This window comes from Alloacidobacterium sp. (assembly GCF_035631355.1).
Classification (GTDB): Bacteria; Acidobacteriota; Terriglobia; order Terriglobales; family Acidobacteriaceae; genus Alloacidobacterium.
Window position 1 is genome coordinate 57,672 of record NZ_DASQIX010000007.1, and the last position, 57,671, is coordinate 115,342.

Genomic DNA, 57,671 nt, shown 5'->3' on the forward strand with positions numbered 1-57,671 from the left:
TGGGCGACGCTGTTTCTCTACAGAATCGAGTTGGAACTAGGCCGCGCCGACATACGCTTCCTTGAACGTTCCTTCCAGGGGCTGATGCTGAATTTCAACTGGTGGGTGAACCGCAAAGATCCATCCGGGCGCAACGTCTTTGCCGGCGGATTCCTCGGATTGGACAACATCGGCGTCTTTGATCGCAGCTCGCCGCTACCGACCGGAGGCCACCTTGACCAGGCCGACGGCACTGCATGGATGGCGTTCTACTGCCAGTGCATGCTGGAGATTGCCCTCATACTGAGTGACTACGACCAGATGTATGAGGAGATCGCCTACCGCTTCATCGAACATTTCGCGTGGATCGCCTACGCCATGGACCGCATCGGCGCTTGCCACGACGAGATGTGGGATGAAGAAGACGGTTTCTTCTACGATCTGCTTCATTTCCCCAACGGCGATGCCATGCGCCTGAAGATTCGCTCGATGGTAGGTCTGCTCCCAGTAGGCGCAACGACCGTACTTGAGCACGATACTCTCGCGAGGCACCCGCGAATCGTCGAAATGGTGGATTTGTTCCGTAAGCGCCACCCGGAGGTAATTCAGAAGATTGCTTCAGCCGAGGACATAGAGAAAGGCGGCTATATGGGGCGTAGACTTCTGACGACCTGCAACAGGCCAAAACTGAAGAGCGTCCTGGGTTATATGCTCGATGAGAACGAGTTCCTCAGCCAATACGGCATCCGTTCTTTATCCAAATATCACCTTGACCATCCGTTCGTCTTCTATCTCGGCGGACAGGAATACAAAGTTCAATACCTTCCAGCGGAATCGAACACAGGCATGTTTGGCGGCAACTCCAACTGGCGTGGGCCTATCTGGATGCCGGTGAATGTCCTGTTGATGCGCTCACTGTTGTTGATGTATCCGTTCTATGGCCCTGACTTCAAAGTCGAGTGCCCGACTGGTTCGGGAAATCAGATGACATTGTTTGAAGTATCAAAGGAGATTGCTCGACGGACTGCAAGCATTTTTCTCCGAGACGCCAATGGAAATCGCCCCGTCTATGGAGGAACAAAGAAGTTCCAGGACGATCCTCACTGGCGCGACTATATCCTGTTTTACGAATACTTCCACGGGGAGAATGGTGCCGGTTTAGGGGCAAGCCACCAGACGGGTTGGACGGGGCTGATCGCCCGCGTTCTTGATGTCTTTGCACGCTTAAAAGCTGAGGACCTTATGCAAGCCCCTAAAGCAGTGATGGCTGAGATGACTCGACAGCAGGTTGCGGGACAGTGAAATCGAACTTTAGTGCATGATTTAATGAGGGTTATGCCTTGCTGTTAAATCGGAGCTAAAACATAAATTTAGGGTGAACCGTCCGACCTGAGCATTTACCGACATCTTGCAGATCACATCGACTGTACATGATGAGCATTTATTGTCTGGACTTACGCGATAGTTGCACTTAGCAGAGTACCTGTGAGGAAGTGCCAAAACTGGTTCCCACCCAGTGCCGGCTCTGGCGATTGCTCAGATGAACCTCGGCCAACCCTAGCCTGAAACCAACAGAGCGCGCCACTCTAACCCCTGGATTGTAATGTCAATATTTTCAAACCTTTAAGAAGCTATCGTGGAAATCTGCTAATATCTTAGGCGCTGGCCTCCCTGCTGGCGTCTTATCTGGCTTGTCAGTCTCAGCCGGTGCCGTAGGGTGAATATCTGATCCATTTGTTCCGCAAAATTGCGTTGGAATTGGGCCCTTTAAGTCCTCAACTTTTTGGAATTAGTTGGAGGCTTCTCGTGTCAGTTTCCATGAAGCAGCACGCAATTCACTGGCATTGGCTTGCCAAGCACTTGGTCTATGTCTTTTGGATACAAGACCAAAGGCCGCACAGAACTCCGGCAACAGGCATGTTGCTTCTGCTCGCGGTTGCGGCGACATTCACGCACGCAGTTCCGCTGGTTGCGCAGACCGCAAACGCTCTAGTGTTTGCAGTCGACGATGCCTCGGGCAGCATCATTCTTCACTCGCGGCAAATCTTCTGGGAATTCGACAAGGTTTATATCGTCATCGTTGGCCTTTCTGTGATCCTGATAGAGGCGCTGCTGATTTTAGGGTTGTTGTGGCAGCGGGCGAGGCGAAGAAAGGTTGAAGAAAAACTTCATACAAGCGAAGAGAAACTTGCTGGCATTGTCGCTTCGGCGATGGACGCCATTGTCGCAGTCGACGAGGAACAACGGATCGTGCTGTTCAACACTGCGGCGGAGAAGATGTTTGGCTGTGCGGCTATCGAAGCCGTCGGCACTCCTGTCGATCGTTTCATTCCACAACGCTTCCGCTCGGAACATGAGGTACATATCCATCGCTTCGGTGAATCCGGCGTTACCAATCGCGCCATAGGCGCACTGGGTGCACTCTGTGCGGTTCGCGCAAACGGAGAGGAATTCCCTATCGAAGCATCGATCTCCCACACTGAGGCCGACGGAAGAAAATTATTTACCGTCATCATTCGGGATATCACTGACCGTAAGTTGGCGGAACAAGCCCTCCGCAATTTGACTGGTGAATTAATCGAGGCGCAGGAAGACGAACGTCGCCGGATTGCGCGGGAAATCCATGACGACTACAATCAGCGGCTTGCAGTCCTTGCCATAGATCTGGAAGAACTGGCCGAAAATATCGGACGGTTAAATGGAGATGGCCCTCGACGTCTTCGTGAACTTTGGAATTATGTCAGCGAACTTGCCGCGGATCTGCACGCATTGTCCCACAGCTTACATTCCTCTACTCTTGAAAGCCTTGGTCTCGTTGCAGGTTTGACCGTCTTCTGTGAGGAGTTTACTAATCAACAGGGAGTCCAGGTCAAATTCGATTATGAGAATGTCCCATCCCGGATACCAAGTGACTTGGCGCTTTGCCTTTTTCGCATCGTGCAGGAGAGCCTTCGGAACATCAAAAGGCACAGTGGCGCCAATCAGGCGGAGGTCTTTTTAGAGAGAACCGATGAGGGTCTTCGTCTGTCGGTTTCCGACTGCGGAAACGGCTTTGATCCACATATGCGTTCAAGCAATAGCGGCATAGGTATTCGGAGTATGCAGGAGCGCTTGCGACTTTTGGGTGGACATCTACAGATTTTCTCGCGGCTTGGAGAAGGAACAAGAATTGATGCATGGCTGCCGCTAAATTTGCCAGTGAGCGTCTGAGCAGTCCTGGCGAACAGAGGCTATCAGGAGGCGTGATATGCAGGGTTCAAACCAATCTACGATGCGTCCGCGTATTCTGATTGCCGATGACCACAGCGTCGTCGCTGAAGGCCTTCGTTCGCTACTCGATAAGAGTTACGACGTAGTTGGAGTCGTCCACGATGGTCGAGCATTGCTGGTTGAAGCATCCAACCTGAAGCCGGATGTCATAATTCTGGACATTGGCATGCCCTTGCTAAACGGGATGGACGCAGCAGAACGGTTAAAACTATCTCTCCCGTCCGCAAAGCTTGTCTTTCTGACGATGAAAGATGATGCCAACCTTGCCGCTGCGGCCCTTAATTTGGGCACGGTGGGATATGTGCTTAAGAATGCCGCGGCATCGGAATTGCTGAAGGCAGTTTCTGAAGTGCTTCAAGGCAGATCATATGTGACTGCTAAACTCCGTCCCGAAAATTGGGCAATTCGGGAGGCCCGCGCCCGGCAATATTCAAAGGAGTTGACCCCCCGGCAGCAGGAGGTCCTTCAGCTGCTCGCTGAAGGCCGCGCCATGAAGGAAATAGCTGACATTCTCAGCGTCAGCGAGAAAACAGTCATGTTCCACAAATATCACATCATGGAATTGTTTAACTTGAAGAATAATGCGGAACTGGTGCTGTTTGCACTCAATCGCCATCTGATTTCTTCTGATCCACTCAGATAGAGAACTATCAGTTTTCCCAGATGGCAACGCCAACCAAATTTACTATAACGTGCTCCAACCTATGATTGACGGTAATACCATCACTGGACCTGAACCCGTCATTCAAGTGCCTAAGCTTCCGAAAAAGGGAGGCATCCTTTGCAGCGGCCACGAGTCCTTCTCGCCGATGATCACCATCCCCTGCTGGACCGAGTAGTATCCCTGTTGAAGGCGCACTTCGAAGTGGTCGGAGCTGTCAATGATGGAGAGGCCCTAGTCAGCGAAGCGCGGCGGCTTCAACCCGATGTGATTGTATTGGACATCACGATGCCAGTCCTTACTGGGATTGAGGCTGCTCAGGAACTTCAGAAGGCGGGATCGACCGCCAAGCTCATTTTCTTGACGGTTCATCAGAATGCTGAGTTCATTCGCCAGTGCTTCGCTGAAGGGGGAGCCGGCTATGTCACCAAATCGCGGATGGTAAGCGATCTTACCAAAGCTATAAATGAGGCGCTTTCTAACCGCCGCTTCGTCTCCCCGTCTCTGTCTTCCTAATCGACGACATCTAGGACTTTTCCTAGTTTTCAGCGATGTCAAACTTGCGTACAAGTTAAGGTCCAGGAGGATTGTCATGCCCAGTAACCGTCCTCGTGTTCTAATTGCTGACGACCATACACTGGTGGCAGACTTATGCAGAAAGTTGCTTGAAACAGAATTTGAAGTAGTGGGTATTGTGAATAATGGGCGCGCGATGGTGCGAGCCGCCTCGCAATTCAAGCCGGACGTCATTATTGTAGATATTGCAATGCCAATTCTTAACGGCTTGGATGCAAGCCAGCAGGTGAAAGAGTTTTTGCCTGCGGTCAAGCTCGTATTTCTGACCATGAACTGCGAGATTGACCTTGCCGCCGAAGCATTTCGTCGAGGAGCCTCAGGCTACCTGCTAAAAACCTGTGCTGCATCTGAAATGGTGACGGCTGTGCGCGAAGTACTGCGCGGAAAATCGTATATGTCTCAAACTCTCTGCAAGGATGATGTCAATTATCTTCGCCGTACAGCAACAAAACTGGAGGACGAAGAGGAGCGTTTGACTGAAAGACAGCGCGAAGTCCTGCAGTTGCTGGCTGAGGGAAAACAGATGAAGGAAATTGGCGACATTCTGAAGATGACAACCAGAACTGTAGCTTTTCACAAGTATCGTATGATGGGGACGCTGGGCGCACGTAGCAACGCGGAGCTCGTCCGATACGCGGTGAGAAACCACCTTGTTTCTGCCTGACCGGATTATTAACCGAGCATAAAATGTACTCCCACTTTGTTATTCCCCCATAAGCCCAGATATAGCCTTTTCTTAAACATCGTGACGCAGCCATGAAAAAGAGGGGCACGTCATACCTCAAAAAGGATGGCCTGCTCATTCGCCACCTCAAAGGCACCAAGCAGGCCAGCCAGAAAAATATGGAATCACGCGGCTTTACGAATGACTCTCAGCCCGAGCCCTGACAAGAGACTTAACACTCCGAGCAAGCCGAGCAGCGGTAATTCACTTCCCGTCTTTGGCAACTTAGCCGGGGCAGTTTCAGCTACGGCGGGGGCAGCGGGAGCAGGTGCCGGCGGAGCTACTACGACTAGTATTGGAACGTCTGCCGGCGGCGGGGGCGGAGGAGGGGGCATTGTGCCAGTTAGCTTCGCCGTCTGCTGCACTTGGGTAATCGGTTCTTCGACCACCTTCGTCGCCGAGACAGTCATCCCTTTCTTCAGTCCGAACGCATCCGTCATTTGTCCGTCTACATTGAATTTCTGGCCTTTGGGGATCTTAAACGACTGATTTGTTCCGTCCGCCAGAGTCAGAATAACGGTGTTGGGCGGCTGCACATAAAATACCTTGCCCGTCACGCTCTGGGTGGTGGTAACCACCTTCGGCGTTGTGGTCGTAGTGATCGTTCTGTGGAGGGTCATGCCCGGTTTCAAGTCATGGATCCCAAGTTGCTGGCCATCCACCTCGACACGGGCGCTTTCCGGCACGTTGCTAAAATCGCGAAGCGTACCGTCCGGCATCTTTACTACCAGGTTGTTCCCACTGACATAGACCACCTGCGCACTCTCGACCTTTACGGTCTTGGTGGCCTGTCCGGCCGTAGTATTCGATTCGGTTTGCACCTGTGCACTGCCGCTCACGGCAAAGGTCAGGCAAACAGCCCCTACCGTAAGCACAAAACACTGTTGCATCCATGTGTTTTCTCGGTTCATTGCGTACTCTCCTTGTTTGGCTTTCGGAACTGGAGCTGTAGCCCATAGTTCCGCTTGTTCACACAGCGGTTTGTTTGTGTTTCCCAATTTATCGATCTTTAAAACTTTGCATCATCGCTGGTGTTCTGGCTTTTCGTATCCTGGCTCACAAGTGACGCCTGCACGATATATCGCTGGGGCGCGCTGCCCACAAAATAGAATGGATAGCAAGTTACAAGCGTGACTGAAGGACGCGTTCGCGGAGCGAGGACAGACACGTCGCTCGGATCAACAATCGTGATCTGATCAATCAGGTATGTGACTGTCTTCTTCTGAGTAACTAACTCGACCGTATCCCCTGTGGTGACATCTTTCAGCACTCTGAAAAACCCATCCCGGTGTCCTGCAATTCCGATGTTGCCAGCTTCTCCCGGCTCGGCTGTACCTCCAATGTGCCCGACTGCGCGATTCAAGGTGAGATCGTCAGTCCCCTCCAGAACCGGCACCTCGAGATGAATCTTCGGAATGCGCAGCAGCGCCATCGCGGGCTGGAATTGAGAAGTCAGACTTTCCTGATAGCCCTGAATGCGCTTTGCTGACCAAAGAGCAAAATCGGGTGCCTTGGCTGGCGATTCAGCTCCTCTTTGCAATTCCTGTGCCAGCAGTTGCTGGCTCTTAAATGTCTCGACCGCAACTCGTGAAAGGACAAATCCATGGATCAGAGCTAACGCATAGACGAAGAGCAGCAATCCGCCGAAGGCCAACAGGAGGCGCTCCAGTTTTGCCGTCCATCGCATCGTGCTTTATCCTCGCCAGTCCAGCCAAACGTAGCAGCGCGACAACCGTTCGAATTGAGGTGTTGACTGCAGCCGGCCAATAACGCGTCTAATGTCAACACAGTACGGCGAATGAAAAAATACCGAAACTGTCATTATTTACAGTCCCTATGAAAACCGGCTGTTCGGAGTAACGGTGTTGTCAAACCTGGTCGCACGGCAAGAATGCATGCGCAGCAGCCTGCATACCTAGCCCGAATCATCGTGTGCTGCCTTCGAGGTGACCCACCTTGCACCAGAAGTTCGCATCTGCAACACTGTCTTCGGTCTATCCGCCATGGTTTGTCATTACCTCATCAAAGGTCGCGTGCAAGGTGTCGGCTTTCGCTGGTACGTCCACCGCGAAGCTGGAACGCTAGGCCTGCGCGGTTGGGTGCGTAACACCGAGGACGGCCATGTCGAGGTCCTCGCCGCCGGCGAACCCGACGATCTGGCCACGCTGCGCGAACTGCTCGAACAGGGGTCGCGTGGCAGCCGAGTTGACAAAATCATCGAGCACCAACTCGACGACACGGAAGGCAAAGACCTCGGACCATTCCAGATAGAAGGAGCCTGGTAACGCCAGCATGAATCAAGCATTCGATTGTGAGCCACTGAAGGCGCTCGTCCGCACCGTCCCCGACTTTCCCAAACCGGGAATCCTGTTCTATGACATCACTACTCTACTTAAAGACAAGATTGGCTTCGCGCATCTCATCGATGCGCTGGCGGCGCACTACATTGGCCGCGACATCGACCTCGTCCTTGGAATCGAGGCGCGGGGCTTTATCTTCGGCCCAGCGCTCGCCTATCGTCTCAACGCGGGATTCGTGCCTGTCCGCAAGCCGCGCAAGCTGCCCGCCCCGGTAGCGCGCGTTACTTATGACCTGGAATATGGAAGCGACTCGCTGGAGATACACTTGGACGCCATCGAGCCGGGCCAGAACATCATCATTGTCGATGATCTGCTCGCCACGGGAGGAACAATGGAGGCCACGGTGAAGCTGGTGCAGCAACTAGGTGGACATATTGCTGGCCTGGGATTCGCGGTGGAACTCGACTTCCTGAAAGGCCGCGATAAGTTTAAGGAATATGATGTCTTCAGCCTCTTGCACTACAACGAATAGCACTACGCGCGTCGTCAGGCTTTGGCCCGGGCGCCGCGCGCAAAATGAACAATGACGGAAATTATCGCAAAGATCAGCAGCAGGTGAATGAGAAATCCCGCGACGTGGAACATCACAAATGCGCCAATCCAGGCAAGGACCAGAATCAATGCGAAAAGTAAGAACATCTCATTCACCTCGGCTTTTGTGAACTGAATGGTCCGGATGGCACACATGCAATCCGGACCGATCGAGGATAAGTGCAGTAGGCAAGATCAAGCAACCTCAGCCATTCGGTTTACAGTTTGGGAAATCCGGGTGAGTTTCTGATCGGCGGACTTCTCTTCTTCGAGCGTCTGCTCCAGCAGATTGGCTACTTCTGATTCATTCAGCATCTGCGCAAAGGTGCGCGCTGAACCATATGCTGCAATCTCATAATGTTCGACACGCTGCGCCGCGGAGATAAGCCCCGCATCCACCACTTCCCGCTCCCCGCCTTCTTTGATGCGCTCTTCGCCTTCTTTAAGCAGACCTTTCATGCCTTCGCAGGTTTTCCCCTTCGACTTCTCGTTCATTTGCTTGAATATCTTCTCCAGCCGCTGTACATGCCCTTCCGTTTCTTTCAAATGGCTCTCAAAAGCCTGTTTCAGTTCTGGATTCGATGAAGTCTTGGCCATTTTTGGTAGGGCTTTGGTTATCTGTGTCTCAGCGGAATACAGGTCCTGCAGTTCGTCCAGCAGAAGATCTTTCATTGTTTCCAGTTTCATGACATACCTCGGTGTAGACAGATTGACGAACAGAGAGTGAGATGCAGAGGATACCGTTCGTGTAGTCCAGACCGGCGTCTACTCATGTCACCGGCTAAGGTTGCCTGTGATGCCGTAGGAAATTACCATAGCGACCGATGCGCAAATCTATTCCAACCCTTGTGCTTATCATGGCATCGCTGGCGTTCCTGTGTTTGCATGCGCAAGTTATGCAGAACACAAATTACGACAAAGAGCTGCAACATGCCAAGTCGCTCCTCGCCGGGTCCTCTCCGACTGACATCCCACACCACATCCATTATGACTTGAAGCTGTATGACCGCGACGGCCACGAAAGCGCGGCAACATATGACATCTATCGTGATCCGGTGATGTATCAAAGAGTGGACATCAAGGCTGGCGATTTTCAGTTCACGCGTATCAGCAACCTCCGCGATCATGTTGACTGGCAACACTCCACGGGCGACATGCCGCTCAAGATTTTCGATTTCGAGCGGGTCATGGAATTTCCGCAAGCGGCGGCAGACCGCTTCAGCAAAGAGCCGCAGAATGTGAAAGAAATGCAGCCGGAGCAACTTGAGGGCGCGCCGCTGCTATGCGCGAATGACAATGCGGGCACGGCAATCTGTTTCAATCCGATGATCCGCCTGTTTGCCTATGCGCAGATGTTCAACCGCACCATCATGTATGACCAGTGGCTGACAATTGGCTCGCACACCGCTCCGGGCACGATCCGTGTTTATGAAGACAAGAAGCTGCTGGTTGACGCAGCCGGTAGTGTCGACGTGATTAAGAAATTCCCTGATCACCTCATGGAAATACCCGACACGCCGTCGCAGCCTTCTCCGCAAAGCCAGTACAAGATCGCCAAATCCAAACCGATGGATCTTTCAGACGCGCGTTATGGCAACATTCAGGTCGCGCTGTCTGTCGATGAAAAGGGCCATGTCACAAAGGAATCTATCGTCGACTCCGATGACAAGCATCTCGAGGGAACCGCGCGTAAGTATGTGCGTGACCTTGTCTTTGAGCCAAGCATCAAAGACGGACAGCCGGTTCCGTTCGAGACGGTCTTGTATCTAGAGTACTATCCGTTCTGACCTCGGTCACTCGCAGCCTTTCATCTTTTTTCAAATAGGTTTTGCGACGGAACCAGTCCTCAATTGCAGCCTGCAATAGATCGAGTGGCACGCGAAAACCTGCTTCCAACAGACCGTTCTCCACGGGCAGCGTGTCATCGAAAATTGCGTCATTGGTGAAGTTGCGCATGGCAAAATTATCGATCCATGCGATCGGGCATAGACGAGCTTCTCCTGCGGCATTCACGCTTTCAACTCTCAGTTTGCGGACAAACATGGTTAGTGGCGCGCCTTCGGCCCTACAGCGCGCACATTTTCCGGAGCGTCGAACTTCGCAAAGTTGTCTTCAAATTTCGCTGCCAGTAGACGGGCTTGCGCGTCGTATGCCTTCTTGTCACCCCATGCGTTGCGCGGATGCAGCAGCTCGCACGGAACATCAGGACATGACGTGGGAATCGACAGCCCGAATGCGTCTTCGGTTACATATTCGGCCTTCGCCAATCGATCGTCGAGCGCAGCATGCACCATGGCTCGCGTGCGCTTCAGGCTCATACGTTTGCCCACGCCAAAAGCGCCGCCAGTCCATCCCGTGTTGACCAGCCAACACGCCACACTGTGTTCCCTCAGACGGCGGCCAAGCATCTCCGCATATACCTTTGGAGCAAGCGGCAGAAACGGCGACGCAAAACATGTAGAGAATTCGGGTACAGGCTCGCTACCCAGTCCTGCTTCCGTTCCGGCAAGTTTCGCTGTGTATCCGGAAAGAAAGTGATACATTGCCTGTTCGGGCGTGAGCTTCGCAATTGGCGGAAGCACGCCGAAAGCGTCAGCGGTAAGAAATAGCACATTTTTCGGGTGGCCGCCCATGCCCGGAATCATGGCGTTCTCAATAAATTCGATCGGGTAGGCTGCGCGTGTATTTTCCGTATAACGAATATCGGAATAGTCGGGAACGCCCGTCATCGGATCAATCACCACATTTTCCAGGACCGCTCCGAAGCGGATGGCATGATAAATCTGCGGCTCCTTCTCCTCAGAAAGATCGACGCACTTGGCATAGCATCCCCCCTCAAAGTTAAAGACACCTGCCGGGCCCCAGCCGTGCTCATCATCGCCAATCAGCCGCCGAGTTGGATCCGCAGAAAGTGTTGTTTTGCCTGTCCCTGAAAGCCCAAAAAACAGCGCTGTTTCGTCATTTGGGCCAACATTGGCTGAACAGTGCATGGGGAAAACGTCGCGTCCAGGCAGTAGATAGTTCATCACGCCAAAGATCGACTTCTTCATTTCACCCGCATACTTTGTACCGCCGATAAGCATGATCTTGCGCGTATAGTCCGCCAGAATGAAGGTCCCCGATTTGGTCCCGTCGCGTTCAGGAATGGCTTCAAACTCCGGCGCGGCAATAACTGTAAATTCCGCCACATGCCGTCCAAGCTCCGCGAGTTGCGGACGCACAAAAAGTTGCTTCACGAAGAGTGCATGCCATGCGTACTCGGCAATCACCGTTACCGGCAAGCGGTAAACGGGATCGGCCCCGGCGTACAAGTCCATCACATACAGATCGCGCTCCGCCATGTGCTTTACCACGCGATCCAGTAAAGCTTCAAATTTGGCCGGATCGAATCGCTGGTTCACCTTGCCCCAGTTCACGCTGTTGCGCGTCCCATCATCCTCGATTGTGAACTTATCTTTGGGGGAGCGGCCGGTGCGCGCTCCGGTCAGAGCCACCAGCGCGCCATTTGAAGCCAGTCTGCCTTCACCGCGCGCAATCGCCGCTTCCACCAGTTGCGGGGTGGAAAGGTTCCGGTGGACATGAGGTCCTTCAATCAGAGTTCGCATGTCGGTTGCCAAAGTGGCAGCTCCCATAGATACGCTCCTTAGGGCAAACCGTCTATTGTGCCATCCAGTAAAGGAGAATGGCAAAAACAACGGGCCTGCGATTCGCACAGTCACAATCAAAACAGGCGTTTATACAATAAGGATTCATGGAATCTGTTGCTCTCATTGGCGCCTCCGGCTCTCTCGGTAAATCGATCGCTTCCTCTCTTAGCGCAAAAGCAACATCATACCGCGTCATTGGGAGATCAGAGCAATCGCTTAGCGAAGCTTTTGGCTCTGCTCCTCTTGCCATCTGGAACCCGGATGAGCCAGAGTCAATTCGCACTGCTCTGACAGGCGTAGAAACCGCGATCTATATGGTTGGCGTCAACTACTGGCAATTTGAACTGCATCCACAACTCATGCGCAAGACCATCGACGGAGCGATAGCTGCCGGGGTCAGGAGGCTTCTTCTCATCGGCACGGTCTATCCATACGGTAAACCGCAGAGTGAACGCGTCAGCGAAGACCATCCGCGACAACCGCATACGTTATACGTTCAAAGGCCGTATGCGCAAGGAGCAGGAAGATCTTGTCCTTGCAGCACACGATACAGGAAAGATGCAGACCGCTATCCTGAGGCTGCCTGATTTCTACGGTCCTGGTGTTGATAAGAGCTTTCTCTGGAGCGCTTTTCAAGCGGCGAAAACGGGCAAGCGCGCTCAACTCATTGGGCCCATCGACACTCCACATGAATTTGTCTACATACCTGACGCAGGCACATTGATCGCGAGACTTATCAATGAATTGAAGGCATGGGGCGGCGCGTGGAACCTGGGCGGTGCTAGCGTCACCTCAGTCCGCGAGATGACGGATGAAATCTTCTCCCAAGCGGGACGCAAGCCGAAATACACTGTCGCTGGGAAATCGATGCTCCGCATTTTCGGCTTATTCAATCCAATGGTGCGCGAGCTGGTTGAGATGCACTACCTGCAAACATCGCCTGTCATTCTGGACGACACGCGCCTGAAAAACTTGCTCGGCTCGCTGCCAAAAACGCCCTACAAAGAGGGCATCCGGCAAACGCTGGCTTCCATGTAATTAAAGTAATTAAATTAATTCCGATTCTCTCGAAGGATGCAATAATAGGGCACGACTTACCGAACCGCTGCTCAGACTTTCTGACGATCTCCTCCAGGGTACCGAGTAGATAAGTGAAATAGGCGCAGGAACTCTCCAGACGGGAACGAATACAGCTAAAGGAGCGATTATGACTGGGGACCTGCAACTTATCTGCAGCGATTGCGGTCAGGAGTTTACATTTTCAACCGCCGATCAGGCGTTCTTCCGTGAGCGCGGCTATTCCGCGCCAAAGCGATGCAAAGCATGCCGTCAGGCAAAGAAGAATGACCATCAAGGTGGTGGTTATGGCGGGGGCGGCGGATACCGGTCAAACGCGACACAGGGAACGTCAGTGATCTGTGCAGGATGCGGTCAGCAGACCACAGTCCCGTTCGAACCGCGCGGCGACCGTCCCGTATTTTGCAAGGCCTGCTATCAGGCCCAGGCGGGAGGCCGCGATTCAAGAAAACCGCGCGGCGGCGGACGCTACTAGATCAAATTCGATTTACAGGCATGAAAAGGGGGCCGGTATCTGCGGCCCTTCTCTCATTTTGTCTGGCGCCACCTTATGGAACAGGCTGCGCGTCGTCGTTCGCCGGCAGAGTCGGCAGCTTGCTGGTATGCCCCGCCTCATGCAGCACAACATCAAGATGCTCCAAAACTTCATCGATACTCATGGTATACATCTCGCGCCCGTTGTCATAGCCGGATTCAATGGCCTTCTTTAAATAGTGCCCGGCGATCTGTACAGCCAACTGGTCCGTAATCACATGACCTGTCCGCTTCTTTTGCTCTACCCATGCCTCGCACGGCATGGCAATCCACACCGGGCGTTTATTCACCTCAAACCGAACATCCACTGCATCGGCATGGCGGGTGGCTATAGCAACAATGTTTGCTTTCCACCGGCAATATAAGCCCTCGCCGGTCCAGCGGTCTGTCACATGAAAATCTTCATACATGGCTTTCTTTAGCGTAAACGGCAATAGTTATGGCATCAAGGGCGCTTGAACGGGTGGGAAGCAAAAATACAAATACCGCAAATCTTTTTTCGCGCATCTTGCGTCCAATATCTGTTCGCGAAAAGAGCAAGGATGATCAGGTAAAGGAGTTTAAGGAAAGTGACACAGACTTCCCACGATGTACAGCGCCTTGGAGAAAAGCTGCGCGAGCAACAGGCGCTGTTGGAACGCAATATGTTGACGGCAGTAGAACAAGGCCGTCAGGCTGCAGCCGAAGCAACACAGGACGTCGCCGATCAGGCAGTGTCCTCCTATCAGAAGGAATTGCTTTTTACACAGGGGACAACCGGCCATTCCCAGTTATCGCAGATTCGACTTGCACTGGAGCGAATTCGCGAGGGCAGCTATGGAGAATGCCTGCATTGTGGTAACCCCATTGGTGTCAGGCGCCTTGAAGCCGTACCCTGGACCCCTTATTGCATTGATTGTCAGGAGAAGATCGAAAACGGAGAGATTGAAGACCCGGTCCGCGCCGCCTGAGATATGGAGGGCGTTTGCCCTCCGCGATGTTTGTTTGACTGTGTTCCTGCAATCTGGCTGCCGTCCTCAATCGTTATTTCTGCATTTCAAATCCCTGCGAAAAAATGCCTGCCATCTTCCTAGTAATACCCCCTTAACAACCTGCTGCTAACGTCTGGCTCTGGCGGCATGACAGGGTTGCGATCGTGTCCGCTCATTTCAGGAGAAGACCACATGACAATAAAGCTCCCCAGAACGAGCCTCCGCAGCATGCTTGCTGCGGGCGCGGCCCTGCTGTGTCTGGGCTATCTTGCTGGCGGCCTGGCATCTCAGGCACAAGACTTTCATCACGACCATGACCACGATCACGATTTCCACGGTTTTGCACGTGGCAGCATCGTTTTGAGCGGCACAGTGTACATTGGGAATGCCGACACGGTTACTCCCGGCGAAGTATTACCGCACGGTTGCCTGAACACCGGCCCGGCCACAAATCCTAACCCTGCCATCGTCAACGTGCCGCTGCTCTCAACAAACCAAACGCCGTCTGCGACCACGACGGCTGTGACGGTGACCTGCGGCTATGCGAGCGATAACGGCGAATTTCCCAATGTTAGCGATGGTCACAACGTTTGGAACAACGCCAGCACAGATGGGAGCTTTGGGGTCTCCTCACCCATCGTTCTCTGGAACCTCAGCAAGGATGGCGATTTGCTTGGTACGCTTCACGTTCCCAGTGACGAAATCGTGACCAGCTTCAGTTCCAAATCCGAGCTTGCTTTGAATCGCTCGGCGGACGGCAGGAGCCTCACTTTCATGGGTTATCGTGGTGGCCCCGGCTGCCCGACCCTCACCCTGGATCCGACGACCAACATCCTCACGCAGGGTACGAACGTGGGCCCCATCTCGCCGACTGCCTCAAACCTGATCGACGTTTCGGCTTCCAGTACGCCGGGCCTCTGTGACCCGACCAATCCAGCGGTCGCGAGCTATGCGGGCGCAAGCAATCCGACTGCTTACTACCGCTCTATTGCGGAAGTAGACGCCTGGGGGCACATCTCGTACACCGAAGGCAATGCTTACAGCGGCGACAACTCACGCGCTGTGATCAAGGCGCACAACTGGCTGTATTACTCAGTTGGAAACGACAACAGCGGCGGGCTTTCGAAGAAGCAGATGCCGATAACGCAGCTTGGCTTCAATCTCTCCCACTCCACGGGCGCCGAACTGTTCATTCCCTTCACCGCACCGCATGTCCCGCCAGCTAACAACATGATTTCCTATTTCGTGTTCTCGGGAGATAAGCCCGGTAAAGACACCAACTTCCGCGGTATGACGATCTTTAACAATACCCTGTACGTCGCAAAGGGCAGCGGCGGTAACGGCATTAACACCGTCTATCAGCTCGGGACTCCGGGCGTTCTGCCCACCCCAGCCAACGCTCCGGCCGGCGGCACCGTCAACGAACCTTACACTATCCTTCCTGGATTCCCCAACACCGCTGCGAGCACAAACAGCCCGGGTGGCAGCTATCCTTTTGGTATCTGGTTCGCCAATGCTACTACTCTGTACGTTTGTGACGAGGGCGACCTGATTTACACACAGAATCAAGTGATCAATGAGCAGGCGAACGTTGCTGACGCCGGTACACTGGCGACGGCCGGTCTCCAAAAGTGGGCCCTCACCACGACGCCAGGTGGTAACCAAACCTGGGTACGCGAGTACGTCATCCAGAACGGACTCAATCTTGGCGTGTCCTATGGCGTCCCGAACTATCCCGCGTCGATCGAGCCCGCGACCGGCGGATGCCGCAACATCATCGGCGTCGTCAACCACGACGGCACCGCCACGATTTACGCTGTCACGTCCACGATCAGCCAAAACGGCGACAACGGCGCCGATCCCAACAAACTGGTGAAAGTTACTGATAGCATCAGTGCTACCCAACCGGCAAAGAACGGCCACCTCGACAGATTCGAAACGATTCGTTCGGCTCGCGCCGGCGAGGTATTCCGTGGCGTTGCCTTGGCCCCTGAAGACGATTACGACCACAACAGATAAGCCAGCAACAGAGCTCGCAATTAACCAGGGCTTCCCATAATCAACTCGGGGAGCCTTGTTCCTGTTTTGCGCAACCCGCTCCAAGGCATTTCAATTTCGCGACCGCTCAGAACCATTCCCGGCGTGATCGCACATTGGAATCGTGATTTTCTATACCGACCGCGTTAATTGCAGCCCCTTTATATTCAATTATCGGCAATTCAAAGAATCCGGCTCCGCCGCTCCATAAGAACTACATCGCGCCAGACGCCATTCATTTTGCCCATCTTTTCCCGCACGCCGACTACGCGAAAGCCGCATCGTTTATGGGCTTCAATGCTGGCTATATTTTCCGGGAAAATCCCAGCCTGTAGTGTCCAGATTCCCTGTTCCTCCGATTTCTCAACCAGCGCCGCGAGCAGTCGCTGCCCTACCTTCCTCCCGCGCATGCGCTTCGCGATATAAATGCTCACCTCAGCTACGCCTGCATAAACACACCGGCCTGACACAGGTGTAAGTGCTGCCCAGCCAATCGTTTCATCGCAAAGACGCGCGACAAGGCGGCACGTGCACAGATGAGCGGCGTCCCACGCCTCCCACCCAGAAGCAGACGTTTCAAAGGTGGCGTCTCCTGTCACGATGCCCTCAATGTAAATCGTCCGCACCGCTGGCCAGTCATCGGCCGTCATCAGTTCTAGGCTCAGATTCTCTGTCTCCTCCATGTGCTCCATTTTAGGGATGGTCGCATCAGTTTGACCCGCTAATACCCCGCTGCTAGACTGAAACTATCTAAGCAGACAGCACCATTTCCCTGCCTGCCAGTCCCCTTCCTTAAAGGATCTTTGAAGGAAACTCGTGGATACACAAACACGTCACGCGCTTAAGCAGGACAGCTTCGTTCTGGCGACCACTTCAGGCATCAACTGGCTGGATGCACACCGCTCTGCAATCATCAAATGGTCGATCGTCGTAGTCGCGGTCATCGCCATCGTTCTCGCTGGTGTGATTACGTACAATAACCGCACTGATCGGGCCGAGAACCTTTTTGGCCAGGCCATGAATATCTACAGCACACCACTAGCGCAGCCGGGGCAGCCCGCCGAACCCGGCGTGAAGACGTATGCTACCGCGGCCGACCGCGCCAAGGACGCGCATCCGCTCTTCGAGGAGGTCGCCGATAAGTACGGCTGGTTCAAGGCAGGCGCAAATGCCCGCTACTTGGCCGGGATGACAGCCATCGACATGGGTCAGACCTCAGTTGGAGAAAATGACCTGAAGCAGGCCGCGGGCTCACATGACCAGAGCATCGCAGCTCTGGCTAAGCTGGCGCTTGCGGGTCTTTATCATCAGACGGGCCGCGATGCACAGGCTATTGACCTGTATAAGCAGCTCATCGCAAAGCCCACGGTAACTGTGCCGGCCAGCATGGCCAAATTGCAACTCGCAGGGCTATACGAGATGACGAACTCCGCCGAAGCAAAGCGCCTCTACGCTGAAATTAAGGACCAGGATAAGACTACAGCAGCCGGTCAAATCGCCACTCAGAAGCTGCAGGGCGCAACCGCCCAACCGCAGCCGTAAAGTTGCTACTCCCATCTACACGAGGCCCGCAAGCGTGGGCCTTTGCTATTTCTTTGCAGCTATAGCAGAAATTTTTTGCTCTTCGAAAGCAGAAAATTTCAATGGTGTACCGATCAGGTATGTGATCCTGATTCTTCCGCCGCTTTGCTCGCCGATCTCCCATCGATATTGACCGTCGCTCAGGCCACACGTCAGCTCACTCAAGTCCTCAATCGAATAGGCCCGCAAGCACGACAAAATCCCATCGACCAGCAACGTAAGAGGTACAATCGGCAGAAGATATGTCCATACCATGCGTGACCAGCGAAATGGACGCATGCGCGGCGTGACCCACCAGTTCAACAACGGTATCCCCACTGTAGCCAGCATCGTATGAAGATTGCGTTTCGCTGCCTCGAAAACCGCAATTCCTTGACGTCGCCTCACCGCGTCAGCCAGGATCGCCCGCGCGGCTTCTGGATTGAAATGATGAAACGTGGAGAAGATCGTGCGAAAGCCTTCGAGGTCGGCCGGAATCTGCCGTGCATCTACAGGGTCTGAATAAAAGTCCACTTCCTGAGCAGTCCGCGATTGAGCCAAGGCCCTTGCGTTCGGATACTTGTCCGTCAACCAAACGCTGACTGGATATCTCTCTGTTATTGCGAACTGCTGCTGTAGGTGGATCCACGGTCCGCCTCCACCCGAGCACAGATCGACAATCCGGTGCGTTCCAGAATCCTCGATCGCGGTCCGCAGCCGCGGCACGATCACGCGATAGCTATTGGTATAGTTCCAGATCGCCTCGAGGGCGTCAGTCACCATATCGCGCAGGACACCCGGATAAAGGCAGTGATCGTGCAGCTCAAACCATTCGCGGCGTCTCATCGCAGCCAGCATAGCAAGACAGGTGTACATTCACCTCCGGTTCACTCTCCTGCTTTTTCATGAGCGCAAAAGACCTGTTCTCCGTCAGTCACACAGAGACATGAGTTCCTTCGAAGCACAAGCAACCGGGTGGTTTTACACTCAACTTGTCTTGAAAACCCGGGAAGACGTGAGCGAAATCATCACCGCGCTCGTCGCCGAATACTCGACGACGCTCTATCGCGTCGCCTATTCGGTGACACGAAATGCTGTCGACGCCGAAGACATCGTGCAGGAAACATTCCTCCGTGTCCTGAAACACCAGAACAAGCTCACTGAAATCCGCGACGTGCGTGTCTGGCTTGTGCGCATCGCCTGGAATCTGTCCCTCGACCGCAAGCGTCGCAGCAAGGCGCGACCAGAGACCGAAGACATCGCCGACCTAGTGCGCACAATGCCCTCGTCTGAGCGTCGTGCCGATGACGAAGCTATCTCGGCGCAGGAGCACGCGCGCATCCTTGTGCTCATCGATCAGTTGCCGGCAAAGGAGCGCCAGGCGCTATTGCTTTCTGCATTGGAAGAGCTATCGACCGCCGAGATCGCGGACATTTGCTCCACCACCGAATCTTCCATCCGCTCCCGCATCTTCCGCGCTCGCCGTGAGCTTGCCGGACTCCTGGCAAAGCAGAGGAGTAGCAGATGAATACACCCCACAACCCGGCAAACAACACCGACAAGAAAATTGACGCTGCGCTGCGCATCTTCGCGCATACACAGCCGCCGGTAAATCTGGAACAGCGCGTCCATGCGCGTCTGCAGCTCAAACCGGTGCGCGTGAAGTTCGCTAACAAGCTAGGCAGCTTCTTCTTTGCCCAACGGGTTGTCTTCGCCTCAGCCGGTGCGGCGCTCGCCTGCTGCGCCATCGTCATAGGCAGCGTACAGCACTCGCACCAGCACACATTCCCCAATACTGTCATGCATGTGTCGGCACCGGGCAGCGGGCTTGGCGCAGCCTCGGAAGCGCATATAGCCCCTCAACCAGTTGCGGTGCCGGACGGCACCCACTCCCGCTCGGAGAGAAAGGCAACACGAGGGCGCGCCACCGTCTCCCGCGACGCGCACAAACCTAAAGGCGTAACCGTGCCGGAAGCGACACAGCCCGAAAAGCCTTAGCTGCCGCCGTAACTGTTTCGAAGTGGCATGGATTCGGATGGTCCGCTCTATTTCGGATGGCCCAGTTTTCCGTTTCGACGTGTTGGCCTTCTGCCATTGTCGCTCACGCATTCGAGAGGCAGAGACTGGCTGCAACCTTCTAGGTTCAAACCGTCTCAACCAATAGCCGCGTCACCGCATCGCCGAAAATGCGCTGTTCGCATCAGCAGACAAGCAAGCCATCCAATAACGATCCTCACAGCAAATCAGCAGAAGCCGGGCTACATTCGAGTAACATAGGTGTTTGCCGAAGGGAGACAAAGTGGCCTACGACGATCTGCGCGACTGGATTAAAGCTCTCGACAAAGCTGGAGAGCTGAAGCGGATCCGTGAAGAAGTCGACCCCATCCTCGAAATCGCCGAGATTACCGATCGCGTCTCCAAATCCACCAACGGCGGTCCGGCCCTGCTTTTCGAAAACGTCAAGGGTCATCCCGGCACTCCAGTCCTGATGAATCAGTTCGGTAGCGAGCGGCGCATGAGGTTGGCGCTTGATGTCGATTCGCTCGATGAAGTCGCCGGACGCATCCGCGCTCTGCTCGACGTGAAATCACCCGAAGGCTTTCTCGAAAAGCTGAAGATGCTTCCGATGCTCGCCGACATCGGGAAATTTTTCCCAAACGCCATTGCCGCCAAAGACGCAGCCTGCAGGCAAGTCGTTCTCAGAGAGAGCTTCAACGTTCTCGACTTCCCCGTTCTCCGATGCTGGCCGCATGACGGAGGTCGCTTCATCACTCTTCCTTGCGTGGTCACACGAGACCCGAAAACAGGGAAACGCAACGTCGGCATGTACCGCATGCAGGTCTACGACGGACAGACCACCGGCATGCACTGGCAGCGCCAGAAAAACGCCGCAGAGCATCTCCGCGAGCGCCTCCGCGCCGCCGCAGGCAACAACGCATCAGCCCAGGTCGCTGCCATGGCTGAAACCGCTGGAGGAACGCAAAATATCACGCTCACTCGCGAAGTGAACGACCACCTCGAAGTCGCCGTCGCCATCGGCACGGATCCAGCAACAACTTTTGCTGCCATCGTCCCCGCGCCACCTGAAGTAGAAGAGTTCATGATCGCCGGCTTCCTGCGCCAGAAGCCTGTCGAGCTTGTGAAGTGCGAGACCGTAGATCTCGAGGTCCCCGCGCACGCTGAAATCATTCTCGAAGGCTATGTGAAGCTAGACGAACTCCGCCGCGAAGGGCCCTTCGGCGACCACACCGGCTTCTACACTTTGGAAGAGGATTACCCCGTCTTCCACATCACCTGTATCACGCACCGCAAAAATCCGATCTACGCCTCCACCATCGTAGGCAGGCCGCCAATGGAAGACGCCTGGATGGGCAAGGCCGTCGAGCGCATCTTTCTGCCGCTCATGCGCCTGACATTACACGAGATTGTGGACGTGAACCTGCCGGTCGAAGCCATATTTCACAACCTGATGATCGTCTCAATCAGGAAGAGTTACGCCGGACAGGCGCGCAAAGTCATGAACGGCATCTGGGCGATGGGACAGGCCATGTTCACCAAATGCGTCATCGTGGTCGATGAGGACTGCGATGTGCAGGACCTGCGCGAAGTGACCCTACGCGTTGCCAACAACATCGACCCAGAGCGCGATATCCAGTTCACGTTAGGCCCGATCGATTCACTCGACCATGCTTCTCGCATGCCCAATTACGGCAGCAAGATGGGCATCGACGCCACCCGCAAATGGGCCGCTGAAGGATTTACCCGCCCCTGGCCAGCGATGATCGAAATGGATGACGCGACCAAGTCTCGCGTGGATGCGATTTGGAAGAAACTAGGAATCGAATAGCTCAGACAAGTCATGAGGAGACAGGAAGATGTTTACTCTGGATGGCATCCACAAATTTCATGATTGGGCGCACTCCAGTCTCGGGAGAATGCTCGACCACATCGCAACGCTGCCTGAGGGCAGCTATAACACGAAACTAAACGGTTTTGGTTTCCCGACCATCGGCGAGCAGGTCATTCACATTCTGCAATGCGAAGCAGTCTGGATACACAGAGCGCAAGCAGTTTCTTTCGACGGCTGGAACATTACTGATTACCCAGCGATCCAGGATGCAAAGGTTTTGCAGGGGAAAGTAAAGAGTGAGACCTATGCTTATTTATCAGGCCTGACGGACCAGCAATTGAATGAAGAAATAAGACTGCATGCATACGATGGGTTCGAAATCAGCTGTACGCCCGCACATGTAATCCATCATGCGCTGACCCATGCTTTTCATCACAAGGGCCAGATCGCCTCGATGTGCCGTACGCTCGGCCATCCGGCTCCGGACACAGATGTCCTTTAACCCGCAAAGCATCACCTCGCACGCATCGTATAATACAGATATGTCCATCGTGCGCAACATCGCGGCCATCAGCAAGGGAATGAGCATCACCTTCCGGGAAATGTTCCAGCCTACGGAGGTTGAGAACTATCCTGATGGCCCTGGTCCGACGCGCGGGGCAGTGCTTCAAGAGCGCTTCCGTGGCGCGCACGTCTTGCAGCGCGATGAAAATGGCCTGGAAAAATGCGTCGCCTGCTTCCTGTGCGCGGCGGCTTGCCCGTCGAATTGCATCTACATTGAAGCTGCGGAGAATACCGCCGAGAAGCGCATCTCAAGCTCGGAGCGCTACGCCAAGGTCTACAACATTGACTACAACCGCTGCATCTTCTGCGGATACTGCGTCGAGGCGTGCCCGACGGACGCCATCACCCACGGGCATGGCTTCGAACTCGCCAGTTTGAACGCAACCAACCTGGTCATGCGGAAGGAAGATATGCTCGTCCCGGCCGTGGGCATGCCCGTTGAACTCGCTGCCCATTCAGGTTCAGTAAAGTAGGCAGATCGCTAAGTGCCCTGTAGTATGAATTTCATTCGTTCTGCTATGCTACGCGCGTGACCCTGCCCTCCCCAACTATCCTCCACGTCTGCAGCCGCGATCTTATTCGCGAACTACGCGACCGCATCCTCAAGCTTGAGGGATACGACGTCGTTTCAACGTTAACCATCAATGAAGCAGAAGAACTTTTCGCGAAGTCGCGCTTCGATCTGGTGGTGGTCGACGTTGATGGCGACGGCCGTATTCCGCAAGCAGAGAAACTCTGTGATGACATCAAACGCAAGGACCCGGAGCAGAAAATTGCGTTTGTGTGCAATTATCGAATCTCGAAAGAGAGTTCTTGCCCCGACGAAATCATCCATAGCGAATTCAATCCGCTAGCCCTGATTCAGGGGGTGAAAGAACTGCTCGCAAGCTAAAACTCAACCGGCTTTCTTAAACGAAGCCACTTTGACGCGTCGCGGTGCAAACTGTTTGTACTCGGCGCGCAGAGTTGCTTCGCTCACAGGCTTTTCGTGCAGCAGCAGCTCGGTCGCTTGCAGCTCTGGGTTGGCGTGGAACCATTGCTTTGCTTTGTCTTCATCGAGCAGATTGAGAATAGCCAGTAACGACATGCCCTGATGGTGCGCCATCCATTCCCGAACTACTTGTGGGTTACGAACTGAATGCGAGTAGTCAATAGCTTCATAGAAGCCATATACGCCAGCCCATCCTTGCCCGGCCATTCGCTTCAAATTCCGCAGCGCCTCTGTCGTATCAACGTCCAACGCGAGAAAGCTTGAGTATGGCGAAATAACCGGCCCAGCCATTGCATCCCACTTCAATGAGATCTGTGGTATTCCGAAGGCCTGATAGTGATAATGGCCTCCGCTGTCTTTCTGCGCGTATCCGCATTCCGAAACACCCCATGGAATGCGGTGCTCACGTGCAAAACTGTGCTGCACCTGGACCACCGCCGCCAGCGTGCGGGAAACGAGTGTTTCCGGATAACTCCGCATCCACAATGATGGCATCAGATATTCGAACATCGTGCCTGTCCATGAGATCAGCACCGGGCGTCCGAAGGCTATCGTGTGCGTGCGGGCAAGTTTGAACCACGTCTGCTGTGGAACGTCGCCTTTTGCAATCGCAATAAAAGCGGCGATGCGTGCCTCCGACGCCAGCATGTCATAGCACGCCGCATTCAGTTTTTTTGCTTCCACGTCATAGCCGACTGAGAGCAACAAACGCCCCTTCTGCAGGAGAAAAGAGAAATCCATCTCGTCCGCCAGCCTGTGCGCTTCATCGGAAACCACATGCAAACTCTGTGCTAGGTTGTAAAGCCGCTCTTTTGCCCTAGGAAGAAGCGAGCGCAGCTGTTCACCCAGGAAGACGTGCGCCTCATCCTCACGCGTGGCCCATGCGCGCGAGAGACGGGAGTCAAGCTGTGCAGCGAAGTCTGCTGCTGCGCCAAGCGAGGGGAACATCGTTTCTTCGCGCAGGCCAATCTGCGGAAGCTCGCGCAGCGACGCGAATTCAGGCAACAGCCACGGCATATACTCCCTTAGGATTGCGGTTAAAGCGGCGACACGTCGTTGCGCCTCCGCAGCCCACCATACGGCCTCTCCTTCAAGCTCCACAGCATCGTCGAGCAGGGAAGCTTCATGTTCCAGCAGCCATGCGGCCCATGTATCAAAGCCTGCGCCATGCGCAGGCGGCGCAGGCGCGCCTTTTCGAGCAAGCGCGGGAACATGTAGCTTCAGCAGTTGCCAATAGGTGATGAATCCATCAAAGTGCCGCTGCGAAATAAGCGGGTCTCGCAGCAGGAACAGCGCGCCCATGCGTAGCGTATAAAGCGATGCCACCAGGTTCCCGCTGTCCACCGTCGAAACAGTGACCGGTTTTATCGGTTCCAGAGTCTGTGTGCTGTACCAGTTGTAGAGGTGACCGCGAAATTTCCCAAGCCGCGTCATCGTTGTAAGGCTCGCGTGCGTCAGTTCCGCAAATTCCGGGATCGTAAGGAAGCCAAATTCACATGCAGCCTGTCGCGCATTCAGCAGAAGTCCCAGATTTGTTGGTGACACGCGCGCTGCCTCGAATAGCCGGTCTTCCTCCACATTGTCCGGAATCAGATAGTGGTGCTCCTCGCCGCCGAATTGATGAAAGTAGCGCCAAATGCGCGCCGCTTGCTGACGCAGGAATGTGTCCTCCTCGCCGGTTAGCTGTTGCCGCTGCTCCCGCGGAGCATGGTTAAGCCAGAGCGTAATGCTGCCGGAAAATCCCCACAGCAGCAGCACCGGAGCGGCGACGACTAACGACTTAGGCTCGACGGCAAGGATGATGACTGCCAGAATAATTGCCGAGAGTGGGATGATAGCCAGATAGCGGTCAACCGGCGTAATTCGTCGAGAGGAATTCTCTGCTTCCGCCGCTGTCTCCCACTCCAGCAGCCGTTGACCTGTGACAAAGCGGCGCACCAGGGAACGCACAATCGCATCGATAATCAGCATCGTCTGATGCGGAAGAAAAATCAGATTGAGCAGTGTGATAAACGCGCTTTGCAGAAACCCGGACAACCCTTCGCGCACAGCGCCCTGCTGTTCGCTGACCAGTGCGCGTCCCGTGCTGAAGATCAGCTGCACAAACGTTGGCAGGAACATCAACAGCAGCGTGGCAGCAGTCCAGTAAAGCGCTCCTCCTGGCAGCCCAAGCCATCCTGCCACCAGCAGAATCATTGTCAGCGGCTCAACCAGTGATCGCCGCAGGTTATCGAAAATCTTCCAGCGTGAAATTATCGAGATCGGATTGCGTACATAATTTCCTGACTCATCCGGAACACGCCCAAGGAGCCACTGGACAATCTGCCAGTCGCCGCGAACCCAACGATGTTTGCGACGGGTATAAGCGGAGTAATGCGAGGGATAGTCGTCGATGACTTCGATGTCCGTCGCCAGCCCAACGCGCGCATAAGCGCCCTCAATCAGATCGTGACTGAGTAAGGAATTACGCGGAAAGCGGCGGTCAAGCACCGCATGTAGTGCCGCGACTTCGTAAATCCCCTTGCCGGTGAAAATGCCCTCTCCATAAAGGTCCTGATACGTATCTGAGATGGCGCGCGTATAAATATCGAAACCAGTCTGTCCTGAGTAGATGGAAGCCAGCCGCGACCGCGATGCCGAATGTACGCTGACACCCACACGTGGCTGCAGGATCCCGTAACCATCTGTAACTATGCGCTTCTTCGGATCGATGATTGCCTTATTGAGCGGATGCGCCATCGCGCCCACCATGGCGTTGGCTGCTCCCCGCGGCAATTGTGTATCAGAATCCAGTGTAATGATGTAACGGACGTGCTTCAGCAATTCCAGATTTCCCACCTTGACCGGAAACGCATCGAAGGCGCCAACCAGCAGTTTGTTCAAATCAAGAAGCTTGCCACGCTTGCGCTCCCAGCCCATCCACACGCCTTGGCGCGAGTTGAAGAGGCGATGACGATGGAGCAGGAAAAATGTCCCGTTTCGAGGAGATGAATAGCGCGCGTTTAGGTCATTGATGAGCCGGACCGCCAGATCCACGAGCGGATCAGTGTCATTCTCCTGGGGACGCGTGATCGAATCCGGTAAATCAGTGAGCAGGGCAAAATGCAGGTTCAGATCGGGATTGGCAAGAAAGCGGACCTCAAGCCCCTCCACCAGTTCACGCGTCTGCTTTTCGTTGATGAGAAGCGTCGGCACCACAACCAGCGTTGTATCTTCGGCTGGGATGCCCTCGCTGAAGTTGAGCTTGGGCAAAGCCCGGGCCTTGAACAGCGAAGTGATTGTGTTGTTCACCAGGTCCACAGCACCCTGGGTAACCGGCAGTAGCATGAAAAGAAATGCCACACCAAGGCCGCCGAAGATCGCATGGTTCGGAATTAGCGGCAGAAGAATGATCCCGATTAGAAGAACGGTTAGAATTTCAATGGAACCAATATAGAACTCATCTGCATGATGCTGAATCGCAATGCGGATTCTGTCGATAAATGGCGGGCGATAGCCTACACGCGCGGCAAGATCCGCGAAGCCTTTGTCGATAAGATAGTAGCCAATGTGCATTTGCCGCGCGCGCAATCGCTCACTCGGGAAATGTCGCTCGCGCGCTCTGTCTGCCATATTCAAGGCGGCGCCGGCAACATCCCACTCCGAGCCTTCCGCGTAACGGGCAATTTCGGCAACACGTTTGCGATACTGCTCGCGGCTTTCAAAGTCCATACCCGAATAACACTGCGCGGGGTCCTGCTTTAATAAGGCTTCAAAAACAACCAACTCTTCAATCAACGATGCCCAGCCGGCATACCCGATATCGCGTACGCTCCTGATGCGCATTTGCAACATTCCGTCAGGCCCCGCTGCAGACGATGCAGGCTCGTGCAGCCGCGCACTGGCCTGCGCCAATATCCATTCCAGCAGCAGAAACTTGAGCATCGTAGGCACGGCCCACAACTCTTCCAGTTCCAGCGGATCAGTCTTCTGCGCTTCATCAAGAAAGGCGCGAAAACCTTCTGCCGACCAAACCGAGGCCGCGGCATCGAGGTAGGCTGCAGCAAGAGCCGTGGCGCGTGTCTCTTCCTGCTGGCTTGTCAACAAAACACGCGGCAACCGTTCTGCTTTGCGGCGAATCGAAAACGCCTCCAGCACAACAGACCGCAGCAGCCGCGGGTTCTCACGTATCTCCAGCAGCGGATCGGGGCCCATCGACGGACGTCGGTCTAATCCTGCTATTTCGGCGGTAAGAAGGTCTAGTGCGTCGCGTGCCGCCTCCACACGTCGCGTAAAGCCGCCTCTTCTCCCTGGCTGATGGATGAGTTGCCAGCCGTCTGTTGTTGCGCGTGCCACCGCGCGCAATTTTTCCAGGGGAATCTGCGTGTCCTGAACTTCGATGGGTACCTGCTCTGTCATGAATTTCTGTTCTTTATCGATAACTGGCAGCCTGCATCTCAAACATTTCTGCGTATCGTCCACTCTGCGCAACCAGCTGCGAATGGGTGCCCTCTTCCACCAGCCGTCCGCCTTCGAGCACAACAATGCGGTCTGCCATGCGGACGGTTGAGAAGCGGTGCGAAATCAGCAGGGCCATCTTCCCTTCCGTAAGTTCCGCGAAGCGTTCAAAAACCTCAAGTTCGCTCTTCGCATCCAGTGCTGCCGTCGGTTCGTCAAGAATTAAAAGCTGAGCGTCGCGCAAATATGCGCGCGCCAGTGCGATTTTTTGCCATTCACCGCCTGAAAGATCTACGCCGCCTTCAAACCGCCTCCCAAGCGTCTGATCATAGCCATGCTGCAGCTTGGCGACTACGCCGGCTGCAAGGCTTTTCTGCGCCGCACTCTCAATCTCCGCTTCCGTATGCGGAATCTCAACCCGCCCGATGGCAATATTTTCACGCGCAGTCATCTCATAACGCATGAAATCCTGGAAGATGACACCAATTTCTTTGTGCAGGTCTTCAAGCGAATACTCGCGCAGGTTGACGCCATCTAGAAGAATCTCGCCTTCCGTGGGGTCATAGAGGCGTGTAATCAGCTTCACTACCGTCGTCTTGCCCTGGCCGTTTTCGCCGATCAAAGCGATCCGCTCGCCGGGGCTTAGCGCGAAATTAAAGTTCTTCAGTACCTTCCGCTCAGTCCCTGGATAAGCGAATGAAACATTGCGGAACTCGAACCCGCGCTGGACTGGGCTCGGCGCGGGAAGAGCATCGGACCTCGAATCGACAGTCGGCTTCATCTCGAAGAACGCAATCAAGTCTGTCAGGAACAGTGCCTGGTCCGCAATGCCTGAAGCGGTGGAAAATACCTGTTGCAGGTTCGAGCTTGCCTGCACAATCGCGTTGGTGATGAAGTAGAACGTTCCAATGCTGTAGTACCCGTGCACAGCGCGCCAGATCACATACGCATACGACCCGTAATACCCAAGCGTGCCCAAAATCCCCAGCAGGCCGCCGCCGACAAGCTTCTTGCGGGAAAGCGCGACATTCTCTTTGTAAATCTGCTCTGAGAGGCCGGCGAAGCGAGTCGTCAGATACTCATTCAGGTTAAAGAGTTTCAGTTCCTTTGCCGCTTCCTTGCTGCCTCCCACCTGCCGCAGGTAATCCATCAGGCGTTTGGCCGGAGTCTGGCGGAAGTTCTTCGCATACCCCAGAAAAGCAAAATGCGTCTCCCCGACGAACGAAGGAATGATACCGAGCGCCAACAACAACATCAGCCACGGTGAGTAGTAGAGAAGCGTCCCGGTAAAAACCAGCGTCGTGATGATCTGCTGGTACATCCGCCCCATCTGCTGGATCAGCACCAGACGGTCCGTTGCCTGTACCCGCGCCCGTTCCAGCCTGTCGTAATAAACGGGATCTTCGTAAGTGGTTAGGTCAAGTTGCGCTGCCTGGCGCATTACCTCGATGCTGACGTGGTGCGTGTAGCGGTCTGCGAGCAGAGAATCAAAATAATCGATTGTCCTTGTCAGAATCCCCGCGAGGACGGCCAACCCAACCTCGAGCCCCACAACCCACCAGAAATGGTTCGGCAGGCCCTGGTGCCGCAGAACGTGCTCCACGCCATTGATGATCCACGCAGCCACTTTGGCGATAGCCCATGGCATCACCGCGACAAAGACGCGCAGAATCAGCCCCCAGGCGACAACCTGTGGTCCTGACTCCCAAAGAATCTTGAGAACCGGTGGGACATTCTTCAGCGCGCGAATGCGGTCTGCCCACGCATTCTGCGTCCCTGGATTCTGGTTTTGGCTCATGAGTCAGGCGCTCAACCTCATCCGCACACCTATGCGTAGCTTCTGAGGAAGAAGTCTTTGGGGTGAGATGCAAACCCATGTAAGCGTGTTGTTTACGGAAAATTCACATTTTGTTTCCCTGTTTTGAGTTTCGCGTTGGTTTTCGCGGCTTATTCACGGGAAATTCGCCGGACTTTAACAATTGGCTGGGAATCTAAGACAGGATTCGCCGCAACCCCCAACTACAGAAGGAGGGAATTTGCCGTTTGAGGACAAAGCAATATGTGTGTTCGGGTGTACCACGGTAATCCAGTCAATTAAATCCTTGGCCGTCAGGTAAGTAGAGGAACCCCGTTTGTTAAAGAGAGGTCAAATGAACACGAATTTGAAAGCGCTGGCAAGTCTTGTGCTGGCATCCGCCTTTGTGATGACCGGCAGTGCACAGACCGCTACCACACCGACGGTGCACGCGGCAAAGAAAAAGGCCGTTCCGGCGAAGCCCTCGGTGCAGTCGCAGATTGAACAGCTTCGCGAGCAGTTAAACTCCCAGAGCTCCCAGATCCAGTCATTGAAACAGCAACTTTCCGACCGCGACGCTCAACTACAGCAGGCGCAGCAAACGGCTGCTCAGGCACAGGCTACGGCGCAGCAGGCGCAGCAAGCAATCCAGACCCAGCAGACAGCTGTCAGTGAGAATAGCCAGGCTGTTGCCAGCCTTCAGGGATCGGTTACAGACCTGAAGACCAACACCCAATCCATTGTCTCCACCGTCCAGGAGAACCAGGCGCAGGTCAAGAAAGCCATCGAATTCCCCGACGAAATCCATTTCAAGGGCGTTACCCTGTCTCCAACTGGCAGCTTCATAGCGGCGGAAACTGTATGGCGCAGCGGCGCGACTGGTGGGGATATCAACACCCAATTCAACGGTGTGCCTCTTAATCACTCCAATGCAGCCCAACTGTCCGAGTTCTACGGCACCGGCCGTCAGTCACGAATCGCCCTCAAAGCTACAGGCAAGCTCGACAACATGAAACTGACCGGCTACTACGAAGCCGACTGGCTCAGTGCCGGGACTACCTCGAACGACAACCAGTCCAACAGCTACACGATGCGACAGCGCCAGCTCTGGGCGCAGGCCTCTTTGAACAACGGATGGCAGTTTACCGGCGGCCAGATGTGGTCCCTTGCCACCGAGACCGGGCACGGCCTCGATACCGGCACCGAGGTTCTTCCGTCCACGATCGACTCGCAATACGCCGCAGGTTTCGTCTGGGAGCGCCAGTGGGCCTTCCGCGCCAGTAAGAATTTCCATGATCGGTTCTGGGTGGGTGCTTCGGCCGAAAACCCTGAAACTCTGAACCCTTCCGGCAGCAGCCTGCCACTTAATGTGGTGATCGGCTCCGCTGGCAATGGGGGCGGCCTCTACAGCACCTTGGCAAATTACTCCTTTAATCTCGCTCCAGACATTCTCGGCAAGGTGGCTTTCGAGCCGAAGTCCGGCGGTCACTTTGAGGTTTTTGGTGTCTCCCGCTTCTTCCGCGATCGGGTATTTCCGAATGCCTCATCTGCTCCAATCCCGCCAGCGACATCACTTAGCGGCACCTCTGCTGGCGCATACAACGACAGCACCGTCGGCGGCGCTATTGGCGCCAGCGGCCGGTATCCCTTCCTCCAGCGGAAGTTGACGATCGGATTGAAGGGTCTGTACGGAATGGGCACGGGTCGTTATGGTTCCTCAACCATTGCCGACATCACTCTGCGTCCAGACGGTCAGATCGCCCCGCTGCGCAACTTCGACGCTATCGGCACAGTGGAAGCCAACGTAACTCCACGGCTCATGGTCTATTTCAACTATGGTGGCGATTATGTCTATCGCCGCTACTTCGGTAAAGTTGGCTATGGATCGCCACTTACCAACATGAGCGGTTGCAATATCGAACCGCTGCCGGGCGGCGCTGCAAATGCGAATGGCGGCACCGGCTTTTCGCCCTCTAACCCATCCAACTGCGGAAACCAGACCAAGGACGTACAGGAGTTTGTCGGTGGCTACTGGTATGACATCTACCGCGGCGAGCATGGTCGTCTGCGGCAGGGCATCCAATACAGCTACTTCCAGCGCCTTCTCTGGTCAGGTGCCGGTGGTACGACGAACCCCGACGGCGCTGCCTATGGTGCGGACAACATGTTCTGGACCTCGTTCCGCTACTACCTTCCATAGAAGTGTTGTATCAGTCTCTATAAGAAGGGCATCCGGATTCGGATGCCCTTCTTCATTGAAGAAAAAGGCCGCAAGGGAAGAGTCGCTGCGTTCAACTGCGAAATCATAGCTCTGCCTTGTCCAACTGCAAAGGGACCCTTTTGCTGCTGTAGAAAACGGATGGATTCTCTTAGAAGTGCTTTGCCTCGGTGGTTTAATAGGCCATGCTCTTTTCAGTTCGTCGAAATGTCCTGAGTGCAATTATCAGTGTCTTTTGGCTTGCCGCCTTTGGATGCAACTCACAAGCTGCGAATTCGCCGCAACAGCAGCACCAACCTGTCAGTAGCGTTGATCTTGGTGCCGTGTCTTCGCGCTTGCATGAGATAGCAGCCGCCGGAAATCTCGCTGACCTGCACTGGCCTAATTTCACTGACTATCGTCTGCATTTCCAGCACATCTACGAAGCGTCTAACTTCGAGCCAGTCTGGCTCAATAACGGCAAGCCCACGCCGCAGGCGTTGGCTGTCATTCAGGCGCTTGAAGCCAGTCTGCAGAAGGGCCTCAATCCCGACGACTACGACGCTTCGCGCTGGCCCGACCGCCTGCATTCCCTTGATGGCTCACCCGCTCCCGACACACTCGCGCAGTTCGATGCTGCGTTGACAGTCGGAGTCATGCGCTATATCTCCGACCTGCACATTGGTCGCGTTAACCCGAAGCACTTCAATTTCGGCATCGACATCGAGCAGAATAAATACGACCTGCCCCAGTTTGTAACCACGAAGGTCATCCATGCCGCCAATGTCCAGAGCGTGCTCGACGAAGTTGAGCCGCCCTATAACGGCTATAAGGCAACTGAGGCCATGCTGCAGAAATATCTGCAACTTGCCGCTCAAGGCGATGGGCCGCAGGTGCCGGACGTTACAAAGACAGTGGCTCCCGGCGACCCCTATGCCGGCGTGAGCCAGCTTACGCAACGGCTTCGACTCTTCGGCGACCTCCATGCCGATACCTCGATCGATACAAGCTCACCCACCTATTCCGGATCGCTCGTGAATGGCGTCAAGACTTTCCAATCACGTCACGGACTCGCATCCGACGGCAAGCTGGGAAAAGAGACAATCCGCCAACTCAATACGCCGCTTTCCCGGCGCGTGGTCCAACTGCAGGACGCGCTGGAGCGCTGGCGCTGGCTGCCTCCGCAATTTCCTCAGCCTCCGATCGTAGCCAATATCCCTGAATTCATCCTGCGCGCCTTTGGCCCCGGCCAGAAGGTCGCTTTAGCCATGAACGTTGTCGTGGGCAAGGCAATCCGCACGCAGACGCCCGTATTCGCGAAGGACATGAAGTACATCGTCTTCCGCCCGTATTGGAATGTGCCGACATCGATCCTGCGTGGGGAAATCATCCCCGGCATCACGCGCGACCGCGGCTACATCAGCAAGAAAAACTTTGAGGTGACTGATTTCAACGGCAAAGTCATCACCGACGGGCCCATCAGCGATGATGTGCTGACACAACTGCGCGCCGGCAAGCTGACCGTTCGCCAGAAGCCAGGTCCGACGAATTCGCTGGGACTGGTAAAGTTCATGTTCCCGAATGAATACAACGTCTACCTGCACAGCACGCCAGCGCAGGAGCTCTTTTCGCAATCGAGACGCGACTTCAGCCATGGCTGTGTCCGCGTCGAAAAACCGGCACAACTTGCCGCCTATCTGCTCCGCAATCAGCCTCCCTGGACGCTCGAAAAGGTTCAGGCAGCGATGCAGTCCGGCCCGGACAATCAGCAGGTGAATCTGACCACGCCGATTCCCGTTTTGATTTTGTATGTCACGGCAGTCGTCGAGGAGGACGGATCCGTCCACTTCTTCGACGACATTTATGGATATGACAAGACGCTTGAAGCCGTACTAGCCAAAGGCCAGCCCTATCCAGGGTAGCTGTTTACCAGCGCCGTACGCGCCCTACATCAACGTGCACAAAATCCGATGAGGCATAATACCCAACGCCGCCGCGCTGCATTGCCAGGGCCGCATCACGCACCTGCGCTGTCGGCACGCCGGGCACGCGGATATCAATTGCTTTCGCTTCCATGTGCTGGCTGTGCAGGGCCACGCCGTGCCCATGCTCGCGCAGCCAGTTGTTGCTCCACGGAGTGCGATAGCCGCAGACAATGTCAATCTCGCCGTTGGGATGGCCGAGCCGCGTCATCAGGTCGTGTAGCAGATCAAACTCTCGCAGATCGTAGTCTTTTTCGTCGCCCGTGCGGTGGTCGCGCAAAAAGCGATCGAGCTGGGCCACGGCAGCGGGAAGGTAGCGGTCACCAATGCGATAGACTACGTCGATGTGCTCACCTGTATGCAGATGGTAGAGACGGAGACGGTACTGTTCAGGGTTGACTGGAGCATCGCCGCTTGCTGCGTGTAAGGACGAACCCGCGAGCAACATCAGACCGGCAAATAATCCAGCGAGAAGAGGCTTTCTACGCTGAGTGGAACAAAACACAATCTTCTTATTTTACTAGAGTCCGCGGTACGAACCACCATCAACGAGCAGGGTTTGACCTGTCACGGACGCTGCCGGTACGGAAGCCAGCCACACGATCGCGGCCGCGACTTCCTCTGGCGTAGCCATTCGGCGGACGGGAATGTCCTGCAAGAGATCGCGCTCGGCCTGCTCAATGCTGACGCCTTTAGCGGCGGCGCGCTTTTCGAGAATCTCAACCGCACGCCCAGTCGAGGTAAAGCCGGGACCGACGTTGTTGACCGTAATGCCATCCGGGCCAAACTGCCCGGCCAGCGAACGCACCAGCCCCATCACTCCCGCACGAATGGAATTTGAGAGCACGAGCTCCGGTGTTGGCTGTTTTACCGTGTAGGACGTGATCGTGACGATGCGTCCCCATTTCTGCTGCTGCATAAATGGCAGCACGGCTTGCGCGAAAGATACGATGCTGCGTAGGTTAAGCTGCCAGGCGCGCTCCCACTCGTCCATGGTGGTAGACAAGAACGGCTTAGCTGGAGGGCCGCCTGCATTGGTGACGCAAACATCGATTCGCCCGAATTTCTGATGAGCAGACTGAACGAACCCACGAACCGCGCTGTCATCACTTACGTCGAATGCGCGGGTGAATGTCTGCACACCGAAGCGCTCCGCAGCCTCACGGGCCACTGCTTCAAGCGGTTGCGGCAGGCGCGCGCAGAGTGCAAGATGCGCGCCCTCGGCTGCGAAAGCAAGCGCAGTCGCTTTGCCAATCCCCTGACTGGATGCGGCAACTAAAGCAACACGGTTCTTAAGACCTGTATCCATGGCAATGGCTCCATACTATCTGAGGATTGGTAAGATTGGTGCGCCGCCTCACGAAGGGAGAAATGATGCCTGCAAATTGGAAGCACACTCCGCTCTCGACAATTCCTGTCGAGCACCTCAACCCGCTTCTGGAACGCCAGTTCGTACACGGCGAACAGGCCATGCTCTCGCGGCTGCTGCTGCGCAAGGGCTGCATTGTTCCCGAGCACAGCCACCATAATGAGCAGATCACCTACATCCTCGATGGAGCGCTGCGCTTCACCCTCAATGGCAACGAAGTCGTAACGGTCCATTCCGGCGAGACACTGGTGATTCCACCCAACGTGAAGCACAGCGCAGAAGCGCTGGTAGACACGATCGATCTTGATGTCTTTGCGCCGCCGCGGGCGGACTGGATTCAAGGAACGGACGCTTACTTGCGGAAATAATCGGGCCTCGCATTCAAATTAGAGGAGGTTCTCAGGTGAACAGCTCCAAGCTTGAATCCATGTTGGGCGAACTTGTTGACGGTCGTACCGAACTGGTCTTCGATATTCTTGAAGCCGGATGCCGGGCAGACTACAAAGGGAATAATGGCGTATCCCTCATTCAACATTGTGCTTACTACGGCGATGTGAGCGCCATCCGCTTTCTTCTCGATCATGGTGAGTCGTTGGATTCACTGGGCGAGAATTTTGGCCTGAATGCCGCTGCGTTTCACGGGCACTGGAGACTCTGCAAGTTTCTGCTCGAACAGGGCGCCAGGGTCAATCAGCCCGACGATCATACTGGAGAAACGCCGCTCCATGCAGCTTTAAGCAAGACAGACCGCTTAGTCTACGATCGCGTGCTTGACGTGCTGTTGTCATTCGGCGCTGATCCGAACATGGCGGCCAAGCCTGCCGTTGAAACCGGCGCCTTCATGCGAGATTGCAGGACCAAGGGCGAGACTCCACTGCATCGCGCCGCCGCTTTTGGTGATGAACAGACAATAAGCCTTTTGCTGAATGCAGGCGCAAAAATAGACGCAAAGGACATGAATGGCGATACGCCGCTGGCCTGGGCCAGCTGGTACTTGCGCCCCGACGCTATCCTAAGACAGCTTTGCTATGGCGACTTCCGGATCCATCCTCAACGCCAAAGCATGAGGGCGTATCTGCTGGGGAATCCTCACGCCTTATAGGCGTTACACGAAGAGGTCATCTGCCGGGTTACAGGCCGCTCGAGCCAAACCCCTTTGCTCCGCGCGAACTCTCTGCAAGTGCTTCAACAGCGATGATCTCAAGATGGGTCATGGACTGAAACGGAGACATCTGCGCGATCTTATCGCCTTTGCGAATGGTGACGCTGGCGTCCGTCTTTTGAAGTTCCGCGTGCGTCAAGGCTCCCTGCATGTCATGCGCAACGCGCAGGGAGTACTTAGGCTGGTTAACATTCACAAGGCACACGAGGATCTCTCCTCGATACCCGGCATCGATTCGGCCGCCGGCATAGGTGATGCCTTTGGCTGCCATCGAAGAACGATCGCCCAGGACAAAGCCAAATCCTTCCGGCCCTTCTACGGCAATGCCGGTCCGCACCCGGACAGGAACACCGGGTTCGAGCACAACATCTTCAATCGCGTAAAGGTCAAAACCCAGGTCACTACCGGCATAGTTCACTGTAGGCACACGTGCATCTGGGTGGAGGAGTTGCACCTTGATCATTTCGTCGGGGAAGCTTTCTCAGTTACTTAGCGCCGTTTGCGGCAGTCTGTCTTTTCTGTTTTGCCCACCGGCGCTTCTGCGCATCAGCGATGCGCTTACGCGCGTCCGCGCTCAAATGGCGCTTCTTGCGGACGCCTGACGATCCTCCGGAAGCAAACAGTTTATTGCTGCCGGAACCTTGCAGCAAGGCGCGCACCTTCTCCAGGCGGCCGATTTCTTCGTCGATAGCAACAATAATTTGGTCTCTTGTCATTCTTTTGTCCTTACTAACTTAAGTGCAAGCCTTTCAAAAAGAGGTAACGGGGAACATCGGCAAAATCCTGAGATTTTAGCCAACTCTTAAAGCTTTCATAACTCAGGCGAACCTTTCAAGTCAAAATTCGGATTTAAAGTACCCACTTTTTGCAGGTTAGAGGTTACCTTTCTCCGAAAGGCTTGTAATTGACCAAATTGGAACATTCACGATCAATTCGCAGCCTTTTCTCGCCTCTTTCAAATTGATTTACAAGCTACGTAGCATTATGATGGCGTGTTTACTACTTTACGCGTTGTTCGGCCCCGCAAGCTAGCTGCTCCGGCGTCCTCAGTTCCTGGATTGTTTGAGCTTCCTTCCGGCGGTTCCCCAGGACTTCTAACTCCCCACATTTCTGTCGAATTAGGAAGATATCAGATTCGGCTTGCTATGTCCGAGGATGAGCGTGACGCAGCCTGCCGCTTACGATTCAAAGTCTTTAACATCGAATTGGGTGAAGGACTGATGTCGTCATACTCTACCGGGCTTGACAAAGACCGCTTCGATCTCATCTGCGACCATCTCATTGTCGAAGATCGTTCGTCCCGGGAGATTGTGGGCACCTATCGCATGCAGTCAGGCAATAAAGCACGGAGGCACTGGGGATATTACAGCGCACAGGAATTTGACTTCACTCCTTATGAAGCCATCCGCAACCAGGTGCTTGAATTAGGTCGCGCCTCCATTGATCGCGACCATCGTTCGAGTGAAGTATTGACTTTGCTCTGGCGGGGAATCGCTCAGTATTGCAAGTGGCACGGCTTACGGTATCTGATAGGTTGTTCCTCGCTCAACTCCCAAGACCCGGCGGAGGGTTGGGCCATTTACGAGCAGTTAACGCCTTTCCTTGCAGCAACGGAATTTCACACAGTACCAACCACGTCCTGTGTTTTGCCGTCGTCCAACGCGCTGCTCGAAAATCCTCCCCAGATTCCGAGGCTGCTGAAGACGTATATTGGAGTAGGGGCGCGAATCTGTGGCGAACCGGCATGGGACCGGGAATTTGGCACGATCGACTTCCTCACCCTGCTCGACCTGCGACAGCTGACCCCCGCTGCGAGGAACCGATTTCTACCCGACGAAGAACATTAGAGAGCTTTAGCCGCAGCATGTTTCGCCTCACTGGCCTGTTGCTCACGTTGCTCGTGTTATTGGCGCGCTTCGCCTGGCTGCGCGTGAGCAAACGCCGTCTCACGCTTGCAGACCGGGCCGCATGGTTGCAGTCAGCCTGTTCGCTGGTACTGCGTCGGCTTTCCATCTCGCTCACGACCGAAGGCCCATCACCCAGGACAGGGCTCATAATCTCCAATCACCTCAGCTACCTCGACATTATGCTTCATGCCGCTGCCGGCCCCCGGATTTTTGTCTCCAAGTCAGAAGTGCGGTCGTGGCCGCTTCTCGGTTGGCTGGCCCGTTGCGGCGGCACTATATTCATTGTCCGGGGCAGCCGGTCAGGCGCGACGGAAGCGGCCATCGGCATCGAGTATGCTCTGCGCTCGGGCATAACCGTGGTGCTCTTTCCTGAAGGCACCAGCACAGACGGCACAACGCTTCGGCCCTTTCATTCTTTTCTCTTTGAGCCGGCAGTGGAAGCCGAATCGCCCATAACCGCCACGGCGGTCAGCTACGAAGCCGAAGACACAGTGGAACGCAATCTCTGCTACTACGGAGACATGGGGTTTATTTCAAATCTGATCGACATGGCAGGTCACCGCAGCATCCATGGGCGAGTCCGTTTCGATGCGAAATCACGCGTCTATGGCAACCGCAGGCATGCAGCGAACGACACCTGGGAACGGGTGGCCCGGCTACGTCTACACGCTGACATGGATATGCCCAGGCATGCGCGGCATTACAGTACTCTGGCCGGCGAAGCACGTTGAGCTCACAGCATCTGGAATTCAGGCGAGCCAAGAATGAGCGCGGCCATCATATCCAGTTCCTGGCCCGCATCCTGCGATCCAGTCTGCGCTAGTTGATCCCGAATCACTGAATTTGTTTTCTCGGAAACATCCCCAGTAATCAGCATCTGTTCCATTAGGGCGAGCGCTTTATCTTGGCCGTTTGGTGCGAAAGTCTGCGTCATGGCAATGGATTCTGCCACAGCCCCGCGATGCGGCGCTTCACTTTCAGCCGGTTGCGCCAGCAATCCTGAAGCAAGTAGATGCGGCGCATCGAACTTCATTCCACCCAGCTTGCTCGCCGTCATCTGCATGGAGAAATTCAGGCGATCCACCAGCGCAGCCGAGTTCATCCAGTGATCGGCTGTCATGGGATACCCCGTCGGCGGCTGCATTTCATAGAGCGGCTCTCCCATACGCGCCAGCACGCCTACCAGCGCGCCGGGATTGGTTGGATTCGTGTCCGTGGCGCGGAACGCCGATGCGACAAACTCCAGAGGTGTCTTCACCTTGTTGCGATAATCTGCGCGCGACCAAAACTCGGATGAATGCACCATCGTGCGCAGCACCTGCTTGATATCGCCGTCGGACGACAAATATGTCTGCGCCATCCGGTCCACCAGCGCTGGCGGCGGATCGTCGGCAACAAAGCGCTGCGCCAGTTTGTAGCTGATAAAGTGCGCGGTTTGCGGCTGCGCAGCCAAGAACATCAGCGCCCGTACGCCTTCATTAAAGCCGTCTTCCTTGACTGTCTGCCCAAACCACTTCTTAGTGCCCGGCTCATGCCGCCGTGGATCGTACACAAACGGCCCGCCCAGTTCTGGATGGTCAATCGTCCAGCCAGTGAAAACCTTCGAAAGGTTCGTGACATCGGCTTGCGTGTAGCCGCCGTTCACGCTCACCGTGTGCAGTTCCATCACCTCGCGGCCGTAGTTCTCGTTCAATCCGCGCTCGGCTTGTTTGGGATTGAACCTTTGCCGGTTCGCTGCAAGTGAGTCCGGCCCTATGCTGGTGCGGTTGTCCAGATAGTCGAGCATCGCCGGATGTTCCGCCGTCGCCAGCAGCAGGTCTTTGAACTTGCCCAACGCATGAGCGCGGATGGCGTTGCGCTCGTAATCAGCAAGGTAGTACGTCTCAATCGGGTTCTTGTGCAGAAAGATGTTGAAGTGGTTGAACCAGAAGTCGGTCATCACTTCCTGCAACTGGCGCTCACTCAAGATCGCGCGCAGTATCTTCGCCTGTTGCAGCTCATTCTGAGGCACGCCAATGCCCGCAGCGCCTCCGCCCATCATCTGGAACAGTTCGCGCTCGCGCGGCGCGAAATCGTTCATCAGCATCCCGCGCTGCGGTTCGGTAACACGGTGGCAGAGGACCATGCGCTGCTCCACCGGCAAACGCATGATTGCCTGCATGCGCAGGTTCTTCGGATAGCCGAGAATCTGGTCGGCCAGCATTTGCGCCGTGGGTCCGCCCTGCTGGTCATCTTCATCCATGTCGATGGGTGGCGGCGGGGCCTGCATTGCGTTCGTTTTTGGCGTTGCAGGTTCTGTCATCTGGTTCGGGGCAGTATCTTTCGCCATGTCGATGGGCGCCGGAGCCTGCGTTGCGGCCACCTGGTTTGCTGCGGCTTCCTTCGCCTGTTTCCGCCTGTAACGCGCCAGCATGACTTCATACGCGCCTGCGAGCATGGGATCCTGCGGCATGGACAGCTTGCCTGCCGCAATCTGGCGGATCACGCCGCCGTCGGGGAAATTCATCGCTACTTGAGGCGGCGCCATCGTCAGCGATGGATATGCCGCGAGGCGTTTATCGAGTTCCGTGTCCGGAATTGAGTCGGGATTAAGTTGCTGGTCGAACCACGCCTCCCAGCCCATTTTTGTGACCGCTGCCACATCGCCTGGCCGTGGCCCGAAGGTGAAACGGTCGAGAATCTGCTGCGCCCGCTCTTCATTGGAGAGTGGAGCTAGCGCAGGTTCACTTTTGGAGGGAGGCTTGTGATGCGACGTAGTGTGAGAAGAATTCTGCGCAACAACTGCGGCTGACAGTAGAACAACACCGACAACTGTGAGAGATAGAGTGGCGCGAATCATCAGATGAATACTACCCGGCAATCTGTATAAACCAGAATCCGTGCCCAGAGTTGCGCGGGTTCTTATATGTTCGTCATCCTGAGCGAAAAGAAGGATATGCTTTTCTGCAAATAGTCGCCCAAAAATGTGTGCCCATCCTTTGCGAAGCCGGGGTCCCTAGCACGCGTGTTGTTCGCGTGCTGGGGTGGAGAAGCAAAGGATCGGAAGGTACGAACCAAACTCAGCTTTGAACTGTTTTTTCAGCTTCTGTTCTCTGTTTTGAAGTCCGAGCCGCATAATCCAGCACGGGACGCGCCAGCAACAACACAGCAAGCACGACTGTAATGGTGAACGGCGTTCGTACACCCGCTTTTACACCCCACCAATAATGCACCACCCCGGCAATTGCCGCCACATACGCCAGCCTGTGTAACGCCTGCCAGCGCTTGCCACCCAGCTTGCGAATCGACCACGTCGTCGACGTCAGGGCCAGCGGAACGAGCAGCAGCCACGCCGTCAATCCAGCCATGATGAACCGCCGCCGCGTGATGTCATTTACCATCGTGGCGATGCTGAAATTGGAATATAGCCAAACGTAGGTCAGCAGATGCAGACAGGCGTAGAAGAAGGCGTACAGTCCAAGCATCCGCCGAAAACGGATGGTCCAGCCCAGCTTCGGAATCAGTCGCCGGACCGGGCTGATGGCAAGTGAGATTACCAGCAGCCGCAGCGTGCCCTTGCCGGTAAAGAAGGTGACGGCTGCAATTGGGTCAGCCCCGAGCGCATCGGGCGCAACCGTGCTCGCGCGCCAGAAATTCCACACCAGCCATGCAATCGGCGCAAGACAGGCAATGTGCGCCAGCACTTTAAGAAAGATGATGATTCTCTTCGACATAAAAATCAGGAAGGGTAAAAGCACCGGCCTTCAGGCCGGTGAAAATTGCGCCCCGAAAGAAGGGCTTCAGCCCTGAGTTCTTATTGCTCTGAAATATCCGAGAAAATAACCAGAAGACTCAACCCCGCGAAAATCCACTAATAGTACCGCCGCAAATCCATCCCGTTATAAAGGCTCGCCACCTGGTCCCCGTATCCATTGAACATCAGCGTAGGCCGTCGCTGTTTAAAGACTGGCTCACCAATGCGCCGCTCAGTTTTCTGGCTCCAGCGCGGATGATCAACATTTGGATTCACATTCGAGTAAAACCCGTATTCCTCCGGTGACTGGTCGTTCCACGCCGTGTGCGGTTGCTTCTCCACAAAGCGCACCTTCACAATCGACTTCGCCGATTTGAAGCCATACTTCCACGGCACCACAATGCGCACCGGTGCGCCATCCTGATTTGGGAGTGTTTCACCGTAGAGCCCAAAACAGAGCAGCGTAAGCGGATGCATCGCCTCATCCATGCGTAGTCCTTCAGAGTAGGGCCAGTTGAGCGAGGATTGACTTAACCCCGGCATCTCCTTGCGGTTTTCGAGGGTAAGGAACTGGACGAATTTTGCTTTGCCGAGTGGCTCGCATTCCTTGATGAACTCGGAGAGCGAATATCCCACCCAGGGAATCACCATGCTCCACGCTTCCACGCAACGCATCCGGTAGACGCGCTCCTCCTGCGGACGCAGCTTCAGCAGCGTGTCGATGTCAAAGGTTTTCGGCTTCGCCACCAGGCCCTCCACCATCACCGTCCACGGACGCGTCTGCATCCGCCCCGCGTATTTCGCAGGATCGCCCTTCTCCACGCCGAACTCGTAAAAATTGTTGTAGTTGGTGATGTACTGGTACGGCGTCAGGTCTTCACCCGTGGTTGAAAGCGGACTCTTGATCGTATCGAGCTTCGTGCCCGCCTCTACGCCAGTCTTTGGATCGATAATGCGCGAGATGCGATTTCCCGCAAACGCCGCGAGACCTGCGGCTCCGGCGGCGGCCATAAATGTTCGCCGGTTAAGATAGGCAGATTTTGAAGTGATCTCAGAAGAAGGAATGTCGCTCGGTTTGCGAATCAACATCGTGCGGTGCCCTGTCTTTCCCTGTTACCAGACTAAAGTACGCGTCAGCGCGCGGCGTGGATGTTTTTCACGCCACAAACATCTACTTTTTATGACGCAGCGAAGAAGGGATTAGTTACAGAAAGGGTCTTCAGGCCCGGCCCGCAAACGGCCACTCCCGCCGCCTGCGCGCGCGCCAGAAATACAGAATGCTGCCCGTTACTGCGATCGCGCCCGCATAAACAAACTCCCGCGAAGCATCGGCCCGCGAGAACACGATGAACAAAAATCCCGCGAGCGCAAGCACCGGCGGCAGCGGATAGAGCCACAGTCGAAAGGGCCGCGCCATATCCGGACGCTTGATGCGTAGCAGCATCACTCCAATCTGTTGCAACACATATTGCAGAATGATCCGGATCGCCACCAGGGCCGCAATCACATGCGACAGGTTGAAGAAACAGAAGACAGCAGCCACCAGCCCCAGAGCAATCAGCGACACATTTGGGAAGCCGTGTTTTGGATGCAGCTTCGCAAACGCACGAAAGTAGTTGCCGTCAAGCGCCGCCGCATACGGGACACGCGAATAACTCAGCAGCAGCGAAAAGACTGAGGCCAGCGCCGTCCACATTACCAATACGGCCAGAACTCGCGCTGCTGCGTTTCCAAATGTCCGCTGCATCAGAACTGCGACCACAGCATAGCGCCCGTCGCCGCCCTTCACCAACTCCTGCCACGGAATCACGCCGAGCACGCTGATGTTCATCGACAGGTAAAGTACCGCAACAATCGCAATCGAAAACAGCACCGCGCGTGGAATCGTCCGTCCCGGCTCGCGTACTTCACCGCCGAGAAAGCAGACCGTGTAATAGCCCCAGTAGTCATACGTCGCAATCAGCGTGGCCGCGCCAAGCCCTTGAAAGAACGCTGGCGTCAGATGAAACGCGCCCGCCGGCATCGCCAGTTGAGACGCGTGAAAGTGCGTCACGCCCGCCAGAATCACTGATCCGATGGTCAGCAGCACGCCCGCCCATAACACCCACGCAAGCCGTGTGATCGTACTCAGGTTGCGATAGAGCAACGCAAGAATCAGCAGACAAATCGCTGCCGCCAGTATGCTCGTGTAATGCAGCCGCGCGATTCCCGGCACAGCCAAATTCAGCGATGGCCAGAGATAAGCTGCGTACTGCGCCAGCCCAATGCAGCCCGAAGCAATCGAGAGCGGCGCGCTAAAGCCAAGCTGCCAGATATAGAGAAACGAAAACCACCGCCCCGCGCCATCGCGCCCGTAAACCTCACGCAGGAAGGCATACGAGCCGCCTGCCTCAGGCATGGCTGCGCCTAGCTCCGCCCACACCAGCCCGTCGCAGACGGCGATCAGCGCGCCCAGAATCCAGCCCAGCATCGCCTGCGGCCCGCCCATCGCCGCTACCACCAGTGGCAGCGTAATGAACGGTCCCACGCCGATCATGTTCATCATGTTCAGCGAGACGGCGTTGCCCAGGCCCAGTTGTCGTTTCAGTTGCGACGGCATCGTTCGAATTCATCTAATAAACGCAAGTAGAAAGCTTTGAAGGGGGCACGGCTTCAGCCGTGCCGGTAGTTGACACAACGATTGCGGCTTTAGCCGCCGAGGGACCGCATTTCATGCCTTCGCCGTTCAAATCAAATAAGACAGTGCGTGGATTGTACACTGTGCATAACCACTTTCCTGGAGACTAGACAACTAGATGCAGCCTGCTAGCCGACGACTCAAGTTGATCGCCACCCTCGCGCTCGCTGCGACCACCATCGCGCAAACCCAGACCGTCCCCTGGGCCACGAGGATCGCTGCCACTCCTGATGCGCAGACATTGCCCGAAGACCGTGGCGCCGATGGCCTCTGGCAGACCCTCCGCAAGCTGCACACTTGGGCCAGCGTCATGATGATTGTCGCCCACCCAGACGACGAAGACGGCGGCATGCTCACCCTCGAATCGCGCGGGGCCGGAGCGAGCGTCGCCATGCTCACGCTCACCCGTGGCGAGGGTGGCCAGAACGCCATGTCCGGCGAGGAATACGACGAGCTCGGCCTCATCCGCACCAATGAGCTGCTGCGCGCCGACGAATTCAGCGGCACCGAGCAATACTGGACGCGCGTCGTCGATTACGGCTTCTCCAAGACGATCGACGAAGCATTCGACAAGTGGGGCCATGACCGCGTCCTCTATGACGTCGTCCGCGCCGTCCGTCTCAATCGTCCTCTCGTCATTACTTCGGTCTTCACCGGCAACGTCACCGACGGCCACGGTCACCATCAGGTTTCCGGCGAGATGGCGCAGGAAGTTTTTAAGGCCGCCGGCGACCCGAATGTTTTTCCTGACCAGATCGCCGAAGGCCTTCGCCCTTGGTCGCCTCTGAAAATGTATGCACGCTTCTTCAGTTTTGCTATTGGCGGAGAAGGCGCACACAAGACCATGTTCGACTACGCGACGGGAAAATCCTCACCCCTGCATCTGCGCGACTATGTGAATGACGAGTGGATGGACCAGGTTCCCGCCACCAACATCGTTATCCCTGAAGGCCAGTTCGACCCTGTCCTCGGCCGCTCCTATGTGCAGATGTCGCGCGAGGGCTGGAGCGAGCAGAAATCCCAAAACGGCGGAGGCAATCCTCCGCTGCCCGGGCCCTTCGACGTCGAATATCACCGCTTCGGCTCGCGTGTTCCAACCAAAGACCAGGAATCATCCTTCTTTGATGGCATCGACGTTTCGCTCCCCGGCATTGCCACGCTCGCGCATGGCGACACGCAGTTCCTCAAAGATGGCCTCAGCGAAATCGACCGCAGTGTCACTCGTGCTCTCTATGCCTACATCCCGTCTGATCCGTCAAAAATTCTCCCCGACCTGCGCGACGGCTACCAGAAAACACAGCAGTTGATCGGAGCCGTCAACGCCAGCTCGCTCAGTGCGGACGACAAGGCCAACGTCAACCACGAACTCAACATCAAGCTTGCCCAGTTCAACACCGCCCTCGCTGAAGCCCTGGGCCTCCAGGTCAACGCGCTCGTCACGCCGTCTCTGCAATCCGACCGCAGTCCGTTCTCCGGCACATCAGCGGCGATGACCTTCCTCCATGCGACTCCGGACATGGACTTCAACGTGCGCCTGCATGTCACCAGCGCGGGCGACTGGAGTCCCGGCGGCAAGCTGCGCCTCGCAAAAACCTGGCTCGTCACACCTGATGGCGAGAACTGGCCTGTCGAGCGTGTCGGCGGACCTGGATCTCCAAGCGCGTCCGAGGCTGACATTCTGTTCAAGCTCCACGTTCCCAGCAAGGCTGCGCCCACGCGCCCATACTTCAGCCGTCCGAACATCGAGCAGCCTTACTATGATATCCATGACAAGCGCTGGCTGAACCGCTCCTTCGCGCCCTACCCAGTCGAAGGCTGGGCCGAGTTCAACTACGATGGGGTGCCCATCCGCATCGGCCAGGTCGTACAGACTGTCCACTGGGAGCACGGCCCCGGCGCGGTCTACCAGCCGCTCGTCATATTGCCGCAGATCTCCGTCAGCATTGGAGCGGGCGCAGGCGTTGTGCCGCTAGGCGAAGAGTCCTTCCCACTAACTGTCACTCTGCACAACGAGCAGTCCAGCGCAGCCCCAGGCGACTTGCATCTCGAACTTCCCGACGGCTGGACCGCTGAGCCGGCAACCGCAAAATTCAACCTGCCGGCAAATGATCCCGACACGGTCACATTTACCGTGCGCCCATCGTCACTGAGCGCCGACGCCACCTATACCATCAAGGCTATCGCTCGCAGCGGCAATTTCGAATTTAGTGAAGGCGTGCAGAAGGTCGGCTATCCCGGTGTGCGGCCCTATTACTACTACCATCCGGCCACTTATCGCGCGCGCGGTATCGACGTGAAGGTCGCACCGAATCTTAAGGTCGGCTACATCATGGGCACTGGCGACGACGTGCCGCAGGCCCTTGAGCAGATCGGCGTTCATCCGCACCTGCTAACCGACGATGAAATCCTTCACGGCGACCTCAGCCAGTACGACACCATTGTCCTCGGCATCCGCACTTATGCTGCGCGCCCTGCGCTCGCCGACGCCACAAAACGCATGCTCGACTATGTAAAGAACGGCGGCAACGTTGTCGTCGAATACAACTCCTACGAGTACGACCACAACTACGGCCCGTATCCGTACACGCTCAGCCGCTCGCCAGAAAAGGTCGTTGACGAAAAATCCAAAGTCAACATCCTTGAGCCGAACAACCCGGTCATGGTTTTCCCTAACAAGATCACCGAGGCCGACTTCGGCGGATGGGTCGAGGAGCGCGGCCACTCCTTCATGCAGTCCTGGGACCCGCGCTACACGCCACTGACTGAAACGCACGACCCCGGCCAGGACCCCCAGAAAGGCGGCCTGCTCTATGCCCGTTACGGCAAGGGAACGTATATCTACGTCGCCTACGCCCTCTATCGCCAGATGATGGAAGCCGTCCCCGGAGCCTACCGGATCTTCGCGAATCTCGTAAGCGCCGGCTCCAGAAGCACCAATGGGTACGTTCACCACTGACGGCTTCTACGTTCCATTCAAACCGGCTTCTATGCTTTCCAGAACGGTGAAGGTCCAATGAACTCCATATCGTAGTGATGAAAATAGGCTGCCTGGTCTGCGGGCGGCGAGGCGTTTTCACTATCGCGGAAATATTTCTCCATTTTCCCTGCCGGGCAAAACGCGATCAGCATGCGGCTTGGCGTCGTCGAAACTGACGAGAACGTGTGCGGCACGCGACGTGGAGCCAAAATAGATTCACCCGCATATAGCTGTATTCTTTGCTCGCCGACTTGGAAGGCTACTTCGCCCTCCATCACGTAAAACCATTCCTCCTGATTCAGGTGCAGGTGCAAGGGCGGTCCACCGGGTATGAGATGCGTATGCTCAATAATGAATAGCCCGCCCCCGGTTTCTTCGCTCAAAACCTTGAAGACGAACGAACTGAATCCCAGGGAGTGCGGTTTGCCTAGACGATCCTCGCCGGCGCCCACCACACGCAGCGCGCCTGTCTGTGGCTGCGCAGCAGCCTGGGCGCACGCCTGACTGGCCAGAAAATCGTGTAGTCCAACAGCGGGTACCACAGAAGCAACAGCGCGGATAAAGGAACGGCGTTGCATGTGCCTCCTTAAGCTTTAGATAGATGGGGGGAAGGGGAACAGCCCGCAGAATAGCGAATCACGAATCAGCCGAGCAAGGGATTTTAGGATGGATCGCAGGCTGAACACAAATCTCTTGCAGGCTGGGTCATTATGCTCCCCATTCCTGTCGCGAAGTGCACGACGCGATAGGGCACGCGACTTCAGTTTTTGAGCGAATTCAATTCCTGGTGTTCGCCGTGGTAACTGCTGGCTCCGTTACGTCAGTAATTTAATCCTTCGGAACCGCGCTGACCGTATAAAGCAACTACAAATCGCAGGAAGAACATCAAAGCGATTGCGCAATCCTACTGGATTGAACCATTCTATGGGACCGCGCCACCGCGGAACATCGACACCCGCATTGCGGCCACCTGACTAAAGCTCACGCCCATGTGCGCTGCGTCCCTGCTCCACGCTGACCACTGTTTTCCCAAAACCTGTGGAGGCACAAAAATGAATTCCCCCGTTGCCCCTGTCCGCAGAAAGCCAATCTCACTTCTCACCATTACAGTTGCATCGCTAATGCTGGCCATGTCCGGCATGTCCGCGAACGCGCAGACGGCCAACGCCACCACCAGCGCTGCCGCCACATCCTCACCCGGAGACTGGACCCAGTTTCTAAGAGACAACATGCAGCGATGGAACCCGTATGAGACGGTTCTCAACGTCAACAATGTTCGGAATCTGGAGTTGCAGTGGAGCTTCGATGACGACAATGCGGCAAGTGAGTCCTCGCCTGCAGTAGTAAATGGAGTGCTCTATATCGGTTCGTTTGACGGCAGCGTGTACGCGCTGAACGCCGGCACCGGCGCCAAGCTATGGAGTTTTGCCACCGGGCGTGAGGTAGACTCCTCACCTGCGGTGGCAAATGGGATCGTCTACATCGGTTCGAATGACGGCAGCCTGTATGCACTGGACGCCACTACTGGCGGCAAGCTGTGGAGCTATGCCACCGGAGACCTTGTGATTGGCGGACCTACGGTGGTGAATGGAGTGGTTTTCGTAGGCAACTTTACCGGCACGGTCGACGCGATTAACGCCAGCACCGGCGCTCTTTTGTGGAGCTATCCCATAGGGAACTCCGGAAACAAGTCTCCTGTGTATTCCGCGCCCACTGTGGCGAACGGTGTGGTTTACGTCGGCACCGTCAGCACTAGCTCCAACAATGGAAATATGTATGCGCTGAACGCCAGTACCGGCGCCAAGTTGTGGAGCTATGCCAACGGGAACGTGATTTCCTCGGCCGCGGTGACCAATGGGGTGGTGTATTTTGGCAGCGAAGACGGCAACGTGTATGCGCTGAATGCCAGTACCGGCGCCAAGCTGTGGAGCTATGCCACAGGTGGCGAAGTGGAGTCCTCGCCTGCGGTCGCGAATGGGGTGGTTTATATAGGCTCCTTCAGCAATAGCCTCACCAGCGGAAATATATATGCCCTGAACGCCAGCACTGGCGCCAAGCTATGGAGCTTTTCCCCCTGCTGTGGGCTGGCGTTTTCCTCCTCGCCCGCAGTGGCGAACGGGGTGGTTTATACCGGCTTCAATAACGGCGAAACCGGCAAAATGTTTGCGTTGAACGCCAGCAACGGCGCAGTGCTATGGAGTTTTGCCACAGACAGCGAGATAGCTTCCTCGCCCACGGTGGCAAACGGGGTGGTTTACAGCAGTTCCGTAATCGGACAAAACCCACCCGCAGCAAGCTACGTTTACGCATTCGGACTAGTGAAGACGGCTGATCTGTTCCTGCGGATAATACCCTCCGTGACGATTGTCCATCAGGGCGATCTGGTCACCTATGCCTTCCCAGTCTGGAATCTGGGTCTGAGCGATGCCGTCCACGAAGTGCTGAACACGCAGGTGCCTGCAGGCACAACCTTCGACTACATCCGTATCTCCGGCACCCCGGGACTGGGCACGTGTACGCATCCGCCCTATGGAGGAACGGGACAGATCGTCTGCCATGAGAACGGCAGCATGGCTCCGAATACTACATGGACAGTGCGGCTGACAGTGAAAGTGACCGCGCCGTCAGGGACAACAATTACCGAAAATGCAGCCACCATGTCGGATACTCCAGATCCGAACCTGGCTAACAACACCGCGACGGTGGGCCTCAACGTGCAGTGAACAGGAATCAGTGAGTCATCGCGTAAAGCACATAGTTCACGCCGATCTTCGTACCCAAGGTCGAGTACTTCGCGGGGTAGCGCGGATCGTCCAGGAACTCCCATGAGTCACCAAGGTCCGAGTTCAGCGAGAAGGCCACCATGATGCGCCCCTTATCGTCATAGATTCCCTTCCAGTGAGCGACATAGCCGTCCTTCTTGTGCCCGGTGGCCAGATGCTCCGCGCCTACCACCTGATAGCGGTCGTCGAGATCGAAGAGTGTATGGAAGATGGGATCGTTGTCCGGAATGTCTACAAGCTCGCGGTCGGGAAAGACCATCTTCATCGTCTTCTCGAAATACGCCTGCTCCGCGGTACCGTGGCAATCGTCAGCCATAAAGAATCCGCCGCGCAGCAGATAGTCGCGTAGCTTCTTTGCCTGTGCCTCCGTCAGTTCCCACTCGCCCACCTGCACCGCATAAAGAAACGGCCAGTTGTAAACCTCGTCACCATCGTCCAGATTTACCGGCTGCTCCACTGATCGTGCATCCACCCGCGTCAACCGCCGGACCGCATTCGCAAGAGCGCGGTCGGCGCGCGGATAGTCCTGCGTCCAGAGCGAAAGCCCCTCCTGCCATGGCCCATCAAAACGCCCGCGATAACCATCCAGCGGCCCCGGAGGAAACATCAAACGCGCAAAGGTCCACTCGCCCGGCCTGTTCCAGTCCGGGGGCAGCGGTATTGATAAGCCATATTCCACCGAAGGATATTGCCGGAACGCTCTCTGAGCGAAAGCCGCGCTGATCACACCTGCGGCGAAGATCAACTGACAAACGACTCTCCACTCACTCTTCATGGCGCCTCGCCGACCGTTACCAGCTCAGTATCGGCCATCTCAACAAGACAGGTCTTATTTGTTCCGGCCCGACCGCTATGATTCTTTAGACTCAATTCCGCCAGAGAAGGTCTTTTTGCGGGACCTGCGACATTAACCCTGGAAACACAAACGCCCCGGTCTTAGCCGGGGCGTTTTGCTTGAAATGAATAGAGCCTTAGGCTCGCTCGACTTCCTTGAGGCGGGCGGCTTTGCCGCGAAGTCCGCGGAGATAGAAGAGCTTAGCGCGGCGCACTTTGGCGCTGCGAACGGTTTCAACCTTGTCGATGACCTTGGAATTGAAGGGGAAGATGCGTTCGACGCCCTGGCCGAAGCTCATCTTGCGGACGGTGAAGCTGCCTTGCGGGCCGTTTTTGCGGGCAATCACGATGCCTTCAAATGCCTGGAGGCGCTCTTTATCGCCTTCCTTGATCTTGACCTGCACGCGCACTGTGTCACCGGGGACGAAAGAAGGCAGGTCCGTGCGGTTCAATTTCTCGGCAAGGCGCTGCATGACTGGATGGATTGACATTGTTCTTTCCTGCGATTGATTTCAGAATTTTTAGTTTACATGAAAATGCACCTAAAAGGTGCGTTTTTCACGCCGTTTAGGTGCATTTGGGTTACAAAAATCGTGCTTATTTGAGGGTTTCGAGAAACCTGCGATCGTCTCTAGTCAAATCAGCATTTTCGAGCAAATCCGGTCGATTGCGCCATGTCTTTTCCAACGCCCGTTCCCGGCGCCAGCGGCGGATTTGGTCGTGGTTGCCCCCGCTCAGGACTTCGGGGACAGTTAAGCCATGGAATTCGGCGGGACGGGTGTAATGAGGGTAGTCAAGCAAGCCGCCCGACCCGTGGGTAGAGCGGGGCGGTCCGTCTTCGGTATCAGGGAAGGCCGTGTCGGGCTGGCCGAAGCTTTCGTAGGCGCTCGATGCCTCATTGCCCAAGACGCCGGGAATGAGACGCATAGTGGCATCGAGGACGATGGCGGCGGCAAGTTCGCCTCCGGAAAGGACATAGTCGCCAATGGAGAGCTCTCGGTCGCAGAAAAGCTCGTTCACGCGCTCGTCCACGCCTTCGTAGCGTCCGCAGATGAGAGCCGCGCGGTCGAGGGTAGCGAGTTCGCGGGCGGTGCACTGGGTGAAGCGCGCACCCTGTGCGGAGAGCAAAATAATGGTCTCTTTTTGTGCATTTCGGCTAGATTTTGATGCAATTTCGAGCGATTCGATAGCTTCCGCTAGCGGTTCTGGTTTCAGAACCATGCCTTCGCCACCACCGAAGGGACGGTCATCGACAGTGCGATGGCGGTCGTGGGCAAAGTCGCGCAGGTTGTGGGTCTGGACGGTAAGCAGATTCGAGGCGAGCGCCCGTTTGAGTACTCCGTGGGCGAGGATGCTCGTAAAGAAGTCCGGGAAGATGGTGATGATGTCGAATCGCATTAGTCGAATAGCAATTTCGCCCTGTCCTCATTCATAGATACAACAGGGTCTTTCCAGAAACAGCAGATATTTCGGCTCCTATGCGCTTTTGAGTAGAGGCCGTTCTTCATTGTGAAGCTTCGCCACAATGATTCTCCAGGTCAGAAAGGCTTTTTTAATCCAATTTTGCGAATTTTGTTGACAATCCCAATCTCAGCTATTTCGTATTAAGTATCTAAATTCGAAATAAATATACGAAATTGAGAAATTAGACCTCTTGTCAACGCAAATGACTTCCCCGATTGGTCCCAGCGGTTCCTACCACGCGCATCGTGAAAGGCAGCGACGCCGCATTCTGACTGCCGCGCAGGAACTCTTCGACCGGCGCAGAATTGACCGTGTCACGGTTGCGGAAATTGTTACCGCCACAGGGATCCGGGCTTCGACTCTCTATGAATACTTCTCGAATAAGGATGAGATTGTATGGGCCCTCGTTGAGGAGTTCATGGCGCAGTCATCCGACAGCATACGAAAATCCATCGACGACATTTCCGGCCCGGCATTGGCGAAGATCACTGCTTTGCTTCAGGCTTTGGAAAACGAGCTGGTCGACCATCCTGCGCGCGTGCGTTTCATGGCGCAATTTGATGCGATGTATGCGCATGACTGGTCTGTGGAGCGCCTGATTGCTGTTGAAGACAAAATCATCCCCGGACGCTTTGAGCTGCTTGCTGTTTTAATCCGCGAGGGGATTGCGGATGGCTCGCTTCGTCCTAACCTGAATCCGGACCTCACGATGCACTCCGTCTTGAACGCTGTCATCGGAGCTCAACGGAGATTGGCTTCTCTAGGGAATCGCGTGGAAGAGGAATATGGCCAGCCCATCGAACTCATGTTCCGCGAAACAGCGCGCATCATCTTGCTTGGCCTGCGCGCCACTTAACTGGAATCGGCCGAAATGTATGTACAGCCATATTTAGCAGTCATTAGAAGGAACGCGAGGAACAACCCAGCCAGGAGGTTGAATTGGTAACTTCGACAAGGATTTTTCGGCAGTCTGCTCCTATGGTTCAACGTCTGTTTAAGCCATTGCTCACAGTGGCCCTGTTCGGCAGCACTTTTTGCCTGTGGTCGCAGCCCGTCCCACCACAACGGGCGAATGACGCGCGCATTGACCGGCTGCTCGGTCAGATGACCCTTGAAGAAAAGATGGACCTGATACGCGGCGCAGTCGAACCGGCGGCTACGAACCAGGGTCAGGCCGGCTACCTGCCTGGCGTACCTCGACTCGGCATTCCTTCGCTGCGTATGGCAGATGGCCCTCCCGGGTTGTTGACTCGCGTTCCCGCGCAAGCCGAAACCGCCTCCATGGGCGTAGCTGCTACCTGGAGCCGGAAGGCTGCCGAAGCAAACGGAGTGGTCATTGGCCGCGAGGCCCGTTCGCTGGGCATCGATGTAGTGCTTCAACCCTTTATCAATCTCGACCGCGATATCACCTTTGCGCGAGGCTACAACACCTTCGGCGAAGACCCCTATCTCTCCGGCCAGATGGGCGCGGCTGAGATACACGGCATCCAGGCGCAGGACATTATGGCGCAGGCCAAGCATTACGTCGGCTATGACACCGACAGCTTCAACGTCAGGATCGATCCCCAGACACTGCACGAGGTCTACGTTGCGCCCTTTGCAGCGGCAGTGAAGGCGGGCGTGTCCTCCATCATGTGTTCATATAACCGGCTCAATCGCCCATTTGCCTGCGGCAATGCCGATACGCTTAAGACGATCCTGAAAGGTGAGCTTGGCTTCAAGGGCTTCGTCACATCTGATTGGGGCGCAGTCCACAGTGTCCGTTTTATCAACGAGGGCCTGGACATGGAAATGCCCGGACAGATGTCCCCGGAGAGCCCATTGGGCGCTATGATGCACACCTATTTTCGAACAGGTCCTGCGCCAGCGCCTCCTGCGACAAAACCGAACCTCGCAGCCCTCGCCGGCATACTCGGCGGAACAATTCCCGAGGAGCCGGACTCGTCAGGCCTGGACCTGAGCACGTTTCCACGCGACACCGATCCCCTGACAATGCCGGAAGCCTTGAAGCAGGGCATTGTCACGGAAGCCACGATTACGGCGGCAGCCCGGCGCGTGCTCTATGAAATGGATCGCTTCGGGTACCTCGATGGCAAACAGAAGCACAACGTTACCCCGCAGGACATCGAGGAAAATGCGAAGGTGATCGAGCGCACCGCGGAAGAAGCAGCGGTGCTCCTTAAGAATGAGGATGGCATCCTGCCACTAAAGCCTGCTGATCTCAATTCTCTGGCAATGATTGGCCCCACCGCCGGACAGGTGGCCGCTATCGGAACCTTTGGCGAGCGCTCACCGGGAATACCGGAACGCCAGGTGGGACCTGTAGATGCCTTGCGCAAACTATCTCCTGATGCAAAGGTCGTCTTTGCTGTAGATGACGACATGACCGGTGTGCCCATTCCTGCGTCGGCATTCTCTCACAACGGGCAGCCTGGTCTTGAGCGCACTGGGACTGGCGGAGTCACAACCGTAGACACCGCCCTCGATTTCACCCGCAGCAATGGAAAAGCGCTCGCTCCGAATACCTCCGCTACCTGGAAAGGCGACCTCACCCTACCTTCGGCCGGCTCATACTGGCTGTATCTACAAGTGCTCGGTGGACGTGGTGTGATCACCATCGACGGCAAAGAGCTTGGCCGCACCGGAGCTGCCGCAGGAACAGTGCATGGCGACATTCAGCACAGTTCGCAAGACAACGGCCTCCCCACCACCGATGGGCTGGACAATGTTCGTCGCGCTATCGATCTCGGCGCTGGCAAGCACGCAATCTCAATCCAGCTCACTCCCGACACTTCCAATGCCCCTGCGCAAATCCGTTTGAACTGGATGACGCCGGAGTTGCGAAGCCAGCGGCATGACGAGGCAATCGCGGCAGCAAAATCTGCTCATACAGCCGTCGTTTTCCTGTGGACCAGAGGCAAACCTGACTTTGGGCTGCCCGGCGAGCAGGACAAGCTGGTTGATGATATTGCCGCAGTGAATCCGAATACAGTTGTAGTGCTCAATACCAGCCGACCGGTTGCGCTTCCCTGGTTGAGCAAGGTGAAGGCTGTTCTCGAGATGTGGTGGCCTGGCGACGAAGGCGGATGGGCAACGGCGAAGATTCTTCTCGGCCAGGCGGATCCGGCAGGACGGCTCCCAATGACCTGGGCCAAAAGGCTCGAAGATTATCCCGCTACCGACCCATCCCACCCGGAACGGTCAGTGAAAGGCGTCGATGGAGTGACAACTTTCAGCGAAGGTCTCCTCGTTGGGTATCGCTGGTTCGATGCACAACACATAGACCCGCTCTTCCCCTTCGGCTATGGCCTCGGTTATACGCAGTTTGCTCTGGCAAATTTCGCCGCAACCCGCAATCCAGATTGCGGTGCAACGATAACCGTGCAGGTGCGCAATACAGGGTCTGTGTCTGGAGATGCTGTTCCCCAGATTTATCTGGATGCACCGCAACAGCAGAGCGAAAGTGCCGCATTCGCTCCCAGAACCCTGGTCGGATTCGACCGCCTCACCCTCGCGCCGGGAGAGGTCAAAACAATATCAATGAACATTGAGCCGCGGGCCTTCCAGTACTGGTCAGTCAAGGCGGGCGATTGGAGAATGCCATCTGGAAGCAGAACGCTTCACATCGGTTTATCTTCACGTGACCTGGCCTTAGCTGCGACGCTCCCCTAAGGCCTAATGGTCTGCACTTTACAGGCTTTACCCAATGAGGACGAAAAAGGACTCGTTATGCAAAGAATGCTCCGTCTGATAGCTGTGGCCTTTCTGGCCTTATTTCCTCTTTCTGCGGCTCATGTCTGCGCGGCCCAGCCCCAATCTTCGCGGCAACAGCTCTCAGCGGATTCAAACTGGAGATTCCTTCTCGGAGACCCCGCCAATGCGGAGGAAGTGTCGTTCAATGATTCAGGCTGGCGCACTGTCGACTTGCCGCACGACTGGAGCGTTGAAGCAGCTCCGAATGAAAAGAACCCAACCGGGTCAGGCGGCGGATACTTTCCTGCCGGTATCGGCTGGTATCGAAAAACATTCACCGCTCCTCCAAGTTGGAAAGATAAAAAAGTAAGTGTCGAATTTGATGGAGTCGCCTCGAACGCGACCGTATATCTGAACGGCAAAAAGCTCGGGATTCATCCTTACGCCTACACGAGTTTCCGCTTTGACCTTACGCCTGACCTCGATTTTTCCAGGGCGAATGTCCTTGCAGTACGCGTCGATAATTCAGAACAGCCAAGCAGCCGCTGGTACAGCGGATCGGGAATATATCGCCATGTGCGGGTCGTCGTCACTGGGCCTGTTCACATATCTCCGTGGGGAGTTTTCATCAGCACATCGGAAGCTTCCAGCGGAAGCGCGAAGGTCCAGGTAAAAGCTCAACTGCAAAATGACTCTGAGGAATCAGCGGAAGTGTCCGTGAAGACCACACTGCTTTCAGCACAAGGGAAACCTGTCGCAAAGGGAGAATCATCTGCGCAGGTGGGAGCAGGAACACAAGGGCAAGCAGCTCAGGAAATCCCCCTCGCGCATCCCGAACTTTGGTCTCCGGAAAGTCCAGCCCTCTATCGTGCTGTCACCGAGGTTATGCAAGCTGGCAAGGTAATCGATCGGGTCGAAACTGATTTTGGCGTGCGAACGCTTGCATGGTCAGTCGACAAAGGGCTCTTGCTGAATGGCAAATCGATCAAACTCGTAGGCGGAAGCGCCCACCATGACAACGGGCCGCTTGGTGCCGCGGCCTTTGATCGCGCGGAGGAACGCAGGGTCGAACTCCTCAAAGCTGCGGGCTTCAACGCAGTTCGCACAGCCCACAATCCACCGTCGCCTGGCTTTCTGGATGCTTGTGACCGGCTGGGACTTCTCGTTCTCGATGAGCCGTTTGATGTCTGGACCAGGAGCAAGGCAAAGTACGATTATGCGCGCTTCTTCAACGATTGGTGGAAGCAGGACATCGACTCCATGGTTCTGCGCGATCGTAATCATCCGTCTGTAATTTTCTGGGGCATTGGCAATGAGATTCCCGAGGCC

General features: G+C 55.7%; 53 protein-coding genes (2 of these 53 cut by a window edge). 31 read left to right on the forward strand and 22 right to left on the reverse strand.

All coding sequences use genetic code 11. The annotated features are described in order from the left end of the window. The 5 genes from VEV40_RS02125 to VEV40_RS02145 form a co-directional block, all read left to right on the forward strand. On the forward strand, positions 1-1,281 hold the final stretch of the coding sequence (locus VEV40_RS02125; protein WP_324829802.1) for an MGH1-like glycoside hydrolase domain-containing protein. Its footprint begins 1,467 nt before the window's first position; the window shows 1,281 of its 2,748 coding nt (coding positions 1,468-2,748); the start codon falls outside the window, past its left edge; the stop codon is at positions 1,279-1,281. A 504-nt stretch (positions 1,282-1,785) separates the two neighbouring features. Then, complete coding sequence (locus tag VEV40_RS02130; protein ID WP_324829804.1) at positions 1,786-3,189, forward strand: PAS domain-containing sensor histidine kinase; 1,404 nt, start codon at positions 1,786-1,788, stop codon at positions 3,187-3,189. A 37-nt stretch (positions 3,190-3,226) separates the two neighbouring features. Continuing rightward, positions 3,227-3,892 carry a response regulator transcription factor gene (locus tag VEV40_RS02135; protein ID WP_324829805.1) on the forward strand — a complete coding sequence of 222 codons (666 nt, stop codon included), beginning with the start codon at positions 3,227-3,229 and terminating at the stop codon, positions 3,890-3,892. A gap of 138 nt (positions 3,893-4,030) precedes the next feature. Continuing rightward, positions 4,031-4,426, forward strand: coding sequence for a response regulator transcription factor (locus tag VEV40_RS02140; protein ID WP_324829807.1), 396 nt, complete (start codon positions 4,031-4,033; stop codon positions 4,424-4,426). A gap of 76 nt (positions 4,427-4,502) precedes the next feature. Next, a complete protein-coding gene (locus VEV40_RS02145; RefSeq protein WP_324829809.1) occupies positions 4,503-5,150 on the forward strand; it encodes a response regulator transcription factor in 648 nt (215 codons plus the stop codon). A 185-nt stretch (positions 5,151-5,335) separates the two neighbouring features. Here the strand turns inward: VEV40_RS02145 and VEV40_RS02150 are convergent, their stop codons facing one another. Together VEV40_RS02150 and VEV40_RS02155 are read right to left on the reverse strand one after the other, a co-directional pair. Then, complete coding sequence (locus VEV40_RS02150; RefSeq protein WP_324829811.1) at positions 5,336-6,121, reverse strand: LPXTG cell wall anchor domain-containing protein; 786 nt, start codon at positions 6,119-6,121, stop codon at positions 5,336-5,338. Positions 6,122-6,219: 98 nt separating this feature from the next. Further along, positions 6,220-6,897, reverse strand: a complete 678-nt coding sequence (locus VEV40_RS02155; RefSeq protein WP_324829813.1) for a class D sortase — start codon at positions 6,895-6,897, stop codon at positions 6,220-6,222. Positions 6,898-7,156: 259 nt separating this feature from the next. Between VEV40_RS02155 and VEV40_RS02160 the strand changes: the two genes are divergently transcribed. Both VEV40_RS02160 and VEV40_RS02165 read left to right on the forward strand, forming a co-directional pair. After that, positions 7,157-7,495 carry an acylphosphatase gene (locus tag VEV40_RS02160; protein ID WP_324829815.1) on the forward strand — a complete coding sequence of 113 codons (339 nt, stop codon included), beginning with the start codon at positions 7,157-7,159 and terminating at the stop codon, positions 7,493-7,495. A gap of 7 nt (positions 7,496-7,502) precedes the next feature. After that, complete coding sequence (locus VEV40_RS02165) at positions 7,503-8,042, forward strand: adenine phosphoribosyltransferase (RefSeq protein ID WP_324829816.1); 540 nt, start codon at positions 7,503-7,505, stop codon at positions 8,040-8,042. Positions 8,043-8,056: 14 nt separating this feature from the next. On the opposite strand, the gene VEV40_RS02170 is transcribed toward VEV40_RS02165, so the two are convergent. Then, on the reverse strand, positions 8,057-8,209 hold the full coding sequence (locus VEV40_RS02170; protein ID WP_324829818.1) for a lmo0937 family membrane protein: 153 nt from the start codon (positions 8,207-8,209) through the stop codon (positions 8,057-8,059). An 87-nt stretch (positions 8,210-8,296) separates the two neighbouring features. Further along, on the reverse strand, positions 8,297-8,788 hold the full coding sequence (locus VEV40_RS02175) for a ferritin-like domain-containing protein (protein ID WP_324829819.1): 492 nt from the start codon (positions 8,786-8,788) through the stop codon (positions 8,297-8,299). A 209-nt stretch (positions 8,789-8,997) separates the two neighbouring features. On the opposite strand from VEV40_RS02175, the gene VEV40_RS02180 reads away from it, so the two are divergent. Continuing rightward, positions 8,998-9,888: an energy transducer TonB gene (locus VEV40_RS02180; protein WP_324829820.1), complete on the forward strand. Its 891-nt coding sequence runs from the start codon at positions 8,998-9,000 to the stop codon at positions 9,886-9,888. A 258-nt stretch (positions 9,889-10,146) separates the two neighbouring features. Here VEV40_RS02180 and pckA read toward each other — a convergent pair whose 3' ends face one another. Then, positions 10,147-11,733, reverse strand: a complete 1,587-nt coding sequence (gene pckA / locus VEV40_RS02185; protein WP_324829821.1) for a phosphoenolpyruvate carboxykinase (ATP) — start codon at positions 11,731-11,733, stop codon at positions 10,147-10,149. A 119-nt stretch (positions 11,734-11,852) separates the two neighbouring features. On the opposite strand from pckA, the gene VEV40_RS20645 reads away from it, so the two are divergent. The 3 genes from VEV40_RS20645 to VEV40_RS02200 all read left to right on the forward strand — a co-directional run bounded on the left by VEV40_RS20645 (position 11,853) and on the right by VEV40_RS02200 (position 13,300). Beyond that, complete coding sequence (locus tag VEV40_RS20645) at positions 11,853-12,335, forward strand: NAD(P)H-binding protein (protein ID WP_414637772.1); 483 nt, start codon at positions 11,853-11,855, stop codon at positions 12,333-12,335. After that, the gene (locus VEV40_RS02195) at positions 12,307-12,786 is read left to right on the forward strand and encodes a hypothetical protein (protein ID WP_324829826.1); all 480 of its coding nucleotides are present in this window, start codon (positions 12,307-12,309) and stop codon (positions 12,784-12,786) included. The genes VEV40_RS20645 and VEV40_RS02195 overlap by 29 nt, the downstream gene beginning before the upstream one ends. A 169-nt stretch (positions 12,787-12,955) precedes the next feature. Beyond that, complete coding sequence (locus VEV40_RS02200; protein ID WP_324829827.1) at positions 12,956-13,300, forward strand: CxxC-x17-CxxC domain-containing protein; 345 nt, start codon at positions 12,956-12,958, stop codon at positions 13,298-13,300. A gap of 73 nt (positions 13,301-13,373) precedes the next feature. Here VEV40_RS02200 and VEV40_RS02205 read toward each other — a convergent pair whose 3' ends face one another. Further along, positions 13,374-13,793: a hypothetical protein gene (locus VEV40_RS02205; protein WP_324829829.1), complete on the reverse strand. Its 420-nt coding sequence runs from the start codon at positions 13,791-13,793 to the stop codon at positions 13,374-13,376. 135 nt (positions 13,794-13,928) lie between these two features. Here VEV40_RS02205 and VEV40_RS02210 point away from each other — a divergent pair, with 135 nt between their 5' ends. Together VEV40_RS02210 and VEV40_RS02215 are read left to right on the forward strand one after the other, a co-directional pair. Further along, positions 13,929-14,309 carry a TraR/DksA family transcriptional regulator gene (locus VEV40_RS02210; protein WP_324829831.1) on the forward strand — a complete coding sequence of 127 codons (381 nt, stop codon included), beginning with the start codon at positions 13,929-13,931 and terminating at the stop codon, positions 14,307-14,309. 213 nt (positions 14,310-14,522) lie between these two features. Next, positions 14,523-16,349, forward strand: coding sequence for a hypothetical protein (locus tag VEV40_RS02215; protein WP_324829832.1), 1,827 nt, complete (start codon positions 14,523-14,525; stop codon positions 16,347-16,349). Between the two features lie 200 nt (positions 16,350-16,549). Here the strand turns inward: VEV40_RS02215 and VEV40_RS02220 are convergent, their stop codons facing one another. Further along, positions 16,550-17,050: a GNAT family N-acetyltransferase gene (locus tag VEV40_RS02220; RefSeq protein ID WP_324829833.1), complete on the reverse strand. Its 501-nt coding sequence runs from the start codon at positions 17,048-17,050 to the stop codon at positions 16,550-16,552. Positions 17,051-17,183: 133 nt separating this feature from the next. Between VEV40_RS02220 and VEV40_RS02225 the strand changes: the two genes are divergently transcribed. Next, positions 17,184-17,909 (forward strand): tetratricopeptide repeat protein, encoded by a 726-nt coding sequence (locus VEV40_RS02225; protein WP_324829834.1) that lies wholly within the window; start codon positions 17,184-17,186, stop codon positions 17,907-17,909. 45 nt (positions 17,910-17,954) lie between these two features. Here the strand turns inward: VEV40_RS02225 and VEV40_RS02230 are convergent, their stop codons facing one another. Beyond that, entirely contained in the window at positions 17,955-18,803 is an 849-nt protein-coding gene (locus tag VEV40_RS02230) for a class I SAM-dependent methyltransferase (RefSeq protein ID WP_324829836.1), read from the reverse strand. 70 nt (positions 18,804-18,873) lie between these two features. On the opposite strand from VEV40_RS02230, the gene VEV40_RS02235 reads away from it, so the two are divergent. The 6 genes from VEV40_RS02235 (at position 18,874) to VEV40_RS02260 (ending at position 23,233) form a co-directional block, all read left to right on the forward strand. After that, on the forward strand, positions 18,874-19,455 hold the full coding sequence (locus VEV40_RS02235; RefSeq protein ID WP_324829837.1) for an RNA polymerase sigma factor: 582 nt from the start codon (positions 18,874-18,876) through the stop codon (positions 19,453-19,455). Further along, on the forward strand, positions 19,452-19,925 hold the full coding sequence (locus VEV40_RS02240; protein ID WP_324829838.1) for a hypothetical protein: 474 nt from the start codon (positions 19,452-19,454) through the stop codon (positions 19,923-19,925). Before VEV40_RS02235 ends, VEV40_RS02240 begins: the two co-directional genes overlap by 4 nt. A gap of 301 nt (positions 19,926-20,226) precedes the next feature. Continuing rightward, the gene (locus VEV40_RS02245; protein WP_324829840.1) at positions 20,227-21,774 is read left to right on the forward strand and encodes a UbiD family decarboxylase; all 1,548 of its coding nucleotides are present in this window, start codon (positions 20,227-20,229) and stop codon (positions 21,772-21,774) included. A gap of 28 nt (positions 21,775-21,802) precedes the next feature. Continuing rightward, a complete protein-coding gene (locus tag VEV40_RS02250; protein ID WP_324829841.1) occupies positions 21,803-22,279 on the forward strand; it encodes a DinB family protein in 477 nt (158 codons plus the stop codon). Beyond that, on the forward strand, positions 22,269-22,814 hold the full coding sequence (gene nuoI, locus VEV40_RS02255; RefSeq protein ID WP_324829843.1) for an NADH-quinone oxidoreductase subunit NuoI: 546 nt from the start codon (positions 22,269-22,271) through the stop codon (positions 22,812-22,814). The genes VEV40_RS02250 and nuoI overlap by 11 nt, the downstream gene beginning before the upstream one ends. A 56-nt stretch (positions 22,815-22,870) precedes the next feature. Next, on the forward strand, positions 22,871-23,233 hold the full coding sequence (locus tag VEV40_RS02260) for a hypothetical protein (protein WP_324829844.1): 363 nt from the start codon (positions 22,871-22,873) through the stop codon (positions 23,231-23,233). A gap of 3 nt (positions 23,234-23,236) precedes the next feature. Here VEV40_RS02260 and VEV40_RS02265 read toward each other — a convergent pair whose 3' ends face one another. Beyond that, the gene (locus VEV40_RS02265) at positions 23,237-27,730 is read right to left on the reverse strand and encodes a glucoamylase family protein (RefSeq protein ID WP_324829845.1); all 4,494 of its coding nucleotides are present in this window, start codon (positions 27,728-27,730) and stop codon (positions 23,237-23,239) included. A 13-nt stretch (positions 27,731-27,743) separates the two neighbouring features. After that, a complete protein-coding gene (locus tag VEV40_RS02270; RefSeq protein WP_324829847.1) occupies positions 27,744-29,567 on the reverse strand; it encodes an ABC transporter ATP-binding protein in 1,824 nt (607 codons plus the stop codon). A gap of 352 nt (positions 29,568-29,919) precedes the next feature. Between VEV40_RS02270 and VEV40_RS02275 the strand changes: the two genes are divergently transcribed. Further along, positions 29,920-31,764: a hypothetical protein gene (locus tag VEV40_RS02275; RefSeq protein ID WP_324829848.1), complete on the forward strand. Its 1,845-nt coding sequence runs from the start codon at positions 29,920-29,922 to the stop codon at positions 31,762-31,764. Positions 31,765-32,105: 341 nt separating this feature from the next. Next, a complete protein-coding gene (locus tag VEV40_RS02280; protein ID WP_324829850.1) occupies positions 32,106-33,683 on the forward strand; it encodes a L,D-transpeptidase family protein in 1,578 nt (525 codons plus the stop codon). Between the two features lie 4 nt (positions 33,684-33,687). Here VEV40_RS02280 and VEV40_RS02285 read toward each other — a convergent pair whose 3' ends face one another. Both VEV40_RS02285 and VEV40_RS02290 read right to left on the reverse strand, forming a co-directional pair. Next, entirely contained in the window at positions 33,688-34,191 is a 504-nt protein-coding gene (locus VEV40_RS02285; RefSeq protein WP_324829851.1) for a YcbK family protein, read from the reverse strand. A 72-nt stretch (positions 34,192-34,263) separates the two neighbouring features. Continuing rightward, positions 34,264-35,052 carry an SDR family oxidoreductase gene (locus VEV40_RS02290; protein WP_324829853.1) on the reverse strand — a complete coding sequence of 263 codons (789 nt, stop codon included), beginning with the start codon at positions 35,050-35,052 and terminating at the stop codon, positions 34,264-34,266. Positions 35,053-35,114: 62 nt separating this feature from the next. Here VEV40_RS02290 and VEV40_RS02295 point away from each other — a divergent pair, with 62 nt between their 5' ends. Continuing rightward, positions 35,115-35,480 (forward strand): cupin domain-containing protein, encoded by a 366-nt coding sequence (locus VEV40_RS02295; protein WP_324829854.1) that lies wholly within the window; start codon positions 35,115-35,117, stop codon positions 35,478-35,480. Between the two features lie 35 nt (positions 35,481-35,515). Beyond that, positions 35,516-36,214 (forward strand): ankyrin repeat domain-containing protein, encoded by a 699-nt coding sequence (locus VEV40_RS02300; RefSeq protein WP_324829856.1) that lies wholly within the window; start codon positions 35,516-35,518, stop codon positions 36,212-36,214. A 28-nt stretch (positions 36,215-36,242) separates the two neighbouring features. On the opposite strand, the gene VEV40_RS02305 is transcribed toward VEV40_RS02300, so the two are convergent. Together VEV40_RS02305 and VEV40_RS02310 are read right to left on the reverse strand one after the other, a co-directional pair. Then, positions 36,243-36,701: a dUTP diphosphatase gene (locus VEV40_RS02305; protein ID WP_324829858.1), complete on the reverse strand. Its 459-nt coding sequence runs from the start codon at positions 36,699-36,701 to the stop codon at positions 36,243-36,245. Between the two features lie 58 nt (positions 36,702-36,759). Then, positions 36,760-36,990: a hypothetical protein gene (locus VEV40_RS02310; RefSeq protein WP_324829859.1), complete on the reverse strand. Its 231-nt coding sequence runs from the start codon at positions 36,988-36,990 to the stop codon at positions 36,760-36,762. Between the two features lie 429 nt (positions 36,991-37,419). Between VEV40_RS02310 and VEV40_RS02315 the strand changes: the two genes are divergently transcribed. Next, the gene (locus VEV40_RS02315; RefSeq protein WP_324829860.1) at positions 37,420-38,121 is read left to right on the forward strand and encodes a GNAT family N-acetyltransferase; all 702 of its coding nucleotides are present in this window, start codon (positions 37,420-37,422) and stop codon (positions 38,119-38,121) included. A gap of 17 nt (positions 38,122-38,138) precedes the next feature. Next, the gene (locus VEV40_RS02320) at positions 38,139-38,912 is read left to right on the forward strand and encodes a lysophospholipid acyltransferase family protein (RefSeq protein ID WP_324829861.1); all 774 of its coding nucleotides are present in this window, start codon (positions 38,139-38,141) and stop codon (positions 38,910-38,912) included. Positions 38,913-38,914: 2 nt separating this feature from the next. On the opposite strand, the gene VEV40_RS02325 is transcribed toward VEV40_RS02320, so the two are convergent. The 4 genes from VEV40_RS02325 to VEV40_RS02340 form a co-directional block, all read right to left on the reverse strand. Next, positions 38,915-41,020, reverse strand: a complete 2,106-nt coding sequence (locus VEV40_RS02325) for a DUF1800 domain-containing protein (protein ID WP_324829863.1) — start codon at positions 41,018-41,020, stop codon at positions 38,915-38,917. Between the two features lie 220 nt (positions 41,021-41,240). Next, positions 41,241-41,894 (reverse strand): protein-methionine-sulfoxide reductase heme-binding subunit MsrQ, encoded by a 654-nt coding sequence (locus VEV40_RS02330; RefSeq protein ID WP_324829865.1) that lies wholly within the window; start codon positions 41,892-41,894, stop codon positions 41,241-41,243. A gap of 137 nt (positions 41,895-42,031) precedes the next feature. Next, a complete protein-coding gene (gene msrP, locus VEV40_RS02335; protein ID WP_324829867.1) occupies positions 42,032-43,003 on the reverse strand; it encodes a protein-methionine-sulfoxide reductase catalytic subunit MsrP in 972 nt (323 codons plus the stop codon). 130 nt (positions 43,004-43,133) lie between these two features. After that, positions 43,134-44,513 (reverse strand): APC family permease, encoded by a 1,380-nt coding sequence (locus VEV40_RS02340; protein WP_324829869.1) that lies wholly within the window; start codon positions 44,511-44,513, stop codon positions 43,134-43,136. Between the two features lie 196 nt (positions 44,514-44,709). Between VEV40_RS02340 and VEV40_RS02345 the strand changes: the two genes are divergently transcribed. Continuing rightward, positions 44,710-47,547 carry a PIG-L family deacetylase gene (locus tag VEV40_RS02345; protein ID WP_324829871.1) on the forward strand — a complete coding sequence of 946 codons (2,838 nt, stop codon included), beginning with the start codon at positions 44,710-44,712 and terminating at the stop codon, positions 47,545-47,547. Positions 47,548-47,576: 29 nt separating this feature from the next. Here VEV40_RS02345 and VEV40_RS02350 read toward each other — a convergent pair whose 3' ends face one another. After that, positions 47,577-48,146, reverse strand: a complete 570-nt coding sequence (locus VEV40_RS02350) for a cupin domain-containing protein (RefSeq protein WP_324829873.1) — start codon at positions 48,144-48,146, stop codon at positions 47,577-47,579. Between the two features lie 474 nt (positions 48,147-48,620). On the opposite strand from VEV40_RS02350, the gene VEV40_RS02355 reads away from it, so the two are divergent. Beyond that, the gene (locus VEV40_RS02355; RefSeq protein WP_324829874.1) at positions 48,621-50,291 is read left to right on the forward strand and encodes a PQQ-binding-like beta-propeller repeat protein; all 1,671 of its coding nucleotides are present in this window, start codon (positions 48,621-48,623) and stop codon (positions 50,289-50,291) included. Positions 50,292-50,298: 7 nt separating this feature from the next. Here VEV40_RS02355 and VEV40_RS02360 read toward each other — a convergent pair whose 3' ends face one another. The 3 genes from VEV40_RS02360 to trmD form a co-directional block, all read right to left on the reverse strand. Then, positions 50,299-51,126 carry a DUF4159 domain-containing protein gene (locus VEV40_RS02360; protein ID WP_324829875.1) on the reverse strand — a complete coding sequence of 276 codons (828 nt, stop codon included), beginning with the start codon at positions 51,124-51,126 and terminating at the stop codon, positions 50,299-50,301. A gap of 196 nt (positions 51,127-51,322) precedes the next feature. Then, a complete protein-coding gene (gene rplS, locus VEV40_RS02365) occupies positions 51,323-51,658 on the reverse strand; it encodes a 50S ribosomal protein L19 (protein WP_422652929.1) in 336 nt (111 codons plus the stop codon). A gap of 124 nt (positions 51,659-51,782) precedes the next feature. Continuing rightward, on the reverse strand, positions 51,783-52,583 hold the full coding sequence (gene trmD / locus VEV40_RS02370) for a tRNA (guanosine(37)-N1)-methyltransferase TrmD (RefSeq protein ID WP_324829877.1): 801 nt from the start codon (positions 52,581-52,583) through the stop codon (positions 51,783-51,785). 268 nt (positions 52,584-52,851) lie between these two features. Between trmD and VEV40_RS02375 the strand changes: the two genes are divergently transcribed. The 3 genes from VEV40_RS02375 to VEV40_RS02385 form a co-directional block, all read left to right on the forward strand. Beyond that, positions 52,852-53,505, forward strand: a complete 654-nt coding sequence (locus tag VEV40_RS02375; protein ID WP_324829879.1) for a TetR/AcrR family transcriptional regulator — start codon at positions 52,852-52,854, stop codon at positions 53,503-53,505. A 122-nt stretch (positions 53,506-53,627) separates the two neighbouring features. After that, complete coding sequence (locus VEV40_RS02380; RefSeq protein ID WP_324829880.1) at positions 53,628-56,321, forward strand: glycoside hydrolase family 3 C-terminal domain-containing protein; 2,694 nt, start codon at positions 53,628-53,630, stop codon at positions 56,319-56,321. A 57-nt stretch (positions 56,322-56,378) separates the two neighbouring features. Then, positions 56,379-57,671, forward strand: the 5' portion of a protein-coding gene (locus tag VEV40_RS02385; RefSeq protein WP_324829882.1) for a glycoside hydrolase family 2 TIM barrel-domain containing protein. It continues 1,272 nt past the right edge of the window; only the first 1,293 of its 2,565 coding nucleotides appear in the window; it begins with the start codon at positions 56,379-56,381; its stop codon lies off the right edge, out of view.

Bases quoted from the DNA above. Each gene is read 5' to 3' on its own strand.
- VEV40_RS02135 (WP_324829805.1), top strand. From the start codon at position 3,227: ATGCAGGGTTCAAACCAATCTACGATGCGTCCGCGTATTCTGATTGCC.
- VEV40_RS02145 (WP_324829809.1), top strand. From the start codon at position 4,503: ATGCCCAGTAACCGTCCTCGTGTTCTAATTGCTGACGACCATACACTG.
- VEV40_RS02150 (WP_324829811.1), bottom strand. From the start codon at position 6,121: ATGAACCGAGAAAACACATGGATGCAACAGTGTTTTGTGCTTACGGTA.
- VEV40_RS02155 (WP_324829813.1), bottom strand. From the start codon at position 6,897: ATGCGATGGACGGCAAAACTGGAGCGCCTCCTGTTGGCCTTCGGCGGA.
- VEV40_RS02165 (WP_324829816.1), top strand. From the start codon at position 7,503: ATGAATCAAGCATTCGATTGTGAGCCACTGAAGGCGCTCGTCCGCACC.
- VEV40_RS02170 (WP_324829818.1), bottom strand. From the start codon at position 8,209: ATGTTCTTACTTTTCGCATTGATTCTGGTCCTTGCCTGGATTGGCGCA.
- VEV40_RS02175 (WP_324829819.1), bottom strand. From the start codon at position 8,788: ATGAAACTGGAAACAATGAAAGATCTTCTGCTGGACGAACTGCAGGAC.
- VEV40_RS02180 (WP_324829820.1), top strand. From the start codon at position 8,998: ATGCAGAACACAAATTACGACAAAGAGCTGCAACATGCCAAGTCGCTC.
- pckA (WP_324829821.1), bottom strand. From the start codon at position 11,733: ATGGGAGCTGCCACTTTGGCAACCGACATGCGAACTCTGATTGAAGGA.
- VEV40_RS20645 (WP_414637772.1), top strand. From the start codon at position 11,853: ATGGAATCTGTTGCTCTCATTGGCGCCTCCGGCTCTCTCGGTAAATCG.
- VEV40_RS02195 (WP_324829826.1), top strand. From the start codon at position 12,307: ATGCAGACCGCTATCCTGAGGCTGCCTGATTTCTACGGTCCTGGTGTT.
- VEV40_RS02200 (WP_324829827.1), top strand. From the start codon at position 12,956: ATGACTGGGGACCTGCAACTTATCTGCAGCGATTGCGGTCAGGAGTTT.
- VEV40_RS02215 (WP_324829832.1), top strand. From the start codon at position 14,523: ATGACAATAAAGCTCCCCAGAACGAGCCTCCGCAGCATGCTTGCTGCG.
- VEV40_RS02220 (WP_324829833.1), bottom strand. From the start codon at position 17,050: ATGGAGGAGACAGAGAATCTGAGCCTAGAACTGATGACGGCCGATGAC.
- VEV40_RS02230 (WP_324829836.1), bottom strand. From the start codon at position 18,803: ATGTACACCTGTCTTGCTATGCTGGCTGCGATGAGACGCCGCGAATGG.
- VEV40_RS02235 (WP_324829837.1), top strand. From the start codon at position 18,874: ATGAGTTCCTTCGAAGCACAAGCAACCGGGTGGTTTTACACTCAACTT.
- VEV40_RS02240 (WP_324829838.1), top strand. From the start codon at position 19,452: ATGAATACACCCCACAACCCGGCAAACAACACCGACAAGAAAATTGAC.
- VEV40_RS02250 (WP_324829841.1), top strand. From the start codon at position 21,803: ATGTTTACTCTGGATGGCATCCACAAATTTCATGATTGGGCGCACTCC.
- nuoI (WP_324829843.1), top strand. From the start codon at position 22,269: ATGTCCTTTAACCCGCAAAGCATCACCTCGCACGCATCGTATAATACA.
- VEV40_RS02265 (WP_324829845.1), bottom strand. From the start codon at position 27,730: ATGACAGAGCAGGTACCCATCGAAGTTCAGGACACGCAGATTCCCCTG.
- VEV40_RS02270 (WP_324829847.1), bottom strand. From the start codon at position 29,567: ATGAGCCAAAACCAGAATCCAGGGACGCAGAATGCGTGGGCAGACCGC.
- VEV40_RS02275 (WP_324829848.1), top strand. From the start codon at position 29,920: ATGAACACGAATTTGAAAGCGCTGGCAAGTCTTGTGCTGGCATCCGCC.
- VEV40_RS02285 (WP_324829851.1), bottom strand. From the start codon at position 34,191: ATGTTGCTCGCGGGTTCGTCCTTACACGCAGCAAGCGGCGATGCTCCA.
- VEV40_RS02290 (WP_324829853.1), bottom strand. From the start codon at position 35,052: ATGGATACAGGTCTTAAGAACCGTGTTGCTTTAGTTGCCGCATCCAGT.
- VEV40_RS02295 (WP_324829854.1), top strand. From the start codon at position 35,115: ATGATGCCTGCAAATTGGAAGCACACTCCGCTCTCGACAATTCCTGTC.
- VEV40_RS02310 (WP_324829859.1), bottom strand. From the start codon at position 36,990: ATGACAAGAGACCAAATTATTGTTGCTATCGACGAAGAAATCGGCCGC.
- VEV40_RS02315 (WP_324829860.1), top strand. From the start codon at position 37,420: ATGTCCGAGGATGAGCGTGACGCAGCCTGCCGCTTACGATTCAAAGTC.
- VEV40_RS02320 (WP_324829861.1), top strand. From the start codon at position 38,139: ATGTTTCGCCTCACTGGCCTGTTGCTCACGTTGCTCGTGTTATTGGCG.
- VEV40_RS02325 (WP_324829863.1), bottom strand. From the start codon at position 41,020: ATGATTCGCGCCACTCTATCTCTCACAGTTGTCGGTGTTGTTCTACTG.
- VEV40_RS02330 (WP_324829865.1), bottom strand. From the start codon at position 41,894: ATGTCGAAGAGAATCATCATCTTTCTTAAAGTGCTGGCGCACATTGCC.
- msrP (WP_324829867.1), bottom strand. From the start codon at position 43,003: ATGTTGATTCGCAAACCGAGCGACATTCCTTCTTCTGAGATCACTTCA.
- VEV40_RS02340 (WP_324829869.1), bottom strand. From the start codon at position 44,513: ATGCCGTCGCAACTGAAACGACAACTGGGCCTGGGCAACGCCGTCTCG.
- VEV40_RS02345 (WP_324829871.1), top strand. From the start codon at position 44,710: ATGCAGCCTGCTAGCCGACGACTCAAGTTGATCGCCACCCTCGCGCTC.
- VEV40_RS02350 (WP_324829873.1), bottom strand. From the start codon at position 48,146: ATGCAACGCCGTTCCTTTATCCGCGCTGTTGCTTCTGTGGTACCCGCT.
- VEV40_RS02355 (WP_324829874.1), top strand. From the start codon at position 48,621: ATGAATTCCCCCGTTGCCCCTGTCCGCAGAAAGCCAATCTCACTTCTC.
- VEV40_RS02360 (WP_324829875.1), bottom strand. From the start codon at position 51,126: ATGAAGAGTGAGTGGAGAGTCGTTTGTCAGTTGATCTTCGCCGCAGGT.
- rplS (WP_422652929.1), bottom strand. From the start codon at position 51,658: ATGCAGCGCCTTGCCGAGAAATTGAACCGCACGGACCTGCCTTCTTTC.
- trmD (WP_324829877.1), bottom strand. From the start codon at position 52,583: ATGCGATTCGACATCATCACCATCTTCCCGGACTTCTTTACGAGCATC.
- VEV40_RS02375 (WP_324829879.1), top strand. From the start codon at position 52,852: ATGACTTCCCCGATTGGTCCCAGCGGTTCCTACCACGCGCATCGTGAA.
- VEV40_RS02380 (WP_324829880.1), top strand. From the start codon at position 53,628: ATGGTTCAACGTCTGTTTAAGCCATTGCTCACAGTGGCCCTGTTCGGC.